At 71.8% G+C, this 54,939-nt stretch carries 47 protein-coding genes and 1 rRNA gene (1 of these 48 cut by a window edge); 14 read left to right on the top strand and 34 right to left on the bottom strand.

The genetic code is table 11. The features are described from left to right. Window positions 1-51, bottom strand: partial view of a DUF4184 family protein gene (locus AB0J40_RS40485; RefSeq protein WP_364464685.1) — the 5' end (the start) only. 690 nt of this gene lie to the left of the window's left edge; the window shows 51 of its 741 coding nt (coding positions 1-51); it begins with the start codon at window positions 49-51; the stop codon falls past the left edge of the window. Window positions 52-124: 73 nt separating this feature from the next. On the opposite strand from AB0J40_RS40485, the gene AB0J40_RS40490 reads away from it, so the two are divergent. The 3 genes from AB0J40_RS40490 to AB0J40_RS40500 all read left to right on the top strand — a co-directional run bounded on the left by AB0J40_RS40490 (window position 125) and on the right by AB0J40_RS40500 (window position 4,645). Continuing rightward, the gene (locus AB0J40_RS40490) at window positions 125-1,000 is read left to right on the top strand and encodes an AraC family transcriptional regulator (protein WP_364464687.1); all 876 of its coding nucleotides are present in this window, start codon (window positions 125-127) and stop codon (window positions 998-1,000) included. A gap of 148 nt (window positions 1,001-1,148) precedes the next feature. Continuing rightward, a complete protein-coding gene (locus tag AB0J40_RS40495) occupies window positions 1,149-2,906 on the top strand; it encodes a maleylacetate reductase and hydroxyquinol 1,2-dioxygenase domain-containing protein (protein ID WP_364464689.1) in 1,758 nt (585 codons plus the stop codon). Further along, window positions 2,903-4,645: an FAD-dependent monooxygenase gene (locus AB0J40_RS40500; protein ID WP_364464691.1), complete on the top strand. Its 1,743-nt coding sequence runs from the start codon at window positions 2,903-2,905 to the stop codon at window positions 4,643-4,645. The genes AB0J40_RS40495 and AB0J40_RS40500 overlap by 4 nt, the downstream gene beginning before the upstream one ends. Here the strand turns inward: AB0J40_RS40500 and AB0J40_RS40505 are convergent, their stop codons facing one another. From AB0J40_RS40505 to AB0J40_RS40520, 4 genes are all read right to left on the bottom strand, one after another. Beyond that, complete coding sequence (locus AB0J40_RS40505) at window positions 4,646-5,590, bottom strand: peptidylprolyl isomerase (protein WP_364464693.1); 945 nt, start codon at window positions 5,588-5,590, stop codon at window positions 4,646-4,648. It abuts the gene before it with no gap. Between the two features lie 104 nt (window positions 5,591-5,694). Continuing rightward, window positions 5,695-7,971 (bottom strand): Tat pathway signal sequence domain protein, encoded by a 2,277-nt coding sequence (locus tag AB0J40_RS40510; RefSeq protein ID WP_364464695.1) that lies wholly within the window; start codon window positions 7,969-7,971, stop codon window positions 5,695-5,697. Between the two features lie 26 nt (window positions 7,972-7,997). Then, window positions 7,998-10,292, bottom strand: coding sequence for a glycoside hydrolase family 95-like protein (locus tag AB0J40_RS40515; RefSeq protein ID WP_364464697.1), 2,295 nt, complete (start codon window positions 10,290-10,292; stop codon window positions 7,998-8,000). A 129-nt stretch (window positions 10,293-10,421) separates the two neighbouring features. Continuing rightward, window positions 10,422-11,048, bottom strand: a complete 627-nt coding sequence (locus AB0J40_RS40520) for a helix-turn-helix domain-containing protein (RefSeq protein ID WP_364464699.1) — start codon at window positions 11,046-11,048, stop codon at window positions 10,422-10,424. A 46-nt stretch (window positions 11,049-11,094) separates the two neighbouring features. Here AB0J40_RS40520 and AB0J40_RS40525 point away from each other — a divergent pair, with 46 nt between their 5' ends. Further along, on the top strand, window positions 11,095-11,934 hold the full coding sequence (locus AB0J40_RS40525; RefSeq protein WP_364464701.1) for a methyltransferase domain-containing protein: 840 nt from the start codon (window positions 11,095-11,097) through the stop codon (window positions 11,932-11,934). Here the strand turns inward: AB0J40_RS40525 and AB0J40_RS40530 are convergent. The 6 genes from AB0J40_RS40530 to AB0J40_RS40555 all read right to left on the bottom strand — a co-directional run bounded on the left by AB0J40_RS40530 (window position 11,931) and on the right by AB0J40_RS40555 (window position 21,004). Next, on the bottom strand, window positions 11,931-13,340 hold the full coding sequence (locus AB0J40_RS40530) for a M1 family metallopeptidase (RefSeq protein WP_364464703.1): 1,410 nt from the start codon (window positions 13,338-13,340) through the stop codon (window positions 11,931-11,933). The two genes, AB0J40_RS40525 and AB0J40_RS40530, sit on opposite strands and share 4 nt — an antisense overlap. A gap of 91 nt (window positions 13,341-13,431) precedes the next feature. Next, window positions 13,432-17,310 (bottom strand): Pls/PosA family non-ribosomal peptide synthetase, encoded by a 3,879-nt coding sequence (locus AB0J40_RS40535; RefSeq protein WP_364464705.1) that lies wholly within the window; start codon window positions 17,308-17,310, stop codon window positions 13,432-13,434. A gap of 198 nt (window positions 17,311-17,508) precedes the next feature. Continuing rightward, window positions 17,509-18,969, bottom strand: coding sequence for a ribosome biogenesis GTPase Der (gene der, locus AB0J40_RS40540; RefSeq protein WP_364464707.1), 1,461 nt, complete (start codon window positions 18,967-18,969; stop codon window positions 17,509-17,511). A gap of 16 nt (window positions 18,970-18,985) precedes the next feature. Continuing rightward, a complete protein-coding gene (locus AB0J40_RS40545) occupies window positions 18,986-19,645 on the bottom strand; it encodes a lysophospholipid acyltransferase family protein (protein ID WP_364464709.1) in 660 nt (219 codons plus the stop codon). After that, on the bottom strand, window positions 19,642-20,346 hold the full coding sequence (gene cmk / locus AB0J40_RS40550) for a (d)CMP kinase (RefSeq protein WP_364464776.1): 705 nt from the start codon (window positions 20,344-20,346) through the stop codon (window positions 19,642-19,644). The genes AB0J40_RS40545 and cmk overlap by 4 nt, the downstream gene beginning before the upstream one ends. A gap of 91 nt (window positions 20,347-20,437) precedes the next feature. Continuing rightward, window positions 20,438-21,004, bottom strand: a complete 567-nt coding sequence (locus AB0J40_RS40555) for a TetR-like C-terminal domain-containing protein (protein ID WP_364464711.1) — start codon at window positions 21,002-21,004, stop codon at window positions 20,438-20,440. A 94-nt stretch (window positions 21,005-21,098) separates the two neighbouring features. Between AB0J40_RS40555 and AB0J40_RS40560 the strand changes: the two genes are divergently transcribed. From AB0J40_RS40560 to AB0J40_RS40570, 3 genes are read left to right on the top strand one after another with little or no spacing between them, the layout of a single operon-like run. Continuing rightward, the gene (locus tag AB0J40_RS40560) at window positions 21,099-21,467 is read left to right on the top strand and encodes a DUF4267 domain-containing protein (protein ID WP_364464713.1); all 369 of its coding nucleotides are present in this window, start codon (window positions 21,099-21,101) and stop codon (window positions 21,465-21,467) included. Between the two features lie 36 nt (window positions 21,468-21,503). Then, window positions 21,504-21,986, top strand: a complete 483-nt coding sequence (locus AB0J40_RS40565) for a TrkA C-terminal domain-containing protein (RefSeq protein WP_364464715.1) — start codon at window positions 21,504-21,506, stop codon at window positions 21,984-21,986. Window positions 21,987-21,993: 7 nt separating this feature from the next. Beyond that, window positions 21,994-23,187: a cation:proton antiporter gene (locus AB0J40_RS40570; protein WP_364464717.1), complete on the top strand. Its 1,194-nt coding sequence runs from the start codon at window positions 21,994-21,996 to the stop codon at window positions 23,185-23,187. Here the strand turns inward: AB0J40_RS40570 and AB0J40_RS40575 are convergent. Further along, window positions 23,184-25,025: a Xaa-Pro dipeptidyl-peptidase gene (locus tag AB0J40_RS40575; protein WP_364464719.1), complete on the bottom strand. Its 1,842-nt coding sequence runs from the start codon at window positions 25,023-25,025 to the stop codon at window positions 23,184-23,186. The genes AB0J40_RS40570 and AB0J40_RS40575 overlap by 4 nt on opposite strands. 67 nt (window positions 25,026-25,092) lie before the next feature. On the opposite strand from AB0J40_RS40575, the gene AB0J40_RS40580 reads away from it, so the two are divergent. Further along, window positions 25,093-25,914 carry an SAM-dependent methyltransferase gene (locus AB0J40_RS40580; protein ID WP_364464721.1) on the top strand — a complete coding sequence of 274 codons (822 nt, stop codon included), beginning with the start codon at window positions 25,093-25,095 and terminating at the stop codon, window positions 25,912-25,914. Here AB0J40_RS40580 and AB0J40_RS40585 read toward each other — a convergent pair. The 6 genes from AB0J40_RS40585 to xerD form a co-directional block, all read right to left on the bottom strand. Beyond that, the gene (locus tag AB0J40_RS40585; protein ID WP_364464723.1) at window positions 25,893-26,645 is read right to left on the bottom strand and encodes a pseudouridine synthase; all 753 of its coding nucleotides are present in this window, start codon (window positions 26,643-26,645) and stop codon (window positions 25,893-25,895) included. The genes AB0J40_RS40580 and AB0J40_RS40585 overlap by 22 nt on opposite strands. Beyond that, the gene (scpB, locus tag AB0J40_RS40590) at window positions 26,632-27,531 is read right to left on the bottom strand and encodes an SMC-Scp complex subunit ScpB (RefSeq protein ID WP_364464725.1); all 900 of its coding nucleotides are present in this window, start codon (window positions 27,529-27,531) and stop codon (window positions 26,632-26,634) included. Before scpB ends, AB0J40_RS40585 begins: the two co-directional genes overlap by 14 nt. After that, a complete protein-coding gene (locus tag AB0J40_RS40595) occupies window positions 27,528-28,430 on the bottom strand; it encodes a segregation/condensation protein A (protein WP_364464727.1) in 903 nt (300 codons plus the stop codon). The genes scpB and AB0J40_RS40595 overlap by 4 nt, the downstream gene beginning before the upstream one ends. Further along, the gene (locus AB0J40_RS40600; RefSeq protein ID WP_364464729.1) at window positions 28,430-28,843 is read right to left on the bottom strand and encodes a cobyrinic acid a,c-diamide synthase; all 414 of its coding nucleotides are present in this window, start codon (window positions 28,841-28,843) and stop codon (window positions 28,430-28,432) included. The genes AB0J40_RS40595 and AB0J40_RS40600 overlap by 1 nt, the downstream gene beginning before the upstream one ends. After that, window positions 28,840-29,811, bottom strand: coding sequence for a ParA family protein (locus AB0J40_RS40605; protein WP_364464731.1), 972 nt, complete (start codon window positions 29,809-29,811; stop codon window positions 28,840-28,842). Before AB0J40_RS40605 ends, AB0J40_RS40600 begins: the two co-directional genes overlap by 4 nt. Before the next feature lie 146 nt (window positions 29,812-29,957). Next, window positions 29,958-30,860, bottom strand: coding sequence for a site-specific tyrosine recombinase XerD (gene xerD / locus AB0J40_RS40610; RefSeq protein WP_364464778.1), 903 nt, complete (start codon window positions 30,858-30,860; stop codon window positions 29,958-29,960). 109 nt (window positions 30,861-30,969) lie between these two features. Between xerD and AB0J40_RS40615 the strand changes: the two genes are divergently transcribed. After that, window positions 30,970-31,479: a DUF1707 domain-containing protein gene (locus tag AB0J40_RS40615; protein WP_364464733.1), complete on the top strand. Its 510-nt coding sequence runs from the start codon at window positions 30,970-30,972 to the stop codon at window positions 31,477-31,479. A 21-nt stretch (window positions 31,480-31,500) separates the two neighbouring features. Here AB0J40_RS40615 and AB0J40_RS40620 read toward each other — a convergent pair whose 3' ends face one another. From AB0J40_RS40620 to AB0J40_RS40640, 5 genes are all read right to left on the bottom strand, one after another. Further along, window positions 31,501-32,130: an NUDIX hydrolase gene (locus AB0J40_RS40620; protein ID WP_364464735.1), complete on the bottom strand. Its 630-nt coding sequence runs from the start codon at window positions 32,128-32,130 to the stop codon at window positions 31,501-31,503. After that, entirely contained in the window at window positions 32,127-33,827 is a 1,701-nt protein-coding gene (locus AB0J40_RS40625) for a CTP synthase (RefSeq protein ID WP_364464737.1), read from the bottom strand. Before AB0J40_RS40625 ends, AB0J40_RS40620 begins: the two co-directional genes overlap by 4 nt. A 91-nt stretch (window positions 33,828-33,918) precedes the next feature. Then, window positions 33,919-35,142: an acyltransferase gene (locus AB0J40_RS40630; protein WP_364464739.1), complete on the bottom strand. Its 1,224-nt coding sequence runs from the start codon at window positions 35,140-35,142 to the stop codon at window positions 33,919-33,921. 235 nt (window positions 35,143-35,377) lie between these two features. Beyond that, on the bottom strand, window positions 35,378-36,574 hold the full coding sequence (locus tag AB0J40_RS40635; protein WP_364464741.1) for a peptidase S8: 1,197 nt from the start codon (window positions 36,572-36,574) through the stop codon (window positions 35,378-35,380). Between the two features lie 184 nt (window positions 36,575-36,758). Then, window positions 36,759-37,439 (bottom strand): GntR family transcriptional regulator, encoded by a 681-nt coding sequence (locus AB0J40_RS40640; RefSeq protein ID WP_364464743.1) that lies wholly within the window; start codon window positions 37,437-37,439, stop codon window positions 36,759-36,761. 138 nt (window positions 37,440-37,577) lie between these two features. Between AB0J40_RS40640 and AB0J40_RS40645 the strand changes: the two genes are divergently transcribed. The 4 genes from AB0J40_RS40645 to AB0J40_RS40660 all read left to right on the top strand — a co-directional run bounded on the left by AB0J40_RS40645 (window position 37,578) and on the right by AB0J40_RS40660 (window position 42,937). Continuing rightward, complete coding sequence (locus tag AB0J40_RS40645; protein WP_364464745.1) at window positions 37,578-38,999, top strand: NCS1 family nucleobase:cation symporter-1; 1,422 nt, start codon at window positions 37,578-37,580, stop codon at window positions 38,997-38,999. Further along, the gene (locus AB0J40_RS40650; protein ID WP_364464747.1) at window positions 38,996-39,706 is read left to right on the top strand and encodes an aspartate/glutamate racemase family protein; all 711 of its coding nucleotides are present in this window, start codon (window positions 38,996-38,998) and stop codon (window positions 39,704-39,706) included. The genes AB0J40_RS40645 and AB0J40_RS40650 overlap by 4 nt, the downstream gene beginning before the upstream one ends. A 92-nt stretch (window positions 39,707-39,798) precedes the next feature. Next, entirely contained in the window at window positions 39,799-41,064 is a 1,266-nt protein-coding gene (locus AB0J40_RS40655; protein ID WP_364464749.1) for an alginate lyase family protein, read from the top strand. Window positions 41,065-41,251: 187 nt separating this feature from the next. Beyond that, window positions 41,252-42,937 carry a glycosyl hydrolase family 18 protein gene (locus AB0J40_RS40660; protein ID WP_364464751.1) on the top strand — a complete coding sequence of 562 codons (1,686 nt, stop codon included), beginning with the start codon at window positions 41,252-41,254 and terminating at the stop codon, window positions 42,935-42,937. Window positions 42,938-42,989: 52 nt separating this feature from the next. Here the strand turns inward: AB0J40_RS40660 and AB0J40_RS40665 are convergent, their stop codons facing one another. The 4 genes from AB0J40_RS40665 to AB0J40_RS40680 form a co-directional block, all read right to left on the bottom strand. Beyond that, window positions 42,990-43,940 carry a copper transporter gene (locus tag AB0J40_RS40665; RefSeq protein WP_364464753.1) on the bottom strand — a complete coding sequence of 317 codons (951 nt, stop codon included), beginning with the start codon at window positions 43,938-43,940 and terminating at the stop codon, window positions 42,990-42,992. After that, window positions 43,937-45,121, bottom strand: coding sequence for a putative cytokinetic ring protein SteA (gene steA / locus AB0J40_RS40670; RefSeq protein ID WP_364464755.1), 1,185 nt, complete (start codon window positions 45,119-45,121; stop codon window positions 43,937-43,939). Before steA ends, AB0J40_RS40665 begins: the two co-directional genes overlap by 4 nt. Before the next feature lie 88 nt (window positions 45,122-45,209). Further along, window positions 45,210-46,385: a DUF1266 domain-containing protein gene (locus tag AB0J40_RS40675; RefSeq protein ID WP_364464756.1), complete on the bottom strand. Its 1,176-nt coding sequence runs from the start codon at window positions 46,383-46,385 to the stop codon at window positions 45,210-45,212. Beyond that, window positions 46,382-47,368, bottom strand: a complete 987-nt coding sequence (locus tag AB0J40_RS40680; protein WP_364464758.1) for a zinc-binding alcohol dehydrogenase family protein — start codon at window positions 47,366-47,368, stop codon at window positions 46,382-46,384. The genes AB0J40_RS40675 and AB0J40_RS40680 overlap by 4 nt, the downstream gene beginning before the upstream one ends. Window positions 47,369-47,434: 66 nt before the next feature. On the opposite strand from AB0J40_RS40680, the gene AB0J40_RS40685 reads away from it, so the two are divergent. Further along, window positions 47,435-47,881 (top strand): MarR family transcriptional regulator, encoded by a 447-nt coding sequence (locus tag AB0J40_RS40685; RefSeq protein ID WP_364464759.1) that lies wholly within the window; start codon window positions 47,435-47,437, stop codon window positions 47,879-47,881. Window positions 47,882-47,919: 38 nt separating this feature from the next. On the opposite strand, the gene recN is transcribed toward AB0J40_RS40685, so the two are convergent. The 7 genes from recN to rrf form a co-directional block, all read right to left on the bottom strand. After that, entirely contained in the window at window positions 47,920-49,701 is a 1,782-nt protein-coding gene (recN, locus tag AB0J40_RS40690) for a DNA repair protein RecN (RefSeq protein ID WP_364464761.1), read from the bottom strand. Between the two features lie 87 nt (window positions 49,702-49,788). Beyond that, window positions 49,789-50,718 carry an NAD kinase gene (locus tag AB0J40_RS40695; RefSeq protein WP_364464763.1) on the bottom strand — a complete coding sequence of 310 codons (930 nt, stop codon included), beginning with the start codon at window positions 50,716-50,718 and terminating at the stop codon, window positions 49,789-49,791. Further along, window positions 50,715-51,542 (bottom strand): TlyA family RNA methyltransferase, encoded by an 828-nt coding sequence (locus tag AB0J40_RS40700; RefSeq protein WP_364464765.1) that lies wholly within the window; start codon window positions 51,540-51,542, stop codon window positions 50,715-50,717. Before AB0J40_RS40700 ends, AB0J40_RS40695 begins: the two co-directional genes overlap by 4 nt. 5 nt (window positions 51,543-51,547) lie before the next feature. Continuing rightward, window positions 51,548-51,739 carry a hypothetical protein gene (locus tag AB0J40_RS40705; RefSeq protein ID WP_364464766.1) on the bottom strand — a complete coding sequence of 64 codons (192 nt, stop codon included), beginning with the start codon at window positions 51,737-51,739 and terminating at the stop codon, window positions 51,548-51,550. Between the two features lie 17 nt (window positions 51,740-51,756). Beyond that, window positions 51,757-52,722 (bottom strand): HAD-IIA family hydrolase, encoded by a 966-nt coding sequence (locus AB0J40_RS40710; RefSeq protein ID WP_364464768.1) that lies wholly within the window; start codon window positions 52,720-52,722, stop codon window positions 51,757-51,759. Next, the gene (locus tag AB0J40_RS40715) at window positions 52,715-54,754 is read right to left on the bottom strand and encodes a hypothetical protein (protein WP_364464770.1); all 2,040 of its coding nucleotides are present in this window, start codon (window positions 54,752-54,754) and stop codon (window positions 52,715-52,717) included. Before AB0J40_RS40715 ends, AB0J40_RS40710 begins: the two co-directional genes overlap by 8 nt. A gap of 97 nt (window positions 54,755-54,851) precedes the next feature. Beyond that, window positions 54,852-54,939: ribosomal RNA gene (gene rrf, locus AB0J40_RS40720) — 5S ribosomal RNA — on the bottom strand; the annotation flags it as partial.

The raw sequence follows: 54,939 nt of genomic DNA on the forward strand, positions 1-54,939 counted from the left end.
CCGGCGGGCCAGCGGCAGCACGGCGGCCGGGTGGGCGAAGGTGAAGGGCACGGAGAAAGGACGTCCGGCCGGGGCGCGGGGTTCGCGTACCATCGCGGGAAGCCTCGACGTCGAGGAGGCAGGCGTGGGTGAACTCGGGCTGGGCGACACCAACGGCATCCTCGCGCTGCCCTGGGTCCGGCCCGAACGCACCAGCGCCGGGCTCGGCTGGGACCGGGTCTACGTCTCCAAGCAGCGGGAACGTCCGTACCGGGCCGAGTTCGCGCCCGCCCGCAGCCACCAGCTGATCCTGCACCTCGACGGCCCGGTGACGGTCCGGCGCGGCGTCGGAACCCCGCGCGAGCGCAGCCGCCGGATGCCGGCGGGCGGGTTGTTCCTGCAGCCGTCGCACGCGGACCTGTCGGTGGAGCTGGGCGGCGAGCTGGAGACGGTGCACGTGTACATCGCCGACGCCGCCGTCCAGGAGGCGGCGGGCGACCACGCGCCGATCCGGCTCGCGGAGGAGCTGGGCAGCACGGACCCGTTGCTGGAGCAGCTGGTGCTCAGCTTGGACGGAGTGGTCCGAGACTGGGAGCCGAGCGCACGCACGTACGCCGACCAGCTGGGCGCGCTCGTGGCGGCGCAGCTGGTCCGCCGCCACCACGCGGGACCGGTCCCGGAGCAGGCGACGGCGCGGGGGTTGTCCGACCGGCAGTTCACGAGGGTCCGGGACTTCATGGCCGAACGGCTGGCGGAGGCGGTGCCGCTGGCCGACCTGGCGGCGCTGGCCGGGTTGAGCGTGAGCCAGTTTTCGCGGCAGTTCAAGGCGCGTACCGGGGTGCCGCCGCACCGGTACCTGCTGCGGTTGCGCGTCGAGCGGGCGGGGTTGCTGCTGCGCACCGGGGACGATCCGATCGCGGAGATCGCCGCTCGGTGCGGGTTTTCGCACCAGGAGCACCTGACGCGGGTCTTGCGGGCGCAGCTGGGCACTACCCCGGCCGCTCTGCGCCGGACCGGCTGAGACGCCGCCAGGGCACGCGGCCTGCGGCGATGCGGGTCTGTTGTCCGCCGCCAGCCGCGCGGCACCCACCGGCGGACTCGCGCGTTTCGTGCCGAGCCGCAGCAGGAACGTGCAGGACCGCCGCCCGCCACGCCCGGATACTCCCCGCATGACCTCGTTCACCTACGCCGCCAACCCCGTCCGGGTGCTCTTCGGCCGCGGCACGCTCGGCGCCCTCGGGGACGAGGCCCGCCGCCTCGGGATGCGCCGCGTTCTCCTCGTCGGCACCCCTCGGCACGCCGGCCGGGCCGGAGAAGTGCTCGGCTCCCTCCTGGCCGCCCGCTTCGAAGACCCCGTCATGCACACCCCCGTCGACGTCACCGAGCGCGCCCTCAAGGTCGTCGCCGAGCACGACGTCGACGGCGTCGTCGCCGTCGGCGGGGGCTCGGCCACCGGGCTTTCCAAAGCCATCGCCCTGCACACCGACCTGCCGCAGCTCGTCGTGCCGACCACCTACGCCGGCTCCGAACTCACCGCCGTCCTCGGCCAGACCGCCGACGGCCGCAAGACCACCCAGACGAACCCGAAGGTCCGGCCGGAAACCGTCCTCTACGACGTCGACCTCACCCTCGGCCTGCCCGTCCCCCTCTCCGCCGCCAGCGGGCTCAACGCCCTCGCCCACGCCGTCGAAGCCCGCTACGCCCCCGACGCCAACCCGGTGACGAACCTCCTCGCGAACGAGGCCGTCCGGCTGCTCACCAGTGCCCTCCCCCGCATCGCGCGGGATCCGTCCGATGTGGACGCCCGCACCGACGCCCTCCGCGGCGCTTACCTCGCCGGCACCTGCCTCGACGCCGTCCGGATGGGCCTGCACCACCGGCTCTGCCACCTCCTCGGCGGCAAGTTCGGCCTGCCCCACGCCGAAACGCACGCCGTCCTCCTCCCGTACGTCATGGCGCACCAGGGCCTCGACGACGCCGGCGACGTCTTCGCGCTCGCCGAAAGCCTCCCGATCCCGCACTCGCTGGCCGAACTGGGCCTCACCGAAGCGGACATCGACGGCGAGCCGGAGGCCGACCTGCTCCGCCAAGCCCTCACCGGCACCCGCCCCGCCACCGCCCCCAGCCTCAAGGCACTCACCCAGCAGGTCGTCGACAGCTTCGCCGCCGCGCCGGACCGCGTCCGCACCCTGCTCACCGATCTCGTCGAGACGTTGCACGCCTACGCCATCCGCACCGACCTGACGCAGGACGAGTGGGAGTACGCGATCGGCTTCCTCACCCGCGCCGGCCACATCACCACCGACACGCGGCAGGAGTTCATCCTGCTGTCGGACACCCTCGGCGTGTCGAGCGTCGTGGACGTCCTGACCAACTCGCGCACGCCGGACACGACCCCGTCGGCCGTGCTCGGCCCGTTCTACGTCGAAGGACCACCCGAAACCCCGCAGGGTGCCGACATCGCGGAGGGGCTTCCGGGAACTCCGCTGTGGACCGACATCCGCGTCACGGACACCGATGACCAGCCCGTTCCCGAGGCGGTCGTCGACGTCTGGCAGTCCAATGAGGACGGCTTCTACGACGTCCAGCTGCCCGATGTGGACGGTCCGGTGCTGCGGGCCCGCTTCCGCACCGACGAAAACGGCAGGCTGCGGTTCCGGACCATCGTCCCCAGCGCCTACCCGATCCCCGCCGACGGCCCTGTCGGGCAGCTGCTCGACGCCGTCGGCCGGCACCCCTACCGGGCGCCGCACGTGCACTTCATGATCGCCAAGCCCGGCTACCGGACGCTGATCACCCAGCTGTTCGTCGCCGGCGGCGACTACCTCGACTCCGACACCGTCTTCGGCGTCAAGGACGGCCTGGTCGTCGACTTCTCCGAGCAGCGCCTCGACTTCACCTTCCGGATCTCAAGGAGCAGCGAATGAGCTACGACACCGACGTCATCGTGGTCGGCAGCGGCCCGGCCGGCGGCTCCGCGGCGCTGCTGCTCGCCACCTATGGCGTGCCGACCGTGCTGGCCACCAAGTACGGCTGGATGGCCAACACGCCCCGCGCGCACATCACCAACCAGCGCACCATGGAGGTGCTGCGCGACCTCGGCGTCGAGGAGAAGGCCCTCGCGGTCGGCACGCCGCCGGAACTGATGGGCGACACCGTCCTCTGCACGTCGCTGACCGGGCCCGAGATCGGCCGCATCGCCAGCTGGGGCACCGGCGACCGGTCGGCGGCCGAGTACGCCGCGGCGAGCCCGTGCCACATGATCGACCTCCCGCAGACCTACCTCGAGCCGATCCTGGCCAGTGAAGCCGCCGCGCGCGGCGCGAAACTGCGGCTGGACACCGAGTTCCTCGACTTCACCCAGGACGCGACCGGTGTGACCGCCCGGTTCCGCGACCGCGTCCGCGGCGACGAGTTCACGTTGCGCGCCAAGTACCTCGTCGGGGCGGACGGCGCGCGCAGCCGCGTCGCCGAGCAGGCCGGGCTCCCGATCGCCGGGCAGACCGGCAAGGCCGGCAGCATGAACATCACGTTCACCGCCGACCTCGCGCCGTACGTCGCGCACCGGCCGAGCGTCCTCTACTGGGTCATGCGGCCCGGCGCCCACCTCGGCGGGATCGGGATGGGCCTGGTCCGGATGGTGCGGCCGTGGAACGAGTGGCTGCTGACCTGGGGTTACGACATCGAGCAGGCGCCACCGGAGGTCGACGTCGAGGAGGCGACGCGGCTGGTGCGCGACCTCGTCGGCGACCCGGACCTCGAGGTCGAGATCACCTCGACTTCGCTGTGGACGGTCAACCACAACTACGCGACGGAGTACCGCAGCGGCCGGGTGTTCTGCGCCGGCGACGCCGTGCACCGGCACCCGCCGTCCAACGGGCTCGGCTCGAACACCTCGATCCAGGACTCCTACAACCTCGCGTGGAAGCTCGCGATGGTGCTGCGCGGCGAAGCGGGCGAAGGGCTGCTCGACAGCTACACCGCCGAACGCGCCCCCGTGGGCAAGCAGATCGTCGACCGCGCGAACCTGAGCCGCGACCAGTTCGGGCCGATCTTCGCCGCGCTGGGCATCACCGGTGACACCGACGCCGACGGCATCACCGCCGGGCTCGAGACCTGCCTCGCGCCGACGGCCGAGGGCGCGCGGAAACGGCGTGAGCTGGAGCAGGCGATCGAGCTCAAGCACTACGAGTTCAACGCCCACGGGGTCGAGATGGACCAGCGGTACGCCTCGGGTGCGGTCCTGCCGGACGGGGTCGTCGCCGAACCCGACCGCGACCCCGAGCTGTTCCACCGGCCGAGCACCGAGCCGGGCGCGAAGCTGCCGCACGCGTGGCTGGTCGGGCCGCACGGCCGCCGGGTGTCCACTTTGGACCTCGTCGGCGGCGGTCGCTGGACGGTGCTGACCGGGCTGACCGGCACGGCGTGGCGCGACGCCGCGGCCAAGGTGGGCGCGGAGCTGGGCCTCGAGCTGCGCGCGGTGCGCGTCGGCGACCCGGAAGGCCGCGACGCGTACGGCGACTGGGCGCGGCTCAGCGGCATCGACGAGGACGGCTGCCTCCTGGTCCGCCCGGACGGCTACGTCGCCTGGCGCCACCGCACGGCGTCGCCCGAAGCGGCGAAAGCGCTGCTCACGGCGTTGCGGCAGCTGCTCGACCGGCCCTGATCACGGCGTGGTGACCTGGGTGAACGTGACCGGGATCTTCGGCGGCCCGCTGCCGTCGCCGATGCCGGGGCGCGCCGGGTCGACACCGGCGCGCGCGACGTTGTCCAGGACGCCGAGGCCGGCGTCGTCGATGCTGCCGAACACGGTGTACTCCGGCGAGATCCGCACGGTGCCGAAGACGAGGAAGAACTGGGAGCCGCCGGAGTCGGGCTGGGCCGTCTTCGCCATCGCGAGGACGCCGCGGCCGTAGGTCAGCTCGGGGAACACCTCGTCGCGGATCGTGTAGCCGGGGCCGCCGGTGCCGTCGCCCGCCGGGTCGCCGCACTGGAGCATCTGCAGCCCGGCCGTCACGGACAGGCGGTGGCACGACGTGCCGTCGTAGAAGCCCTGCTTCACCAGGCTGAGGAAGTTGACCACGGTGCACGGGGCGAGCGCGCGGTCGAGGGTGAGGCCGATGGCGCCCGCGCTCGTCGCGAGCCGCACGGGGACGGTGCCGGACGACGGCGCCGGGCCGTCGGGCGGCGGCGCGACCTTCTTCGGCGCGGGCGACGCGGGATCCGGGGTGAAGGCGCAGGTCACCGGATCGGCGAGCGGCTTCGACCGCTGCGGCATCGGGGCCCGGCCGACGGTGGGCAGCTGGTACGCGGCGCTCGGGGCGGTGGTGGCCGTGGACGGCGAAGCCGGGATCGACGACGGCGTGGCGGGCCCGGTCCCGATGGCGCCGCTGACGTCGTCGTCGCGCAGGAACCCGGGATAGCCCCAGGCCAGGAAGGCCAGCGCCATCACGATGACGACGACGACCGAACCGGTGATCAGCACGACGGCGGCGGGCGAGGTCTTCTTCGGCGGCACCGGCGGCTGCCACTGCGGGTACTGGTGGGACGGTGGCGGGTACCGGAACCTTTCGGCGTCGTTGTGGCCCGGCCGATCCCCCGGCTCGCTCATCCGCTCTCCCCTCGTCAGCCGCCCATTGTGCCGCGAAGACCTCCTCCCCGGGACGGGATCGGCGGAAAGGAGGGTCTTCGTGGACGGGAAGAGGGGTGCTCAGCTCACGGCAGCCCCCACGGCGAGCTCGCCCCGCCGGGGGCGACCGGCCGCACCGCGAAGTCCGGCCGATCCCCCTGCCGGTACACGAACGCGTCCTCACCGCGCCCCAGCTCGACCTGGATGTCCCCGGTGGCCAGCCGGCGCCAGCGCCGCGACCGGCCTCGCGCGTCGGTCACCGCCAGCTCGCCCTCGATGCCCGGCCGCAGCACGCACGGCGCCCCGGCCTCGCTGTGCACCTTCAGCCAGCGTGTCTTCCCCGCCGCCCGGGACGCGCTGAGCAGGAACGCCCCCTCGGTGCGGAAGTCGCGCAGCGCGACGTCGCCCCAGGCCGCCGGCACCGCCGGGAACAGCCGGAGCACCCCGCCCCAGCTCTGGACCAGCATGTCCTGCACGGACTTCGCCGCCGACAGTGGTGTCTCGATGACCGGCCCGGACTCCTTGTACATCGTGTTGGGCTGGATGTACCGCCGCTGCAGCTCGCCGAGGTAGAAGGCGGCCTGCTCGCCGCGCAGCATCTGGGCCGAGATCGACGCCGCCCCGGTGAACGTGTAGCCCTGCAGCGCGCCCTCGAAGCCGACCCAGTGGTTCAGCGACGTCTCGATGATCGCCCGGTGCTCCGGCTGCTCCCAGGTGATGTCGTAGAGCGGGTAGATCTGCAGCAGGTGGGAGTAGTGCCGGTGCGACTTCGCGAACGGGACGCCGGCGCCGATCATGTACCCGTTCGCGTCGGCCGGGTAGTCGACGAGGTTCGCCAGCACGTCCCGCCACTTCGGTGCCAGCGGGTCGCCGGGCGCGTGCTGCAGGAGCGTCTTGCAGCCCCAGCGGATGAGCGAGAGGTCGTAGTTGCAGTCGGGCGCGTTGACGCCGTACTCGGGCGAGAACGTCGGCGGCAGGTGGAGCCTGCCGTCCGGGCCCGGGGCGAGGAAGTGCAGGTAGTAGTTGATCGCCCTGCGCAGCAACGGGACCAGCGTGTCCGACAGCAGCCGCCGGTTCATCGTGTGCCGGTAGGACAGCCAGACGTTGTGCAGCGCCCACGTCAGGTTGCCGACTTCCGGCGTCGGCGTGTCCTGCCCGGGGATGCCGACCGGGAACCCGCTGGTGGCGTTCGAGACGCCGTTGAGCAGCGTCATGTCCGTGGTCCGCGGGATGCCCGCCGAGTCGGCCTGGTACGGCGACGCGACCTGGCTCGTCAGGTTGCCCCGGTACTTGCCGAGCGCGTAACCGACGGCGTCCAGCTCCAGGTGGTTCGAGCCGTGGATCAGCCAGTATTCGAGCTGGACGTTGAGGTTCCACCACGTCGCCGGCCACGGCGTGTTCTCCAGCCACGGCCCCGACGTCGCCATCACCGGTGCCTCGCGCCGGGCCGCCGACGCCACCTTGTACAGCTGGATCCAGTAGAAGCTCTGCAGCCGGGTGTCCGGAATGGACAGGAAGCTCGCCCGGTAGTAGTCGTGCCACCAGCGCCGGTGGTCCTGGGTGAGCGCGGCGAACGCGGGAGCCCCGCGGACCGTCGCCAGCGCCCGCGCCACGGACGTCTTCGCCGGGTGCGACCACGCCACCGACGTGTACAGCGTGCGCGCGCCACCGCGGGTGACCTCGCGCCACGCCGTCACGTGCTCGCCGCCGGCCAGCAGCGGCTGGACGGCCAGCCGCGCGTCGCCGCTGCCGCTCAGCTGCACCGGCGGGTTCGCGGTGTAGCCGGCCGGCGGCGGCTTGTTCCACACCGGATCGGCGCGCGGGCTGACCGCGACCGCCGGGTGGAACACCCACTTGAACCCGCGTTCCCCTTCGGAGGGCCGGATCTCGACGGCGAGCAACGACTGTCCGGTGTGGACGATCGCGCGCAGGCTCAGGCTGCCCGCGGCCGTCGTGACCGTGCCGGTCAGCTCGGCGTTCCACAGGTCCATCCGCCAGTCGATCGCGGTGATCGCCCCGACCGGTTCGAGCGTGAAGTACCCGATCGGCAGCCGCGCCAGGCCGAACAGCGAGCCGAACTCCGGCCGGTGGTCCTGGACCTGGCTGTGCTGGACGTTGAACCGGACCGCGTTCTGCCCCGGCTCGGCGTAGATGCCGGAGCCGAGGAACCCGTTGCCCAGGAACGGTCCCTCGTACCAGGTCTTCGGCATTCGCCGCCAGTACAGGTCGGCGGTGCCGAGGAACCCGGCCCAGCCGAAGTCGTCACCACCGGGCTCGGCGGCGAAGGCGGGCCCGGACGGCAGGCCGGCGGCGGCGATCCCGGCGAGCGCCCCACCGAGCACGGTCCTGCGGGTGATGTCCATTCGACCTCCTCGTCGAAAAGCGGGTGTCAGCTCGGCAGGCCCCACGCCGGCGCCGGGCCGAGGGCGGGGACGTCCCGCGGCGCGCAGTCCGGCCGCCCGCCCCGCGGGGTGACGACGGCGGTGCCGCCGCGGCGCAGCCCGATCGCGATCCGCCCGGGCCCGGCCGGGCGCCACGGCAGGCGGCGGCCGTGCTCGTCGCGGACGTCGACGTCACCGGCGACGCCGTGCTGGAGGACCAGGGGTTCACCGGCTTCGCTGTGCACGCGGACGAACTCCGTCCGGCCGTCGCGGCGGGAGGCGTCCACGAGGAACGCACCCTCCGCGCGCAGGCCGGCGATCGAGGCGTCCCGCCAGGTCGCCGACACCGACGGGAAGACCTTGAGCACACCGCCGGAACCCTGCATCAGCATGTCCACCACGGACTGGGCGGCGGTGATCGGGCTTTCGATGGCGAAGTTGGCGCCCTCGCGGTACATCGTGTTCGCGGTCAGCTCCGTGTCGGCCACGACGTTCCGGTCGAGGAAGAACTTCAGGTAGTGCAACGCTTCCTCGGGCGCGTCCATCACGGACTTCATCGAGGACGCGGCCGCGTAGCTGTAGCCGTGCCAGGCGGACTGGTCGGCGGCCCAGTGGTCGAACGTCCGGCTCATGAGGCCGCGGTCCGCCGGGGAGTCCCAGACCTTCTCCCGCAGCGGGTAGAGCCACAGCAGGTGGGAGAAGTGCCGGTGCGACGCGGCGAGCGGGACGCCGTCGCCGATCAGCACGCCGTTGGCGGGATCTTCGTGGTAGGGCACGAGTTTCGCGCCGATCTCCCGCCAGGCCGGCACGCGCGGTTCGTCCAGCCGCAGGATCCGCGCGGTGTCGACGAGCGTCCGGGCGGCCCACCGGATCAGCGACAGGTCGTAGGTGCAGTCGGGCGCGTCGGCGTACTCCGGCGAGCGGGTCAGCGGCAGGTGCAGGAACCCGTCCGGGCCGGTGACCAGGAAGTGGCGGTAGAAGTTCAGTGCCTTGGCCAGCGTCGGGTACAGGACGTCCCGCAGGACCCGGGTGTCCAGGTGGTGGCGATAGGCGAGCCAGACGTTGTGCAAGCCCCACAACAGGTTCCCGGTCTGGTCCGTTTTGGACGTCGTCCCGGGGACGCCGACCGAGCGCGTGCCGCCGGGCCGCAGCCGCCAGTCCCCGGGGTGGGAAAGGGCGTAGGTGTCGCCGTCGCGGTAGGCGGGCGGCACGGACGTCTCGAGGTTCGCGTGGTCGCGCCGGAAGGTTTCGGTGACGGCGTCGAGTTCGGGGTGGTTGCTGCTGTTGACGATCGGGTAGGTGACCTGGACGTTGAGGTTCCACCAGACCGCGGTCCAGCTGTTGCCGACCTCGGGGAACCACGGTCCCCACTCGGACACGACCGGCCCGTCCGCGCGGGTGGCGGCCGCGATCTTGTACAGCTGGATCCAGTAGAACCGCTGGACCTGCTTGTCCGGCACCGAAACGAAGCTGCGGCGGTGGTAGTCGTTCCACCAGCGGCGGTGCCGGGCCAGCAGCGCGTCCGGGTTCGCGGCAAGCGCTTTCTCGACACTCCTGCGGGCGTCCGCGGTGTGCGTGGTGCCCGGGAAACTGTAGGCGACGGTGGCGGCGAGCAGCCGTCTCGTGCCGATCGCGCGCTCCCGCCACGCCGTGGTGTACCCGCCGCCGGCGAGCAGGGGCTGCGCGCAGTACCCCTCCGCGATCTCGGGGGCGGGGTTGGCGACGTACTCGGGCGGCTTGCGGACGGTCCGCGTCGTCGCCGACTCCAGCGGCTGGAACGTCCAGGCGGCGCCCTGCTCGCCGGGGCTGGGGGTCAGCGAGACGAGCAGGACGCCGAGGTCGTTGTGCACGACGGCGGAGAACGCGACCGAGCCGCGGGTGGTGGTGATGGTGCCGCCGAGTTCGGCGTTGTAGAGGTCGAGCGTCCAGTCGACGGCGGTGACGGCGCCGGCCAGGGTGAGCGTGAGGTAACCGATCGGCAGGCGGGACAGCCCGATGCCGGCTTCCCACTGGATCCGCTGGTCCTGCACCTGGGTGTGGCTCAGCATGACCTTGAGGGTTTCCGGCGTCTTGCCGGCGTAGACCTGGGCGCCGAGGTAGCCGTTGGCGAGGAAGGGACCTTCCTGCCAGTTCTTGGGGAGCCGCTGCCAGACCATGCGCGCATCGCCGGCGACGTCCCGGTGCGGGTTCCCGCCACTCGCGGCGGCGGGCGACGGGGCTTGGGCCCAGAGTCCCCCGAACGCGGCGGCCCCCACCGCCACCGATGCCGAGCGAAGCACCGTACGCCGCGACACTGCGTCCATGAAGCATCCCTTCGGATACATACTACGTTTGACGAGTTCAGCTGGCGGCGTGCGGCCATACTTGCAGAAGGCGTCCCGAAAATCCAGGACGGTTCACCCGGAAAGCTGCAGAGACATCCGATGTATGGCTCAGGCCTCGCGGCAGATCTGGGCGATCAGGGTGTCGGCCGCCCAGCGTTCCCACCGCTCGGGCGACCAGCCGCGGTCACGGACGAACACCTGGTAGAGCTCCGGGCTCAGCAGCCCGAACAGCAGGTCGGCCGCGTGCTCGGCGGTCATCCCGGCCCGCACGCCCGGCTTGGCCACCAGGGACCGCGCGGCTTCGAGGTGGACGGCGAACCGGGGGTCGGCGCCGGCATCCCACTGCCCGGCGATCGCCGGGTCGGCCGAGGCGGCCGCGCGCAGCATCTCGACGATCGGGGCGACGCGCTCCAGGATCGCCCGCGTCCCGCGGACGTGCAGCCGCACGTGGGCCTCGGCGGCCGGCGCCGCGACGGCCTCCCGGAACCACGGCCGGTCCATCGTCGCGACCGGCTCCAGGTCACCCGCGATCGCGACGTCGACCAGTTCCTTGAGCAGCACGCGCTTGTTGCCGAAGACGAAGTAGATCGTCTGCACGGCGACACCGGCCTGATCGGCGATGTCCTTGAGGGTCGTCGCGCCGTAGCCGTTGCGGACGAACAGTTCGCGCGCCGCCTCCAGCATCCGCCGGCGCGTCCCCGCGGCATCGCGGACCCGTTTCTTGCGCTCCACCATTACTGGAGTGTACATCTAGAGTACAACTCTAGTAACGGAGGAGCCCATGCAGGCCATCGTCAACACCCGGCAAGCCGAAGCCTGGAACGGCTGGGAGGGTGCGCACTGGGCGCGGAACCGCGCCCGCTACAACGCCATCGTCGGCGCCTTCAACGACGACCTCTTCCGGGCTGCCGCGATCGCCCCCGACGACCGGGTCCTCGACGTCGGCTGCGGCACCGGCCACGTCACGCTGCTGGCCGCGCGGCGCGCCTCCCGCGGACACGTCGTCGGGATCGACCTCTCGGCCCCGATGCTGGAGCGCGCCCGCGCCGACGCGGCGGCGCAGGACCTGGCCAACGTCCGGTTCGAGCAGGGAGACGCCCAGGTCCACCCGTTCCCCGACCGCGGATTCGACGTCGCGCTCAGCCGCGGCGGGGTGATGTTCTTCGAAGACCCGGTGGCCGCGTTCGCCAACATCCGGCGCGGGCTGCGGGCCGACGGGCGGCTGGCGTTCCTCGGCCCTCAGGGCGGCGGCCCCGACAGCGACTACGCCCGCGCGACCGCGGCGCTCCAGCCCCTGATGCGCGCCCCCTCACCCGCGTCACGCGGGATGGGGTCCCTGGTCGACCCGGCCCGTATCCGCGAGGTGCTCGACGCGGCCGGGTTCACCGGCATCCGGGTCGAGCCGGTCACCGCGCCGATGGACTACGGCCGCGACGCCGCCGACGCGGCCGCGTTCATCCTCGGCCAGGGGCCGGTCCGCACCAACCTCGCCGGACTCGACCCGGATGTCGTCGAACGGACGCGCGCGCACCTGGAGGAGGGGCTCGAGGCGTACGAAACCCCGGAAGGGGTCCGGATCCCGGGCGCGGTCTGGCTGGTGGACGCTATCCGGGCGGTCTAGGCGCCGGGGAGCGGCGGCAGCGCCGGCGTCCACAGCCACCGGGTGAAGAACGCGTCCAGCGACCGGGCCGCGTAAGCCTCGGCCAGCGCGACGAACTGCTCGGTGGTCACCAACCCGTGCCGGTGATCCCCGGTCCACGCCTTCAGCAACGCGAAGAACGCCGGATCCCCGATCTCCGCCCGCAGCGCGTGCAGCGTCAGCCCGCCGCGCTTGTACACGCGCTCGTCGAACATCCGCGAGACCCCGGGGTCCGCGATCCGGACGTCGGCCGGCTTGGCCTTGATGCGCGTGTGCCAGCTGCGGGCCAAAGCCGAAGCCGGCTGGCCGCCCGACTCCTCGGACCACAGCCACTCCGCGTACGTCGCGAAGCCCTCGTTCAGCCAGATGTGCCGCCAGTCCGCCACCGTCAGGCTGTTGCCGAACCACTGGTGGGCCAGCTCGTGCACCACCAGCCGCTCGTGCGTGCGGCGGCCGTCGACGTGGTTGGCGCCGAAGATCGCCATGCCCTGGGCCTCGATCGGGTCGTCGAGGTCGTCGTCGGTGACGACGATGACGTACTCCTCGAACGGATACGGGCCGAACAGCCGCTGCAGCAGCTCGATCATCCGGCCCTGCCGCCCGAAGTCGCGCTCGAACGCCCGCCTCAGCCGCGGGGGCACCGCGGCCCGCTGCGGCACCGTCTCCAGCACCGAATCGACGTGACCGCGGCCGAAGCCGAGCGTGAACCGGCGGGTCCCGACGCCGGTGTGCGGGAACCAGCCGCGGCCGGTCAGCTCCAGCTCGTCGTACCGGCCGATCTGGACGCTCATCAGGTACGTCGCCGTCGGTTCCGGCCGCTCGAACACCCACCGCGTGGTGCTGCCGCCGATGGAACGCTCGATCAGGTTGCCGGTGACGGCGACCTGGTACGGCGACGCCGTCGTCAGGGTCACCCGGTACGACGCCTTGTCCGACGGGTGGTCGTTGCACGGGTACCACGACGGCGCCCCGACCGGCTGGCTCGCCACGAGCGCGCCGTCGGTCAGCTCGTCCCAGCCGACGTCGCCCCAGCGGCTGCGCACCGGACGCGGGTTGCCGACGTAGTGCACCTCGATGAGGAACTCGGCACCCGAAGCGATCGGCTTCGCCGGGCGGACGTGCAGCTTCGCGCCGCGCTTGAGGTACTTCGCCGGCTTTCCGTCGACGAGCACTCGGTTGATCCGGAACTCGCCGAAGTCCAGGCTGACGCGGGAAAGCGCCTGCGTCGCCTCGGCGGTGAGGACCGCGGACGCCGAAAGCCGGTTCGGCGCGACCTTGTAGTCGAGGTTCAGCTCGTAGTGCCGGACCCGGTAACCGCCGTTGCCGTGCGCGGGGAGGTAGGGATCACCGGAAGTATCCGCGCCGGGTGCCGGAGCCTTCGAAATCACCCGTGCCGAACCTTTCCTCGTACCGACGTACCGAACCAGGCTCGCACGCCACGTGTGAGTCCGGCGAGCCAGGCGGGTACTTCGTGACCTTCTACTTACCCATCCACGCGGAGATCGGGTTGCCGAGCCAGCGCGTGTCGGCCGGCACCTCGTCGCCGCGGGTCACCAGCGAGCCCGGGCCGACCGTGGTGCGCGCGCCGATGCCGGCGCCCGGCAGCACGATGCCGTGCGGGCCGAGCGTGGCGCCTTCGCCTAGCGCCACGCGCGACATGCTCATGATCCGGTCGTGGAACAAGTGCGTCTGGACGACGCAGCCGCGGTTGATCGTCGCGCCGTCGCCCAGCGAAACGAGGTCCGCTTCGGGCAGCCAGTACGTCTCGAGCCAGACGCCGCGGCCGATCTTGACGCCCATCGTGCGCAGCCACGCGGTCAGCAGCGGGGTGCCGCCGACCGAGCCGATCAGCCACGGCACGGCCAGGGCCTCGACGAAGGTGTCGGCCAGCTCGTTGCGCCAGACGAAGGAGCTCCACAGCGGGTGGTCGATTTCGCGGAATTTGCCGACCAGCAGCCACTTCATGACGGTCGCGGTCAGCGCCGCGACGACCCCGGCGGCCAGCAACGCAGGCCCGGCGAGCAGTAGCGCCACGCCGAAGCCGAACACAGAAGCCGCCCGCAGCAGCCCGAAGGCGACCGAGACGGTCAACGCGACCCCGCACATCACCGGGACGATCCGGCACAGCTCGACCAGCGCCCGCGCCGCCTTGAGGTGCAGCGCCGGGGTGTAGGTGCGGCTCGTGTCGGCCTCGCCGATCGCGCGGCGCACCGGCAGCGGCGGCATCCCGAGGTACGACGAGCCCTTCTTCGCCTTCAGCGGCGTCGACGACAGGACACCGACCAGGCCGCGCTTGGGCACCGACCGGCCGGGCGCGGTCATCCCCGAGTTGCCGAGGAACGCCTGCTTGCCGATCCGGGCCGGGGCGACGTGCAGCCAGCCGTGGCCGAGCTCGTAGGTGGCGACCATGGTGTCGTCGGCCAGGAACGCGCCGCTGTCGACCTTGGTCATCTTCGGCAGCGCCAGCACGGTCGACGCCTCGACGTTGCGGCCGACCTTCGCGCCGAGCAGCCGCAGCCACACCGGCGTGAAGAGGCTGGCGTACAACGGGAACAGGCCTTCGCGGGCCATGCTCATCAGGCGCTCGGTGGCCCAGACCTGCCACGCGACGCGGCCGTGCACCGGGTGGTAGCCCTCGACCATGCCGATGCTCAGGCACCGGACGCCGACGAGCACGAGCAGCATGTACGCGAGGAAGTACGCGGCGGTCGCGGCCGGGACGAAGACCAGCGCGCGGGTGAACGCGTCCAGCAGCGTCGGCGCACCGGCGATCGCGTAGCCGAGCACGGCGACCCCGGCGAGGGCGGCCACGCCGGGCAGGAAGCCGAGCGCCAGGGAGGTCGCACCGTAGACGGCGGCCCAGAAGTGCGACCGCGGCGGGCGGCTCGACGGCCACTTCAGCGCGTCGCGCTCGTCCTTGGCCACGCGCGCGGCGGGCGAGCCGGCCCAGCGCTGCCCGGCCGGGACGGCACCGCGGACGGTCGATCCGGCGGCGATCTCCGCGCCCTTGCCGATGCGAACCCCCGGGAAGAGCGTGCTGCGCGCGCCGACCCGGGCTTCCGCACCGACGCGGACCTTGCCGATGTGCACGACGTCGCCGTCGACCCAGTGCCCGGACAGGTCGACCTCGGGCTCGATCGCGGCACCGCGGCCCAGCTTGAGGAAGCCGGTGACCGGCGGCGGCGAGTGCAGGTCGACGTCCTTGCCGATCCGCGCGCCGAGCGCCTTCGCGTACGTGGTCATCCACGACGCGCCGGCGACGCTGTCCGCGCCGGAGAACTCGGCCAGCTTCTCGGCCGTCCACAGTCGCAAGTGGACACTCCCGCCGCGCGGGTAGGTGCCGGGCTGCACGCCCGACAGCAGCACGCGAGCGCCACCCGCGGCGATGGCGATCCGGCCCGCTGGGCTGAACAGCACCACCCAGGCCAGGCCGATCCAGGCCCAGCTCAGCGTCGGCGCCCAGGCGAACCCGAGCAGGGCCAGGACGTTCGACAGCGCCGCGGCGAGCGTCGCCCAGCGAAGGCCGACCAGACCCATCAGCGGGACCATCAGCAGCGACTGGACGACACCGGCGCGACGTGGGGCCGGCGCGATCTCGCGGCGCTCGGTGGCCTGGCCGCTCAGCGCGTCCAGCATCGCGGCCAGGGCGCCCAGCTTGGGGTGGGCGTAGATGTCGGCGACCGACACCTGCGGGTGGCGGGTGCGGATGCGCGCGACGACCTGCGCGGCGGTGAGGCTGCCGCCACCGTGGGTGAAGAAGTCGGCCTTCGGGTCGTCGACCGACACGCCGAGGATCTCGGCCCAGCCTTCGGCGAGCCACGTCTCGGTCGGCGACAGCCCGGTGGCGTCCACAGTGGACAGCGGCCACGGGAGCGCGGCCCGGTCGACCTTGCCGGACGTGCGGGTCGGCAGGTCGTCGACGACGGCCAGCAGCGGCACCAGCGCGGCGGGCAGGTGCTCGCGCAGCCGGGTCGCGACGTCGTCCTGGTCGAACGGGACGCCGGCGGCGGGCACGACGTAGCCGACGAGGACCTGGTTGCCCGCCTTGGTGCGGCGGATCGCGGCGGCCGCGCCCTGCACGCCGGGCAGGGCCTGCAGCGCGGCGTCGACCTCGCCCAGCTCGATGCGGCGGCCGCCGAGCTTGACCTGCTCGTCCAGGCGGCCGAGGAACAGCAAGCCTTCCTCTTCGGCGCGGACCATGTCGCCGGAGCGGTAGGCGCGCTGCCAGCCCAGCGACGGCAGGGCCGCGAACTTCTCGGCGTCCTTCTCCGCGTCGAGGTAGCGGGCCAGCCCGACGCCGCCGATGACCAGCTCGCCGGTCTCGCCCATGGCGACCGGCTCGCCCTCGTCGTTGACCACCGCGAGCTGCCAGCCGGCCAGCGGCAGGCCGATCCGGACCGGGCCCTCGCCGGTCAGCTGCGCGGCGCAGGCGACGACGGTGGCCTCGGTCGGGCCGTAGGTGTTCCAGACTTCGCGGCCTTCGACGGCGACGCGCTCGGCCAGCTCCGGCGGGCACGCTTCGCCGCCGAAGATGAGCAGGCGGACGTCTTCGAGCGCGTCGGCGGGCCACAGCGCGGCCAGCGTCGGCACGGTCGAGACGACGGTGATGCGCTGCGCGACCAGCCACGGGCCGAGGTCGACACCGGTGCGCACCAGCGCGCGCGGCGCCGGGACCAGGCAGGCGCCGTGGCGCCAGGCCAGCCACATCTCTTCGCAGGAGGCGTCGAAGGCGACGCTCAGGCCGGCCAGGACGCGGTCGCCGGGGCCGATCGGCTCGTCGGCGAGGAAGAGCTCGGCTTCGGCGTCGACGAAGGCGGCGGCACTCGCGTGGGTGACCGCGACGCCCTTGGGCTTGCCGGTGGACCCGGAGGTGAAGATTATCCACGCGTCGTCGGCCGGGCCGGGAACGTCGTCACGGCCGCCCGGCGTCGAGTGGACCTCGATCTTGCCGTCGGTCGCGACGGCCGCGACCTGGGCCTCTTCGAAGACCAGCTCGGCGCGCTCGTCCGGGTCGTCCGCGTCGACCGGCACGTAGGCGGCGCCCACGGACAGGGTGGCGAGGATCGCGACGTACAGCTCGGCGGTGCCGGAGGAGATCCGGATGCCGACGCGGTCGCCGAGGCCGACGCCGTACCCGCGCAGGCGGCGGCCGTAGGCGTCGATCTCCTCGAGCAGCCGCCGGTAGGTCAGGGTGGTGGTGCCGTCGTCGATCGCGGCGGCGGTGGGGTGCCGCTCGGCGGTCTCCGCGACGATGTCGAGCAGGGTGCGCTCGCTCGCGCCGAGGCCGGACCAGAACAGCGCCCGGTCGGCGACCGTGACCTCGAGGGCGGAACCGGTGGGTTCGATCGTGACGGTCATCAGGCGTTCGCCTCGAGGAGAACGAAGACGTGCAGAGACGAACCATGGGCGCGCAAGCCCACCACTCACCTTTCGGGAGCCTCAACCGGGCTTGCTCTCCGGTTGAGGCGCCCGCAACGACCATCCACGATACCCGCGAATGAAGAAAAGGTATCCACAGGGTCACGACGGAGTGTCGGACCTCACCCTTGAGCAGTCTTACCGCGTGCGCGCGGCTTTTCCGCCGATCTTCGGTTTCGCCTTCTTTTCGCGAACCCGCACATTCACCCGAACGGGGCTGCCCGCGAAACCGAACTGCTCGCGGAACTTGCGCTCGATGAACCGGCGGTAACCCGCCTCGAGGAAACCGGTGGTGAACAGCACCAGCGTCGGCGGCCGGATGCCGGCCTGCGTCGCGAACAGCACCTTCGGCTGCTTGCCGCCGCGGACCGGCGGCGGCGTGGCCGCGATGAGGTCGGACAGCCACGCGTTGAGCTGGCCGGTCGGCACCCGCTTGTCCCACGACGCCAGCGCCGTCCGCAGCGCCGGGGCGATCTTGCGCACCGAGCGGCCGGTCAGCGCCGAGATGTTGACCTTCTCCGCCCACGGCACCCGGACCAGGCCGCGCTCCAGCTCGCGGACCATCGCGTGCCGGCGGTCCTCGTCGACCAGGTCCCACTTGTTGAAGGCGAGCACGCAGGCGCGCCCGGCCTCGACGACCATGGTCAGCACGCGCAGGTCCTGCTCCGAGATCGGCTCGGCCGCGTCCAGCAGCACGATCGCGACCTCGGCCGCGTCGATCGCGGTCTTGGTGCGCAGCGACGCGTAGTACTCGGCGCCGGCGGCGAAGTTCACGCGCTTGCGCAGGCCCGCGGTGTCGACGAACCGCCAGGTCTCGCCGTCCAGCTCGACCAGCGAGTCGACCGGGTCGACGGTGGTCCCCGCGACCGAGTCGACGACCGAGCGCTCTTCGCCGGAAAGCTTGTTCAGCAGGCTCGACTTGCCGACGTTCGGCTTGCCGACCAGCGCGACGCGCCGCGGGCCCGCCGAGACGGCGCCGCCTTCGCGCGGCGCCTCGGGCAGGGCCTTGAGGATGGCGTCGAGCAGGTCGCCGGAGCTGCGGCCGTGCAGCGCGCTGACCGGGTGCGGCTCGCCGAGGCCGAGCGACCACAGCGACGCGGTGTCCGCGAGCAGGCGGTCGTCGTCGACCTTGTTCGCGGCCAGCAGCACGGGCTTCTTCGAACGGCGCAGGACCTTCGAGACGGCCTCGTCGGTGGCGGTGGCGCCGACGGTCGCGTCGATGACCAGCAGCACGGCGTCCGCGGTCTGCATCGCCAGCTCGGCCTGCGCGGCGACCGACGCCTGCAGCCCGGTCGCGTCCGGCTCCCAGCCGCCGGTGTCGACCAGGGTGAACTTCCGGCCGCCCCAGTACGCGTCGTAGGCGACGCGGTCGCGGGTCACGCCCGGCACGTCCTGCACGACGGCTTCGCGGCGGCCGAGGATGCGGTTGACCAGCGTCGACTTGCCCACGTTGGGACGGCCGACCACGGCGAGCACCGGTTGCCCGAGGGCAGCCTCCTCGGCCGCTTCCGCCGCCTCGATCTGCGCGTCGAGCGCGGCGAACTCGGTCTCGTCGGACCAGGTGCCGTCGACTTCGCCGACGCTGTCGAACTCTTCCATTACTACCCAATTTCCCTTATGGCGTAACGAATCCGTTTTCGGAACGCCAATCGTCCAAAGTCTTCACGAGCGCCGCGAGCTCGCCGCGCAGCTCTTCGGTGCCCTGGTCGAGCCCGGTCTTCCCGGGGCCGACCTTCGGCGTGAACGGCTCCCCCACGAGGATGTCCACCCGCGGCCGGAACCGTCGTCTGCCGTCGGCCGGCTTGCGCGTCCCCCGCGTCGCGACCGGGAGCACGGTCGCGCCGGAGGCCCGGACGAGCCAGGCCGCTCCGCGTTCGGCCGCGCCGACGTCGCCGGCCCCGCGGGTCCCCTCGGGGAAGATGCCCACGACACCGCCGTCCTTCAGCACGCCGACCGCGGTCATCAGCGGTTTGCGGTCGATCTCGCCGCGCTTGAGCGGGATCTGCCCGATCGCCAGCATGAACCTGCCGACGATGCCGCCGAACATCTCGGCCTTGACCAGGAACGCCGAACGCCGGGGAAGCATTCCGAAGATCAGCTGCGGTTCGATCATGGAGCTGTGGTTGGCGATCACCAGCACCGACCCGGTGGCGGGCATGCGCTCGCGGCCGTGCACCCGGACGCGGAAGGCCGACCGCAGATAGTACCGGGCGAAGACCCGCCCGGCGTCGTGGAGTGCGCCGACGGAGCCCGCAGGCAGTCCGTCAGCGCTCATCGAGCTACCTCGGCGTTGCAGCCTTCGAGGATGCCGCGGTGGCTGGCCAGCTCGCTGAGGGCGACGATCACCTGGTCGATCGACAGTTCCGAGGTGTCGACGTGCACGGCGTCGTCGGCCGCGCGCAGCGGCGAGGCGGCGCGGGTCGAGTCGAGGTGGTCGCGGCGTTCGACGCTGGCCAGTGCGTCGGCGACCGACGACTTCCGGCCGGCGGCGGTGTCCTGGGTGCTGCGGCGCGACGCGCGGACGTCGGCGGACGCGGTGAGGAAGACCTTGAGCGGCGAGTCGGGCGCGACGACCGTGCCGATGTCCCGGCCTTCGACGACGATCCCGCCGCGGTGGCCGACGACGTCGTCGATGATCTGCCGCTGCCGGGCGACCAGCAGCTCCCGCACGTGCGGGACGGCGGAGACCGGCGAAACGGCCTTGGTGACCTCGGGGCCGCGGATGTCGGCGGCGACGTCCTCGCCCGCCAGCCGGATCTCGGGCCGGTCCGGGCTGGTGCCGATGGCGAAGTCGGCGCTGTCGGCGAGCCGGGCGACGGCGTCCGCGTCGGCCGGGTCGACGCCGGCCCGCAGCACGGCGAGGGTGACCATCCGGTACATGGCGCCGGTGTCGAGGTAGCCGGCCCCGAGCCGCTGGGCGAGCTTGCGCGCGACGGTGGTCTTCCCGGTCCCCGACGGGCCGTCCAGCGCGACCACACCACGTAGGGCTCCCGTCACCGGCACTCTCCTCGCGTTCTTGTATCTCGATCGGCCGTCCCCCATTCTGCCGGTCGGGCCGAGGAGGAGATCAGTCGGCCCGCGTGCCGAAGCGCGCCACCACGAGGGCGAGGCGCTCGTCACGGTGGGCGGGCGACAGCCGGTGCCCCCGGTCGAGGGTGACCAGGCCGTGCAGCGTGCTCCAGAACACCTCGGTCAGCGGGCCGGCGTCCTGCCGGCCCGCCACCGGTTCGATGACCGCGAGGAGCTCCGCGAAGTTCGCCTTCATCACCTCGGGGGTGTCGTCCCTGGCGAACCGCAGCTCGGACGCGAGCGTGAACATCGCGTCGTAGAGCGCCGGTTTCGCGTCGGCGAACTCGATGTACGCGCCCGCGATCCCGGCGATACCGCCGTCGCGCGCTGCGGCCAGTGCCGCGGCCAGCTCCGCGAAGCCCTCCAGCGCGGCGGCCGCCATGATCGCGTCCTTGCCGCCGGGGAAGTGGCTGTAGAGCACCGGCTGGCTGTACTCGATCAGGCCCGCGAGCCGCCGGGTGGTGACCGCGTCCCAGCCCTCCGCCTCGGCCAGCTCCCTGGCCGCGGCGACGATCCGCTGCCCCCGCTCGGTCCGGTCGCGCACACGCCGCTGTCGCTGGGTCATAGGTCACATGCTAGCACTGCTAGACAAACTAGCGTCGCTAGGTTAGCGTTGCTAGCAATCCTAGCGATGCTAGAAAACCACTGGAGGGAACACCATGGTCGTCACCGGCTACATCCTCGTCGCGCTCGTCTCGCTCGGGATCATCTACGTCGGCCTCAACTACCTGTTCGCACCGGCGAAGATCGCCGCGGGCTTCGGCTTCACCGAAGTTCCCGAGAACGCCGAGAGCTTCTTGAACGTCAAGGGCGGCCGAGACGTCGGCGCCGGCCTCATCCCGCTGGCCCTGATGGTCTACGGCGACGCGCACGCGCTGGGCTGGGTCATCCTCACCGCGGCCCTCTGGCCCGTCTTCGACATGCTGATCGTGCTGCGCCACCGCGGGAAGAAGGCCACCGCCTTCGGCGTCCACGGCCTGACCGCCGCCGTGATGGTCGTCGCCGCCCTGCTCCTGCTGCTCGGCTGAACGTCGCGAATCGGACACGTGAGTTACGGTGGTTGGGTGAACGTCGAAGTAACCCCCCTGCCCGGCATCGGGGTCCGCAAGGACTTCAGCACCCGGACGGGCCGCCGCATCGGGGTCGTGACCCAGCGGGACGGCCACACCGAGCTCATCGTGTCCAAGGCGGACGACGCCGACGCCTGCGCCGCCTCGATCCCGCTGACCGCGGACGAGGCGGGCACGCTGGCCAACCTGCTCGGCGCGCCGCAGCTGGTCGCCCAGCTCACGGAGGAGCACCGGGACCTGCCGGGGATCAGCACGCGGCAGCTGCCGATCAAGCCGTCCGGCCCGTTCGACGGCCGGACGCTCGGCGACACGGCGATGCGCACCCGCACCGGCGTCTCGGTGGTCGCGGTGGCGCGGGCCGGCCAGGTGCACCCGTCGCCGACACCGGACTTCACGCTCACCGGTGGCGACCTGCTCGTCGCGGTCGGCACGAGCGAGGGGCTCGAAGCCGCCGCCAAGATCCTCAAGTACGGCTGATCCCGCGATGGACCACACCGCGCTGTCCCTGATCGAACTGGGGGCGGTCTTCTTCGTGCTGGGCGCGCTCGGGCGCCTGGCCGGCAAGATCGGCCTCTCCCCCATCCCGCTGTACCTGCTCGGCGGCCTCTGCTTCGGCTCCGGCGGGCTGATCCCGCTGACCGACATCGGCGGCTTCACGCACCTGGCCAGCGAAATCGGCGTCGTGCTGCTGCTCCTGCTGCTCGGCCTCGAGTACTCCGCGGCCGAGCTGTTCACCGGCCTGCGCCGGTCCTGGATCGCGGGCCTGCTCGACATCGTCCTCAACGCCGCCCCCGGCGCGGCGGTGGCGCTGCTGCTGGGCTGGGGCCCGGTCGGCGCGATGGTGATGGCGGGCGTCACGTACATCTCGTCGTCCGGCATCGTCGCGAAGGTGCTCGGCGACCTGGGCCGGCTCGGCAACCGCGAAACGCCGGTGGTGTTGTCGATCCTTGTGTTCGAGGACCTGGTGATGGCGCTCTACCTGCCGATCCTCACGGCGGTGCTGGGCGGGGTGTCGCTGCTCGGCGGCATGGAGGCCGTCGGGATCTCGCTGCTGGTGATCACGGTGGTGCTGGTGATCGCGCTGAAGTTCGGCCGGTACGTCTCGGCGGCGGTCGACAGCCCCGACCGCGAGGTGTTCCTGCTCAAGGTGCTGGGCGCGGCCCTGCTGGTGGCGGGCGTGGCCTCGGCGATGCAGGTGTCGGCGGCGGTCGGGGCGTTCCTGCTCGGCATCGCGATCTCGGGCTCGACGGCGGAGAACGCGACGCACCTGCTGGAGCCGCTGCGGGACTTGTTCGCGGCGGTGTTCTTCGTGGTGTTCGGCCTCAACACGAACCCGGCGTCGATCCCGCCGGTGCTCGGCTGGGCGATCGTGCTCGCCGTGGTGACGACGCTGACGAAGGTGGGAACCGGCTGGTGGGCGGCGCGCCGGCAGGGCATCGGCCGCTTGGGCCGGGCCCGGGCCGGGGCGGCGTTGGTGGCCCGGGGCGAGTTCTCGATCGTGATCGCGGGACTGGCGGTGACGGCGGGAGCGGTCGACGGCGAGCTGGCCGCGTTGGCCACGGCGTACGTGCTGCTGATGGCGATCCTCGGCCCGACGGCGGCCCGGGTGGTGGAGCCGATCGTCCGCGCACTGCAGCGGAAGGCAGCGACCCGGACGGCTCCCGCCGAGGCGAACTAGCGCAGGTCCGCCCGGCCCGCCGACGGCACGTGCTCGCCGCCGGCGGGAACCGGGTGGGTCGTCGCCGCCGGGACGACGCCGGCCAGCGGGACCGACACCGTCGTCTTCGCCAGGTCCAGCGTCACCCGGCCCGGCTGGGCCGGACCGCGGATGAAGCTGCCGTCCGTGCCGCCGATGATCAACGCCAAGGCGTGGCCGCGGGGCACCACGTGGTCGGTCGACGCCAGCCGGAACGTCATCGTGTACGCCGTCCCCGGGGTCAGCGGCCGTTCCTGCGACAGCGACGCGTAGTTCGCCAGGTCCGCCCAGCCCCGGCTGAGGATCGTGTAGTTCACCTTCTTCACGTCCGCCGACGTGATCCGGTAGCAAGCGTCGTCGCCCGGCGTCGACGAGCCCCAGCAGTTCTCCGCCGTGCCCGTCTTGATCCCCTCGCCGCTGCCGGCGAAGTTGCGGATCGTCGCCGCGCCCAGGTCGACCAGCAGCGCCGACACGCGGGCCGACGACGTGCTCGGCGTCGCCGTCACGGTGATCGTCGAAGTTCCCGAGACCTGCAGGTCCGAGGCCAGTGTCCCGGTCGAGTACGTCAACGCCGCGCTGCCCGGGCTCGTCACCCAGGTGTCCTCGCCCAAGCCGGGGTTGTCGGTGAAGGACGCCGTCCCGGTCGCCGGTGTGGTGCCCAGCTTGCCGGATGCGCCCGGCCGCAACGTCGTCGCCACCGCGTTCGCCGCCGGGTACGCGCTCTGGTCCACCCACTGGTCCGGCTGCCGCTCGACGCTCGCCTGCGGCCCGTTCTGGGCGCCGTTGTCGATGCCGAGCAGGTAGTGGTCGAACCACCGGTGCAGCAGGTCGACCCAGTCCGCGCGGCGGTAGTCGAACGGGTCGACGTGCCCGGTCTGCGCCAGCCAGATCTTCTTCTCGACGTTCAGCCCGGCCCACCACTGTCCGAAGTGGATGGTCTTGACGTTCAGGTCGTTGACGCCGTGGGAAAGCAGCACGCTCGCCCGCACGTTGCCCGCGCTCTTCACGTAGTCCCGGTCCGCCCACAGCGGCCCGTAGTCGCCGTTCGCGGTGGCGCCCTGCGTCAGGACCTGGTTCTGCGCCGAGCAGTTCTGCCCGCCGTTGCGCGCCTCGACCGTCTGCGCGAGCCCGGCCGGGTTGAAGCCGAACGTCGCGCCGTCGGAGCGGTAGTAGTCGTACCAGGAGCTGATCGCCGAGATCGGCACGATCGTCTTCAGCCCGGCGACGCCGGTCGCCGCGACGCCGTTCGCGATCGTGCCGTCGTAGGACTTGCCGATCATCCCGACGTTCCCGGTGCTCCAGCCCGCCGTCACCGCGCTGCCGCCGGTCTTGGCGCTGTAGCCGCTCGCGCGGCCGTTGAGCCAGTCGACGACCTTGCGCGCCGAGTCGACGTCCGAAGCACCGCCGACGTCCGCGCAGCCGGCCGAGCGGTTCGTCCCGGCCAGGTCGACGAGCACGACCGCGTACCCGCGCGGCACGAAGTAGTTGTCGTAGAACAGCGGGAACTTCACCGGTTTCCCGGCGCTGTCGTACGACTTCAGCTCGCTCTCGTTGCCGCGCCCGCAGCACGAGTAGTACGGGCTCGCGTCCATGATCACCGGCACCGGCGAGGTGGCCTCGCCCGGCCGCACGATGTCGGCGGCGACGCGGTCGGAGCGGCCGTCGCCGTCGCCGTCGTGGCCGATGTCGACCCAGACGGTTTCGCGGATCGCTTTCGCGTAGTCGTAGACCGGTTCGCTCGCCGCGGGCGCCGCGGCCGCCGGGGCCACCGCACCGGACAGGAGCACCGCGAGGACCCCGCACACCACCCCGAGTCGCATGCCCGTCACGCTAGCGAGCCGGCGCGGGCGGCCACCACGGCGGAAAGTCGGGCGTAGGTTGGGGATCATGACGGAGTCCCTGCCCGCCGTGGGCCGGACCGCGGTCGGCGTCGCCGGCCTGCGGGCCCGCGAAAGCCGCCGCCCCGACCGGCTCTTCGACGATCCCCACGCGGCCGCGTTCTTCACCGCGGGCCGATCGGTCCTGCCCGAGAACCGCCCAGCCGGCGGCCTCGGCGCGTTCTTCGCCTCGCAGGTCGTGATCCGCACCCGGTTCTACGACGAGTACCTGCTGGGTTCCGGGTGCGCCCAGGTCGTGCTGCTCGCCGCCGGGCTCGACGCCCGCGCGTTCCGCCTGCCCTGGCCGGCCGGCACCCGGCTGTTCGAGCTGGACCTGCCCGAGGTCCTGGCGTTCAAGGACGGCGTGCTCGCCGAGCAGGGCGCCGAGCCGTCCTGCGAGCGGATCGCCGTCCCCGTCGACCTGCGCGAAGACTGGGCGAGCCCGCTCCGCGCCGCGGGGTTCGTCCCGGACGTCCCGACCGCGTGGCTGGCCGAGGGCCTGCTCGTCTACCTGTCCCGCGACGAAGCCGACCGGATGCTCACCACGGTGACCGGGCTCTCCGCGCCCGGCAGCACCGTGTCGTTCGAGCACCGGGCGGACGGGACGCCGGACAGCCTGCTGGCCCGCGCCAAGGCGGCCCCGGGCAGCGAGCACATCACCGGCCTGTGGAAGGGCGGCCTCGGCGACCGGGCGCCGGAGTGGCTGCGCGAGCACGGCTGGGAGCCGGCCACGGTCACCGGCGCCCGGCTGGCCGCCGACTACGGCCGCCCGGACGATGCGACCCCCGGCGGCTTCGTGACAGCGGTGTGTCAGAGCTCGACGTTGCGGTAGAGCGCGCCGACCTCGCCCTTGGTCAGCCGCCGGATCGAGCCGACGCGCTGGTTGCCGAGCTGGACGTCGCCGACCGCGGTGCGGACCAGCTTGAGCACCGGGTGGCCGGTGTCCTTGAGCAGACGGCGCACGATGTGCTTCTTGCCCTCGTGGATGACCAGCTCGACCAGCGACTTGCCGGAGTGCATGTCCTTGACCCGGAACTGGTCGACCTTGATGATGCCGTCCGGCAGCTCCCAGCCCTTGCGCAGCTCCTTGCCGAGCCCGCGCGGCACGAGGCCGTCGACCTCGGCGAGGTAGGTCTTGAGCACCCGGTAGGAGGGGTGCATCAGCCGGTGCCCGAGGTCGCCGTCGTTGGTGAGCAGCAGCAGGCCCTCGGTGTTCTCGTCGAGGCGTCCGACGTGCACGACGCCGGGCGTCTCCTCGTAGCGGCCGCGCAGGTAGTCGCCGACGCAGGGGCGGCCGCGGTCGTCGGACATGGTCGAGTGCACGCCCTTGGGCTTGTTCAGGGCGAGGTAGACGAGGTCGTCGCGCAGGTTCACGCGGGTGCCGTCGACGTGGATGATCGCCTCGTCGGGGTGGACGCGGCGGCCCAGCTCGGTGACGACCTCGCCGTCCACCTCGACCCGGCCGGCCGCGATCAGGTCCTCCGCCGCACGCCGGGAGGCGACCCCGGCCTGCGACAGCACCTTCTGCAGGCGGATGCCGTCGGGGTGTTCACTGGATGTCATCGATGGTGTCCACTTCGGGTAGCAGCGGAGCGATCGGGGGCAGGTCGTTCAGTGACGACAGCCCCAGTCGCTCCAGGAACAGCTCGGTCGTCACGTACAGCGTGCCGGTCGTCTCGGGGTCGGTCCCCATCTCTTCGATGAGGCCGCGCGCGAGGAGCGTCCGGATCACGCCGTCCACGTTCACGCCCCGCACCGCGGCGACCCGCGCGCGGGTCACCGGCTGCCGGTACGCGATCACGGCGAGGCTCTCCAGCGCGGCCCGGGTCAGCTTCGACCGCTGGCCGTCCAGCAGGAGCTTCTCCACGAACGGGGCATGGACATCCCTAGTGTAGAACCGCCACCCTTCCCCGACGCGGCGCAGGTCGATCCCGCTGGTCCGTTCGGTGAGCTTCTGCGCCATGGTGCGCAGCGCGACGACGATCCGGGCCTTGGGTTGTTCGAGGGTTTCGGCGAGGAGTTCTTCGCTGGCGGGCGAGTCGACGACGAGCAGAAGCGCTTCGAGGGCGGCTTCGAGGGCCTCGTCGGAGGAGACGTCGGGCAGCAGGCTGATGTCCCCGGTGGCGACGAGGTCCGACTCGGGATCATCGGGATCGAGAGCGGCGGGTTCGGCCGCTTCGGCGGCTTCGGGCTCCGCGGGCGGCGCCTCGGCTTCGGCCGGCTCCGGCTCAGCCGACACCTCGGGCTCGGGCGCAGCGGTCTCCTCGACTTCGGCCGCAGAGGCCTCCTCGGCCGGTGCTTCCCCGCCCAGCGGCTCCTCCGGCTCACCGTCCTCCGTCACCGGCTCGCCGGACAGTGCCTCCTCCAGCGCCAGCTCCGCCGCGGCCTCGTCGACCGCCTCCGAGATCGGCTCCGAGGTCGGCTCCGGCGTCTTGTCTTCGGGGCTCACCCGTACTCCTCTTCGTCTCCGGCGAACCGGTCCAGCTCGGCCGCCGCGGAAGCCTCCTCCATCGAACCGCCCGTCCAGCGGACGTGCAGCTCGGCCAGTGCTTCGCTCTGCTCGAACTGGACCGTCGCCTCGCGGTAGAGCTCCAGCAGCGCCAGGAAACGCGCCACGATCTCGACCGTGTGCTCGCAGTCGTCCACCAGCTCGCCGAACGTGGCCTGGCCGCGGGCGGCCAGCTTCACCCGCAGCAGCGCCGCGTGCTCGCGGACCGACACGCGGCCCATGTGGATGTGGGCGATCGACACCGTCGGCGGCGGCTTCGGCCGGAACACCGCCACCGCGATCTCCGCGAACTTCTGCGGCGTCACGCCCAGCATCACCTCGGGCAGCAGCCCGACGAACCGCTCCTCCAGCGCCACCGACCGCGGGTAGCGCCGCAGCGCGCCCTGCTCCAGCTCGCCGAACAGCGCCGCCACCTGCTTGTACGCGCGGTACTGCAGCACGCGCGCGAACAGCAGGTCACGGGCTTCCAGCAGCGCCAGGTCGTCTTCGCTCTCCACCTCGGCCGCGGGCAGCAGGCGTGCCGCCTTCAGGTCCAGCAGCGTCGCCGCGATGACCAGGAACTCCGTCGTCTCGTCGAGGTTCCAGTCGGAGCCCAGCGCGCGCGTGTACGCGATGAAGTCGTCGGTGACCTGGTGCAGCGCCACCTCGGTGACGTCGAGCTGGTGCTGCGAGATCAGCTGCAGCAGCAGGTCGAACGGCCCCTCGAAGTTGGCCAGCCGCACCTTGAACTTCGACGTGCTCAGCTCTTCGGTGTTGACGCCTTCGGGGATCATCCCGCCGTGCACCGTCTGGTGCTCTTCGGGAACCTGGTCCTCGGGAGCCGGGTCCGGCTCGTCCATCAGCCCTCGGTTTCGCCGCCGTCTGAGCCGACCACCCGCAGCCGCTGCACCAGCACCGACTCGTCGCCGTTCTGGTCGAAGTCGGCCAGCAGCACGGCGACCGCCTCGCGGACCAGCCGGCCGCGGTCGACGACCAGGTCGTGCTTCGCGCGCAGCGTCAGCCGGGCCTGCTCCATGGCCAGGAGCTCGTCGCCGGAGACGTACACGGTGATCTTCGCGTCGTGCTTGGTCCGGCCCGACCCGTGGGGAGCCGCGCTGCGGGCGAGCTGCTCGGTGCGGCCGTCGCCCGCGGGCTTGGGCTTCTCGGCGGGCTCGGGCGGCGTCTGGGGCGGGAGGTCGAGAGCGGGGCTGGCGGTGCTGGTCGTGATCCGGAAGAGTTCCGACGCTCCGGGCAGGGAGGCGCGCCTGCTCACCGAGCGATCACCTCGCGGGCCAGCTGGCGGTACGCCGCCGCGCCGGCCGACTTGGGCGCCCAGGTCGTGATCGGCTCACCCGCGACCGTCGTCTCGGGGAACCGCACGGTGCGGTTGATGACCGTGTCGAACACGGTCTCGCCGAATGCCTCCACCACGCGAGCCATGACCTCCTTCGAATGCAGGGTTCTCGGGTCGTACATGGTGGCGAGAATCCCGACTATGTCCAGTTTGGGGTTGAGGCGTTCCTGCACCTTCTCGATGGTGTCGATCAGGAGGGCGACGCCTCGCAGACTGAAGAACTCGCACTCCAGCGGGATGATCACGCCGTCCGCGGCGGTCAGCGCGTTCACCGTGAGCAGGCCGAGCGAGGGCTGGCAGTCGACAAGAACATAGTCGTAGTCGTTCATGACCGGACGAAGGACCCGTAACAACGTGTGCTCGCGCCCTACCTCGGCGACGAGCTGGACCTCGGCCGCGGACAGGTCGATGTTGCTCGGCAGCAGGTCAACGCCGTCGACGCGGGTTTTCATGAGCACGTCGGTGGCGCTGACCGACCGCTCCATGATGGCGTTGTAGACCGTGTGGTCCAGTTCGTGCGGCTGGATGCCGAGGCCGACCGCGAGCGCGCCCTGCGGGTCGAAGTCGACGAGCAGCACCTTGCGGCCGTACTCGGCGAGGGCGGCCCCCAGGTTGATGGTCGACGTCGTCTTGCCGACGCCACCCTTCTGGTTGCACATCGCCATGATCTTGGCCGGGCCGTGCTTGTCCAGCGGGGCCGGTTCGGGGTGCTCGCGGATCGGGCGGCCGGTCGGCCCGATGCCCTCGAGCTTCACCTTCTTGCCGTTGCGCTCCTGCGGCTCGTCGCCGTCGTGGATCTCCGGCGTCGCGATCTTGACGTCGTTGAGGTTCGCCGCCGCCGACCCGGCGGACTCGGCCGGGTGGGCCGGCTGGTTCGGTGTCGACATGGCGAGAAGACTCCTTGTTCGTCGCGTCCGCCGCAGCCTATGCGCGGAGCCGGAGCCCCGGCAAAGCAACGCGCCGGACTCGACGGGGCAATGTCACTCGACCGTCGGTGCAGCGTAGGAAGGCTGTCGACCTTCTATAGGGCCATCTAGCCCAGTGCCCGCGGGTGCGCCGTCGCGTACACCTCGCGCAGGGTGTTGACCGTGACCAGCGTGTACACCTGGGTCGTGGTGACCGACGCGTGGCCGAGCAGTTCCTGGACGACCCGGACGTCGGCGCCGCCTTCGAGCAGGTGCGTGGCGAAGGAGTGGCGGAGGGTGTGCGGTGAGACCCCGGCGGTGATGCCCGCCCGTTCGGCGGTGTCCTTGAGGACCTGCCACGCGCTCTGCCGCGAAAGCCGGCTGCCGCGGGCGTTGAGGAACAGCGCCGCGGTGCCGCGGCCGTGCGCGGCGAGCGCCGGCCGGGCGCGGACGGTGTAGGCGTGCAGCGCGGCGAGCGCGGGACGCCCGATCGGGACGAGCCGCTGCTTGCCGCCCTTGCCGTCGAGCAGGACGGTGCGTTCGGCGTCGTCGACGTCGTCGACGTCCAGGCCGACGGCCTCGGAGATGCGGGCGCCGGTGGAGTAGAGCAGTTCCAGCAGCGCGCGGTCGCGCAGCGGGCGCTCGCCGTCCGGCGGCGGGGTCTCGAGCAGCCGCAGGACGTCGTCGACCGGCAACGCCTTGGGCAGCCGCTTCGCCGGTGCCGGCGGCCGGACCTCCCGGGCCGGGTTGTGCTCGGTGAGGCCCTCGGCGTGGGCGAACTTGTGCAGGCCGCGCACGGCGACGAGCGCCCGCGCGGCCGAAGACGCCGCCAGGGGCTGGTGTTCGTCGTCGCCTTCGCGCAACGCGGCGCCGAACGACGTGACGTGCGCGGGCGTGACGTCGGCGATCTTGGCGATGCCGGCGCCGTCGAGGTGCGCGGCGTACCGGCGCAGGTCACGGGCGTAGCTGTCCAGGGTGTTGCGCGCGGTCCCGCGTTCGACGACCAGGTGGTCGAGGTACGCGGCGATCACGCCGTCCGTGCTGTGCGGGCTGGAGGCCACCCGGCACACCTTAGGCCGCCCGGGGCTCGTGACCCGGCAGAAACCCCGTTCTCAGGTTCGCGCGGTTACCTTGGATTTCATGGAGTCTGACGAACTCCGCATCGGCACGGCCGAGCGGGAGGAGGCGGCGCGGCTGCTCGCCGACCACTTCGGCATGGGCCGCATCACGCCGGACGAGTACGAGACGCGGGTGACGGACGCGTACGCGGCGACGACCCTCGGCGACCTGCGGCCGCTGTTCCGCGACCTGCCGCCCCCGCACCCGGGGTTCTTCGGCCCGCCACCGGCGTACGCGCAGGCGACGATGCAGCTGCCGAGGTACGCGCCGGACCCGTACGCGCCTCCGCCGGCCCCGATGCCGTACGCGCCGGTCCCGTACTCCTACCGGTCCAAGACCGTGGCCGGGGTGCTGCAGATCGTGCTGCCGTTCGGCGTGGGACGGTTCTACACCGGCCAGGTCGGGCTGGGCCTCCTGCAGCTCTTCGTCGTGCTGGTGACCGGCATCGGCTTCCTGTGGCCGCTGATCGACGGCATCATGTTGCTGAAGGACGGCGGCCTGGACGCGCAAGGCCGCCCGCTGCGCCCCTGAGGCGGGGCGCGGCGGGCCTCCTCAGGACTGCTTGCGCTTGGCGAACGCCGTCGGGCGGTCTTCCCACGGAGCGTCCGCCGGACGCGCCACACCCGCGCCGGTGAGCACCGCGTGCGTGGCCAGCACCCCGGACACCGTGGCGCCGTTCAGCAGCTCGCCCGCCAGGGCCATCCGGACCGCCTCCGCGAGCGGGAACTTGCGGATGACCAGGTCCGCCTCCTCCTCGCCGAGCACGTCACGGTCCACTTCGGACAGTCCGCGGGCCAGGAACACCCGCACGACCTCGTCGGTGAAGCCGGGCGACGCCGCGACGTCGACCAGGGTCACCCAGTCGTCGGCGGCCAGGCCGACCTCTTCGACGAGTTCGCGCTTGGCCGTGCCGACCGGGTCCTCGCCGAGGTGGTCGATCAGGCCCGCCGGCAGCTCCCACAGCCGGTGCCCGATCGGGTGCCGGTACTGGTGGATGAGCGTGACCTGCTGCTCGTCGTCCAGCGCGACGATCGCGACCGCGCCGAGGTGCTCGATCACCTCGCGGACCGCGGTCTCGCCGCCCGGCATCACGACGTCGTCGACGCGCAGGCCGACGACGCGTCCGATGTGGACGTCCCGGCTCGAGGCGACGCTGAACTCGTGCTCGCCCGGGGCGGTCATCGGGCCGCCACCGGCGCCTCGGGCAGCTCGACCGGCAGCCGCTCGGCGACCTTGCGGTCGACGACGGCCTTGACGAACGCGCTGAACAGCGGGTGCGGCCGGGTCGGGCGGCTCTTGAGCTCCGGGTGCGCCTGGGTGCCGACGAAGAACGGGTGCTTGTCGGCGGGCAGCTCGACGAACTCGACCAGGCGGTCGTCCGGCGAGGTGCCCGAGAACACGAGCCCCGCGTCCGAGAGCTGCTTGCGGTAGGCGTTGTTCACCTCGTAGCGGTGGCGGTGGCGCTCGGACACCTCGGTGGTGCCGTAGGCCTTCGCGACCTGCGAGCCCGGCTTGAGCTTCGCCGGGTACGCGCCGAGCCGCATGGTGCCGCCCATGTCCCGCTCCCCCGCGACGACGTCGCGCTGGTCGGCCATGGTCGAGATCACCGGGTGCGTGGTGTTCTCGTCGAACTCCGACGACCCGGCGTCCTTGATCCCCGCCAGGTGCCGCGCCGCCTCGATGACCATGCACTGCAGGCCGAGGCACAGGCCGAGCAGCGGGACCCCGCGGGTGCGGGCGTACTCGATCGCGCCGACCTTGCCCTCGATGCCGCGGATGCCGAACCCGCCGGGGATCAGCACACCGTCCACATCGGACAGCACGGACGCGGCGCCGGACGCGGTCTGCGCGTCGTCGGAGGCGACCCAGACGATCTCGACCTTGGCGCGGTGGGCGAACCCGCCCGCGCGCAGGGCCTCGGTGACCGACAGGTAGGCGTCCGGCAGGTCGATGTACTTGCCGACGACCGCGATCCGCACGACCTCGTTGGGGTTGTGCACGCGGTCGAGCAGGTCGCCCCACACCGTCCAGTCGACGTCGCGGAACGGCAGGCCGAGGCGGCGGACGACGTAGGCGTCGAGCGCCTCGCCGTGCAGCACCTTCGGGATGTCGTAGATGGACCGCGCGTCCGGGCAGGCGATGACGGCCTCGGTGTCGACGTCGCACATCAGGCCGATCTTGCGCTTGAGGTCCTCGGGGATCTCGCGGTCGGCCCGGCAGACGAGCGCGTCGGGCTGGATGCCGATGTTGCGCAGCGCGGCGACCGAGTGCTGGGTCGGCTTCGTCTTGAGCTCGCCCGACGGCGCCAGGTACGGCACCAGCGAGACGTGCAGGAAGAAGCAGTGGTCGCGGCCGACGTCGTGGCGGACCTGGCGGCAGGCCTCCAGGAACGGCAGGGACTCGATGTCGCCGACCGTGCCGCCGACCTCGGTGATCACGACGTCCGGGGCGTTCCCGGCTTCGTCGGGCTCGGCCGCGGCGGTGATCCGGGCCTTGATCTCGTCGGTGATGTGCGGGATGACCTGCACGGTGTCGCCGAGGTACTCGCCGCGGCGCTCCTTGGCGATCACCTCGGAGTAGACCTGGCCGGTCGTGACGTTGGCCTTGCCGTCGAGGTCGCGGTCGAGGAACCGCTCGTAGTGGCCGATGTCGAGGTCGGTCTCGGCGCCGTCGTCGGTGACGAACACCTCACCGTGCTGGAACGGGTTCATCGTCCCGGGGTCGACGTTGAGGTACGGATCGAGCTTCTGCATCGTGACGCGAAGCCCGCGCGCGGTAAGGAGCTGACCGAGGCTGGAAGCCGTGAGTCCCTTACCCAGAGAGGAGGCGACGCCTCCGGTGACAAAGACGTACTTGGTAGCCCGTGACTGAAGTCCCACGGGCCGCCAGCATATCCCAAGCCCGCGGATCCGCGCGCTGTGACATGCCCGAACCGCCTTTTGTGCTCCTGACCACCCTTTCGGGGGCGGATCAGGCGGTGGCCTTCGCCGGCCGCAGCCGCGGGCGTCCGGTGAGCGCCCGGCTGCCGGGCAGCCGGCGCAGGGCCTCGACGATGAGGATCGTCGCCACGATCGTCGCCAGGTAGATGACCACGCTCAGCCAGGGCGCGCCGAAGTGCTCCGCCACGACCGGGATCACCGGGCCGAGCATGGCCAGCGCCAGCGGGTGGACGAGGAAGATGCTGAACGAGCGGTTCGCCGCCCAGGAGACCAGGCGGGCGCCGCGGCTGCCCTCGCGGCGGCGGCCCGACCACCAGGTGGCGAACGCGTAGACCGCGGCGATGACGGTGACGCACCACGGGATCAGGTACGGCTGGAACGGGTCGCTGGCCACCTGCGGGAACGTTCCACTGTGGACGGTGTGGAGGTAGATCCACTCGGTCCCGGCCAGCACCGCCACGAGCAGGCCGCCGAGCAGCAGCCGGTGCCGGCCGACCCAGGCGTGCACGGCCTCGAAGTGCATGGCCACGACGGCGCCGAACAGTGTGTAGAACTGGTACGGCAGGACCGTGGCGTACAGGTGGGTGATCGTCTCGTAGCTCACGCCGAACGGCTGGTACGTCATGAAGAGCGTGACGCCGACCTGCAGCACCGCGCTGCCGGACAGCAGCCACTTGTGCTTGCCCTCGGTCGCCCGCAGCAGCTTCATGATCCACGGGAACAGCAGGTACACCTGCATCGTCACGAGCAGGAAGTACAGGTGGTACCAGGCGCCGCCGGTGAGGAGGTCCTTGAGCAGCAGGCGCATCGACGCCTCGAGCGAGTCCGGCTGCTGCGTGCCGGTCACCAGCGAGAACGCCCAGAAGAACATCGACCAGGCCAGGTAGGGCGTCGCGACCAGCGGCAGCCGGCGCCGCCAGAAGTCGCCGGGGGCGAGCTCGCGGCCGCGGTTCTGGAAGACCAGCACGAACCCGGTGAGCGCGAAGAACGCCTCCCGCGTGAAGTGCAGCGGCGTCTCGACGGCGTTGGCGCCGACGTCCTGCGGGAAGTTCGTCGCGCCGACCACGTGGATGAGGATCACGCAGGCGAACGTGATCAACCGGAAGAGGTCGATCTGGTGCAGGTAGGGCGCTTTCCCACCCGGTCTCGTGAGCCGGTCGGGAGCTTTTCGGGGGTCCGGGTGGCGAAGCCCCCGGCCCGGGCCGAAGGCCCGGTTGTCACCGCTGGCTTCGAGAGTGGCCTGGGCAGTCGTCATCGTGCCGCCGTTCCGGCACCGTCGTCGGCGTGGTTCACGTTGTCAGACTTGCCACCCATTCTGTGAATTTCCCATGAAGGCACTGGGCGGCGCCTGTTGGCGGGCCCCTGCCGGGCTGTCGGATATGCCACTGTCGCTCGGGATGCATCGATCCTGTGATCATGTTAATGCTCAGCGTGAAGGGCCACCACACGGGCGTGACGACACCCACGTGGTGGCCCTTCGAGGCGAACGGTCAGAACGCGCCGGCCCCGTTCGGGGTGCCGAGGCCGGTCGGGCCGTCGTAGCCGGTGACGGCGGTGCACAGGTAGGTGCCGCCGCACGAGCCGTTGCTGCCGCCGCTCACGTCGTAGAGCGAGGAGGTGTGCGAGTACACGGTGTTCGCGCCGCCGACGCCGCTCACGCCGCCGAGCGCGTACACGCTGCCGACCACCGGCGCCGCGACGCTGGTGCCACCGAACACCATCCAGCCGCTGCGGCCCTGGTAGGCCGTGCTGTCGTAGACCGCGACGCCGGTGGCCGGGTCGGCGACGGCGCTGACGTCGGCGACGGTGCGCCGCGAGCACCCGCCGTCGGTCTGCCACGAGGGCTTCGCGACGTAGGCCGAGCAGCCGCTGCCCGCACCGCTCCACGCGGTCTCGCTCCAGCCGCGGGTGGTCGACGCCTTCTTCAGGCTGGTGCCGCCGACCGCGGTGACGTAGCGCGACGCGGCCGGGAACTCGACGCCGTAGCCGGAGTCACCGGAGCTGACCGTGATGGCGACGCCGGGGTGGTTGAAGTACTTGCCCTCGTCGGTGGTCTCGCCGGAGTACTCGCTGCCGCCGTAGGAGTTGCTGACCACCTCGGCGCCGAGCCGGACCGCGGTGTTCACCGCGGTGCCGAGGTTGGCCATGCTGGCCGAGCTCGCCTCGACGAGCAGGATGTTGCACTTCGGGCAGATCGCCGAGGCCATGTCGACGTCGAGGGAGATCTCCTGGGCCCAGCCGCCGTCCTTGCGCGGGTAGGAGCTCCCGCCGTTCTGGTCGGACTTCGCGAAGCACGGGGTGGTGCTGGCATCGACCGACGACGGGCTGCACGAGGCGAGCGCGGGGATGCCGTACTGGGCGCGGTAGACGTTGACGTCCGAGAACGCCGTCGGGTCGTCGTTGGCGTCCACGATCGCGATCGTGCGGCCGGCGCCCGCGCTGCCGGCGAGCGAGCCGAGGTTGTACGCGGAGAGCAGGTCGGCCGGGCCGAGCCCGGACGGCGTCGCGGCGGCGGCCGCGGTCGTGACGTGGTCGGTGTCGATCCAGGCGTTGCAGGCCGCGTACCCGGCCGGCGCGGCCGAGCAGACGCGCTGGACGTGCCCGTGCTGCGCCGGTGCCGCCTCGGCGACGCCGGCGGTGGTCAGGGCGAGGGTGAAGGCTGCGGCGAATACTGTCGCTCTACGCACAGTGAACCTCCGGGAGGTGGGGACCCGGTCGGCGGGACCGGTGAGCGAAGACGGTAAGCAGCCGTTCGGCCGGGTGACACAGACCAAAGTCGGGTCCCGGTTGCTCCCAATGGTGGAAAATCCGGGCGCACGGCGGCAATCCCCGCCAAACCGGACTCCACCGCGGCACTACTCGCAGTAGCGGTCAGCCCGCCGGACGCTCCCCCGCGTGGTCCGCACCGAAGAGGGACTTCAGGGTCACCTCGCGGTTGACCCGCACGTGCTCGACGGCTTCGGCGTGCGCCCGCTCGGCGTCGCCCGACGCGATGGCGTCGTAGAGCCGGCGGTGCTCGTCGAGCAGCTCGGCCCAGTGCTCGTTCTGGCTCGTGAGCCAGCGGAGCCTGCCCTGCAGGGGCTGCAGCATCGTGGTGAGCAGCGCGTTGCCGGCGATGGCGACGATCTCGTCGTGGAAGCGCGAGTTGAGCCCGGTGATCCGGGCGGCGTCGCCGCGGGCGGTCGCGCGGGCGGCGTCGGCGAGCACCCGCTCGAGCCGCTTCAGCTCCGCCGCGCCCGCCCGTTCGGCGGCGCGTCCGGCGGCGAGCCCTTCGAGGGCCTCCCGGACGTCGAACAGCTCCTCGACGTCGGCCCGCGCCAGCTGCCGGACGACGATCCGGCGCGCCGACTGCTCGACGAGGAACCCCTCGGCTTCGAGGCTGCGGATGGCCTCGCGGACGGGCACCCTGGACACGCCGAGGTCCTCGGCCAGCTCGCGCTCGACCAGCCGGTCACCCGGGCGGAGGCGGCCGGTCAGGATCCGTTCGCGCAGCTCGTCGCGCACCCGCTGCCGGGTGGCCGCGAGGGGCTGCCGCTCGCTCGCCGTCGTCACCGGTCCCCTCTCCTCACACACCCGTAACAAGAGTTTACGGGCCGGAGGGTTGACGGAGGCGGACCTCGGGGTGATATTTGGGATGCCAAATTTTGGTATCCCAAATCGCCGTCATCGCACGTCGATCGGAGGGCCCGCATGACCGCCGCCCCGTTCACCGAATCCCAGCAAGAGACGACCGCGCCACCCGACCCCCGGCTGTGGAACGAAGACCTCGCGCCGGCGAAGGAACGCCGCTGGAAGGTCTACGACATCTTCGCGCTGTGGATGTCCGACGTGCACAACCTCGGCAACTACACGTTCGCGGCCGGGCTGTTCGTGCTCGGCCTGTCCGCCTGGCAGGTGTTCACCGCCCTGCTGTTCGGCTTCGTCATCATCTACGTCGGCATGAACCTGATGGGCCGGATCGGCCAGCGCACCGGCGTGCCGTTCCCGGTCGTCGCGCGGATCAGCTTCGGCACGTTCGGCGCCAACCTGCCCGCGCTCATCCGCGCGATCATCGCGATCTTCTGGTACGGCATCCAGACCTACCTCGCGAGCGTGGCCATCACGCTGCTCGTGCTCACCATCGACCCGGGCCTGAAACCGTTGACCGAGCACGGTTTCCTCGGCCTGCACGCGCTCGGCTGGATCTGCTTCGTCGCGCTGTGGGCGGTCCAGGCGCTCATCCTCACCCGCGGCATGGAGTCCGTGCGCAAGTTCCAGGACTGGTGCGGACCGGCGATCTGGGTCGTGATGATCGCGCTCGCCGTCTGGATCCTCGCCGCCGGCAACTGGCACATTTCCCTGACCAGCAGCCCGAAACAGCTCTCGACCGGTGAGCAGATCCGCCAGTGGTTCGGCGCGGCCGGGCTGATCCTGGCCACCTACGGCACGCTGATGCTGAACTTCTGCGACTTCTCCCGCAACGCCCCGGACCAGAAGACGGTGAAGCGCGGCAACTTCTGGGGCCTGCCGATCAACTCGACGGCGTTCGCGCTGCTGTCGGTGATCGTCACCGCGGGCAGCATGCAGGTGTTCGGGGAGGCCATCACCGACCCGGCCGAGCTGCTGGCCAAGGTGCACAACACGCCGGTGCTGATCCTCGGCGCGCTGACGTTCGCCATCGCCACGATGGGCGTCAACATCGTCGCGAACTTCGTCTCCCCCGCCTACGACCTGGCCAACATCTGGCCGAAGCGGATCACCTTCACCATCGGCGGGATGATCAGCGCGGTCGCGGCGCTGTGCGTGCTGCCGTGGAAGCTCTACTCCTCGCCGGCGGTGGTCAACTACTTCCTCGGCGGGCTGGGCGCGTTCCTCGGCCCGCTGTTCGGGATCATGATCGTCGACTACTACCTGATCCGGCGCGGCAAGGTCGACGTCGCCCAGCTGTTCGTCGACGGCGGCGCATACCCGCGCGTGAATCCGCGGGCACTGGCGACGTTCTTCCCGACCGCCGCGCTGTCCGCGGTGATCGCGCTGGTGCCGTTCTTCGCCCCGGCGTCGCCGTACTCGTGGTTCATCGGCACGTCGTCGTCGGCGGCGTTGTACTTCGCCGTTTCGAGGAAGCACCGATGAGGATCGTCGTCACCAACTGCAACACCACCGAGGCGATGACGAAGGAGATCGAAGCCGGGGCCCGCGCGGCCGCGAGTCCCGGCACCGAGATCCTGGCGCGGACACCTCGCTGGGGACCGGAATCCGCGGAGGGGTGGCTCGACAGCTTCCTGTCCGCCGCGGCCGTGCTGGACCTGTTGCGGGGCCTGGACGAACCGTTCGACGCCGTCGTGCTCGCCGGGTTCGGCGAGCACGGCCGCGAAGGCGCCCGCGAACTGCTCGACGTCCCGGTCGTCGACATCACCGAAGCCGCCGCGCACCTGGCCTGCCTGCTCGGCCGCCGCTACGGCGTGGTGACCACTTTGGACCGGACGTGCGGGCTGATCGAGGACAGCCTGCACGCGGCCGGCGTCGCGCAGAACTGCGTCACGGTCACCGGCGCCGGGCTCGGCGTGCTGGAGCTGACGGACGAGCGCCGCACGGAATCGGCGCTGCTCACCGCCGGCCGCCGCGCGCGGGACGCCGGGGCGGAGGTGCTCGTGCTCGGCTGCGCGGGGATGACCGGTCTGGACCGGAAGATCGCGACGATGCTGGACATCCCGGTCATCGACGGCGTCGCGGCGGCGGTCCGGCTCGCGGAATCCCTGGTGGCACTGGGGCTGAAGACCAGCCGCGCGGGCTCGTACGCCCGGCCGCTGGACAAGAGGCGCACCTGGCCGACTGATTGACACCCGTCTTGCCGAGACGTCAGAATCCCTGCAGCCGTACCGCCGCCCGGTGACGACGTGGGGACTTCGACGTCCCCGAAAGGGCGGTGGACGTGCGAAAGGTCCTGGGCGCGCTGGTGTTGTCGGCGAGCATGCTGCTGGTCCCGGTCAGCGGGACGGCGGTGGCGGCGTCGCCACCGCACACGATCGTCACCGACGGCGCCAAGCTGGCGAAGATCAAGCAGGCGATCCGGGCCGGCCACGCGACCAAGGCGCAACGCGACGCGCTGAAAGCCGTGCTGGACAAGGCGGACACCGCCCTCACGGCCGGACCGTGGTCGGTCATGGACAAGCCGTCGGCGCCACCGAGCGGCGACAAGCACGACTACATGAGCCAGGCGCCTTACTGGTGGGCGAGCCAGCCCAAGACGCCGGAGAACCCGCAGGGCTGCCCGTACGTCAGCAAGGACGGCCAGCGCAACCCCGAGGCCGACGCGATCACCGACCACACCTACCGGATGTGGGCGTGGGACGCGATGTACTACCTCTCGCTCGCCTGGTACTACACCGGCGACGCGAAATACGCGAAGCGGGCGGCACTGGACATCCGGACGTGGTTCCTCGACCCGGCAACGCGGATGAACCCGAACATGACGTACTCGCAGATCATCCCGTGCAAGACCACGATCAGCGGCACCGGGATCATCGACTCGACCCAGTCGTTCAGCCAGCTGATGGATGCGTTCGCGCTGCTCGACGGCGGCGCACCGGGCTGGACCGGCCAGGACCGGTCCGGCATCAAGGCGTGGCTCACGCAGTACCTCGATTGGATGCGGACCAGCCCGCAGGCGAAGCTGGAACTGGCCGCCACCAACAACCACGGCACGTTCCTCGACATGCAGAACGCGACGATCTCGGCGTACCTCGGGCACCGCGACGCCGCCCGGAAGATCATCCTCGACGCCGAGCGGAAGCGGTTCCCGGTGCAGTTCGCCGCCGACGGCAGCCAGCCCCTCGAGCTGTCGCGCACGATGTCGTGGCACTACGTCAACTTCAACCTCACCGCGTGGGGCCGGATGGCGGAGGCCGGGAAGAACCTCGGCGTCGACGTCTGGAAGTACCGGTCGCCGAACGGGGTGACGCTGCGGAAGGTCGTCGACCAGCTGATCCCGGGCGCGCTGCACGGCGCGGAAGCCTGGCCGCACCAGCAGATCGGCGTGTTCGACCAGTCGATCGCCGCCGACATCTTCCATGCGGCCGCCGAAGAAGCCCACGACTCCGACGCGGCGGCCGCGCTGAAGCAGATGCCGCTGCCGGCCGGCGGCGACACCTGGCCGGTGCGCGTCTCGTGCTTCCCGCTGGACCCGCCGCTCAGGTAAATCCGGACACAACACCGCATAGCGCACCGATTCCCAGATTGGTCTAGTCCAAAGCATTGACACCCGGTGTCCGCGCGCGCACATTCATGAACGGGGCCGGACCCGCTCGTGAAGCAGCCATCGCGTACGCCCTCTCCCGCGCCGTCGCGGCCGGGAGAGGGCCGTCCGCCTGCGCGAGGAGACGCCCATGCAGCGAAGATTCGCCCTGGTCGCCGCCGCGGCCGCCGCCGTCGTCATCGGCGGGCTGACCGTCGCCGGCCCGGCCGCGCCGGGTGCGGCCGCCGCGACCTCCGGCGGGGTCCGGATCGCCTACTACGACCAGTGGAGCATCTACCAGAACGCCTACTACCTGAAGAACGTCGACGCCATCGCCGGCAACCTCGACTACCTGCTCTACGACTTCGAGAACATCGATCCCGCGAACCTGACGTGCTTCGAAGCCACGAAGGCGACGACGCCGGATCCCGGCGGGGAAAGCGATCCGAACGCCGGCGACGGCGCCGAGGACCAGTTCGCCGACTACCAGAAGTCGTTCGGCTCCGACATCAGCGTCGACGGCACCGCCGACACGTGGAACCAGCCGATCGCCGGCAACTTCCACCAGCTGCAGGAACTGAAGGCGAAGCACCCGAACCTCAAGGTGCTGCTGTCGATCGGCGGCTGGACGTACTCGAAGTACTTCTCCGACGCGGCCGCGACCGACGCCTCGCGCAAGAAGTTCGTCGGCTCCTGCCTCGACATGTTCATCAAGGGCAACATCCCCGCGTCCGGCGGCTACGGCGGTCCGGGCACCGCGGCGGGCATCTTCGACGGCATCGACATCGACTGGGAGTACCCGGGATCGCCCACCGGGCACGTCGGCAACCACTACAGCGCCGCCGACACCGCGAACTACACGGCGCTGCTGGCGGAGTTCCGCAGCGAGCTGGACGCGCTGGGCGGCAAGCACTACGCGCTCTCGGCGGCGTTGCCCGGCGGCCAGGACAAGATCGCGAAGCTGCAGACCGACCGGATCGGGCAGTACCTGGACTTCGGCAACGCGATGACCTACGACATGCACGGCGCGTGGGACGCGACCGGGCCGACCAACTTCCAGGACCCGCTGTACTCGTCGCCGAACGACCCGTCCGGCACGATCCCGCCGGGCACCGAGAAGTACACGATCGACTCGGTGGTCAAGGACTACCTGCACGGCAACAGCACCTACGGCATCGCGGGCGGGTTCCCGGCGGGGAAGCTGACGCTGGGCATCCCGTTCTACTACCGCGGCTGGACCGGCGTGCCCGCCGGGCCGAACCACGGCCTGTACCAGTCGGCTTCGGGCCCGTCGCCCGGGCACGCGCTGAGCGGCAACGTCCCCGGCGTCGCGATGTACAAGGAGCTGTCCGGTGTGGTCGACAACCCCGCGGACACGTACTGGGACCCGGTCACGCAGTCGGCCTGGTTCTACGACGGGACGAACTTCTACGGCGGCTCGTCGGCGCAGTCGGTCCGGGCGCGCACGGACTACATCCACTGCACGGGCCTGGGCGGCGCGATGATGTTCTCGCTCTACGACCTGGATCCGGGCTCGACGCTGTTCCACGCGGTGGTCGACGGTCTCGCGGCCTCGACGCCGAACTGCTCGGCCCCGCCGACCACGACACCCACCACCCCGACGACGACCACCACACCCACGACCTCCACGACCCCCACCACTCCGCCGACGACGACCACCACACCGCCGTCGATCCCCGCGTGGGCACCGAACACGGCGTACGCGGTGGGCGCGAAGGTGACCTACAACGGCGTCACGTACACGTGCCGCCAAGCCCACACCTCGCTGGTGGGCTGGGAACCGCCCAACGTCCCGGCCCTCTGGCTGGCGAGCTGAAAGATGTCGTGAGTGAGAAACAGTGTTCTAACCCTGTTTCTCACTCACGACGTCAGTTGCCGTTGGGGGCGCCGACACCCGGGGCGGGCGCGGTCGCGTTACCCGCGATGCCGTAGCGCCCGGCGCCGCCGTCGAGCTGTTCCTTCAGCGCCAGGATCGTGCTGACCCGGCCGGCCGACGTGTCGACGTTGTCCACAGTGGACAGGATCGACGTCGCGGACGTGTCCGCGCGGACCACGCCCAGTGCGCCGGTGCCGTCCGCGGAACCCGCGTCACCCGCGAGCACCGTGCCCGCGCCGGAGCGGTCGAGCTGCGTGGCGAACCGGGCGACCGTCGCCGCGCGGTCGCCCGCGCCGTCGCCGGTCGCCTGGGCGCCGGTCAGCACGATCGCCAGCTGCGCCGGCTTGACGTCGCCGCCCGCCTTGACGAACCCGCCGTCGGTGAGCCCGCCGATCGCGGCCGCCAGCTCCTCGGGCGACGACTGCGGCTTCGCCGTGGTCTTGTCCAGCAGCAGCACCGAACCGAGCAGCGCGCCGGCGAGCGTGCCGGAGTCACCCGCGGTCGGGAACTTCGAGCCGGCGGGCTGCAGCCGCGTGACGACGTCGCGCAGCTGGTCGGCCTTCTCCGGGTCGGCGAACGCGGACGTCAGCTGCACCTCACCGGTCACCGCCGCCCCGGCCTGGCCGATCAGCTGCTTGAGCGCGTCCCGGTCGGCCGGACGCGCGTCCTCGGTGGTCACGAGCACCACCGACCGCTTGTCCAGCGCGCCCGCGACGACCTTCGGCCCCATCGAGCCGGCGAACGCGTCCGCGTCGGCCAGCCGTGCGTTGAGCGCGTTGCGTTGCGCCTCGAGGTCGGAGACCTGGCTGCCGAGGTCCTTCTTCTCCCCCGCGAGCCCCGACAGCAGCGTGCCGTTCAGCGCCGTCGAGCCGAGCACGACCCCGACGGCCAGCGCGAGGAAGCAGGCGGCGATGGAAACGACGTGGTAGCGCAGCGAAATCACGTGAACAATCCCTTGACCCAGGCGGCGAACGAGTTCCAGGTGTGCTTGAGCCAGTCGAGGTAGACCGAGCCCACGTCGGACACCAGCAGGGCCGCGGCGACGACCACGACCGCGGCGAGCACGAGCAGCACGACCGCGCCGATCGACACCCGGCTGCGGTGCAGCGTCGCCACCGCCTTCCCGTCGACGAGCTTCGTGCCGAGCTTGAGCCGGGTCAGGAACGTCGACGGGTTCGACCCGGACCGGCCGTGGTCGAGGAATTCGCGCAGGGTGGCCTGGAACCCGACCGTGACGACCAGGCTCGCGCCGTGGGCGTCGGCCAGCAGCAACGCGAGGTCCTCGGCGTTGCCGGATGCCGGGAAGGTCACCGCGCCGATACCGAGGTCCTGGATCCGCTCGACGCCCGGGGCGTGCCCGTCCGGCTGCGCGGGCACCACGACCTCGCCGCCGCCGCGCAGGGTGGCGGTGCCGATGCCGGTGGGGTCGCCGACGACGACGTCCGGCTTGTACCCCTGCACGCGCAGCGTGTCCGCGCCGGCGTCGACACCGATCATGACCGGCCGGTGCTCGGCGATGTACTTCTTGAGCTTCTTGAGGTCCTCGGCGTGCCCGTTGCCGCCGGCGACGACCAGCACGTGCCGGTCGCGGATGGCGACCTTCAGCTCCGGCACGCCGACGCCGTCCAGGATCAGCGTGCGCTCGCGGCGCAGGAACTCGATGGTGTTGGCCGAGAACGCCTCCAGCTGCGTCGACATCCCGGCCTTGGCCTCGATCATCTGGTCCGCGACGCTGTCGGCGGTCTGCTCGATGCCGGAGGCCACCTGGCGCTCGCCGACGTACACGACGCCGTCGTGCAGCCGCAGCTTCGTGCCGTCCTTGATCGAGCGCAGCAGCTCGCCGCCGACCGAGTCGACGAGCGGAATCCCGGCGCCGATGAGGATCTCCGGGCCCAGGTTCGGGAACCGGCCGGAGATCGACGGCGACGCGTTGACCACGCCGGCGACCTCCGCCTCGACCAGGGCGTCGGCCGTCTGGCGATCGAGGTCCAGCTGGTCGAGCACGACGATGTCGCCGGGACTGATCCGGCGCAGCAGCTCCCGGGTGCGCCGGTCCACGCGGGCGACGCCGGTGATCCCCGGAAGGGGTTCTTGGTTCCGCGTGAGCAGGCCGGTGAGCTTCATGTGGCCGATGGTGACAAATTTGCTCGTGGGACGATGCTCGCCACGCCGAAGCCGGGGTGACTCGTTGTGGTGACCTCCCCCGCACGGGTCAGGCGTCCGACTCCTCCGACAGCGACCCGAAACCGAGGTTCACCCAGGGGCTGCCCGGGTCCTGAAGGAGCTGGTGGTGAACCCGCACGGCCGCCGGGTACCACTCGCCGAACTCGTCGTCCTCGGCGTGCAGCACGCGGCCCATGAGGTACCCGGCCGACAGGTCGGCCCATGACTGGTGGTAGCGGCGCGCCAGCGAGCCCGCTTCGAGCACCATCAGCTCGGCGGTCAGCGCGTCGCAGTACCCGGCCGCCAGGCCCCACCGCGCGATGTTGACCGCCCGGCCGACGTCCCACGCGAGCGCCGTCGTGACGAAACCGTCCGCGTCGACCAGGCCGTCGGCCCGGAAGCGCTGTTCGCAGCGCGACACCCGGCGGACGGTGTGCCGCAGCTCCTCGGCCTGGTCGGCCGCGTCGTTCTCCGCGCACCAGCGGTCCACCCGCTCCGCCCAGGTCAGCGGGTCGAACTCGCCGCTGGTCAGCCCGTACTCGGCGGCGAACCGCAGCCGCAGCATGAGCACGAGGTTGCCCGGCGTCAGCGCGTAGCCGTCGCCGATCAGGTCGGCCATCGTCGCGCGCCAGGCCGGCGGGTCCGGCACGCCCCACCAGTCCCGCAGGCTCCGCACTTCGGCGACGTAGTCGTGGCGGCGCGCGTCGAGGACGTTCCACGGCGCCGCGTTGAGCACGGCCAGGTGCGCCCCGCAGGCCAGCGCGTGCGCGATCGGGCCCTCGAGGTGCCCGTACGGCGCGGTGATCAGCCGCTCGACCTGCTCCTCCAGCGGGACGACGTCGTCGTGGTGGGCGTCGAGCCACGGCTGCAGGGTCGCGCCGGACAGCCGCCACTCGCCGCGGGTGCCGCGGTTGAACACGACCCGCTCGTGCCGCCCGACGCCGTCGACCGCCCAGTCCAGCGCCCCGCTCATGGCGACGACGTCCGGGCCGAGGTCCGGCAGCGCGCCACGGGTGAAGACCTGCAGGAACTCGTCGCCGCCGGTCTCGAAGTAGACGTTGGGGAACGTCTCCGCCCGCTCGTCGAGGATGCTGTGGGCGTCCACGCGCCGGATCGGGACGAAGAGCTCCTCCCCGGCGAGCAGGCCGAGGTAGCGGTCCAGGTCGCCGTCGCGGCGGGCGGCGGCCAGCTGGGCTTCGACGTCGGCGGGCGGCGGCAGGATCACGGGGCGGCTCCCTCCGCTCGGCCGGTCAGCACGACGAGCTTGCCCGCCGTCCGGTTGTGCTCCAAGTCGTCGTGCGCCTGCCGGATCTCCGTCATCGAGTACACCTTCGCGGGACCGAGGGTCGCGGTGCCGTCGGCGATCCGGTCGAGGTGGCGCTGGAGGACGGAGGCGGGCAGGTCGTCCGCCTCCCCACCATAAGCGGTCAACCGCACCCCGGCGGGAAGGTAGCCGATCGGATAGAAGTTCGAGATCGTCCACTGGTTGGACAACATGCCGGTGAAGCAGACGGTGCCGTGCACCCGGGTGGCGTTCAGGGTGTCCGGCAGGGTCGGCGTCCCGACGAGCTCGAGGGCGGCGTCGACGCCTTCGGGCGCGATCTCGCGGACCTGGCTCGCGACGTCGCCGTCGTCGAGGAGCGGGTGGTCGACGCCGTGGTCGCGCAGGATGCCGAGCCGTTCTTCCTGGCGGGTGGTGGCGAAGACGGTGGCGCCGAGGTCCTTGGCCAGGGTCGCGGTGGCGAACCCGAGCGCGGACGTGCCGCCGCGGATCAGCAGCGTCTGACCCGCCTTGAGGTCGAGCCCGGTGGTGAGCGAGCCGTACGCGGTCTGCAGCGTCTCGGGCACCTGGCCGATGACCTCCCACGGCAGGTCGCTCCGGAACGGGATGACCTGCGCTCGCGGGACGACGGTGTATTCGGCGTAGCCGCCGTCGAACGTCCGGCCCATCCCGCCCATCATCGTGGCGACCTGCTGCCCGGGTTCGAACCCGTCGCCGGCGTCGACGATCCCGACCGCTTCGATGCCGGGGACGCGCGGGAAGGTGACGCCTTCGGCGAGCCCGAGCCGGGTGTGCAGCTCGGACCGGTTGAGCCCGAACGCCTCAACGGCGATCCGGACCCAGCCGGGTTTCACCTCGGGCAGCGGGAGATCCTTCAGTTCGAGGTTCTCGACGGGACCGGGTTCTCGGAGTACCACCGCGCGCATCCTGGGTCCTTTCTTCGCAGGCAAACAGTCCGCACAACAACTGTCCGCACGAGTAGTATTCCCGGCATGACGTTGTCCCCCGAGCACGACGCGGCCTGGCGGGGTTTCCTGCGCTCGTCGGCGCTGCTGCTGAGGGTGCTGGACGCCGAACTGCGCGCCGAGCACGGCATGACGCACCGGACGTACGACGCGCTGGTCCAGCTGTCGGAGGCCCCGGACCGGCGGCTGCACATGAAGGAGCTGGCGGACGCGCTGGTGCACAGCACCAGCGGCTTGACCCGCGTGGTCGACGGCCTGGAACGCGACGGCTACGCCCGCCGCGAGGTGGACCCGGCGAACCGCAGGTCGACGCTGGTGGTGCTGACGGACGCCGGCCTGGCGGCGCTGGAGGCGGCGTGGCCCACGCACGTGCGCGGGGTCGAGCGGTACTTCGCGGACAAGGTGAGCTCCGAGCAGGCGCGGGTGCTGGCCGAGGTGTTCGGCGACATCAACGCCGACCTCGAAAACCGCTGAGCCTCGGCTCCCGGCCGGCACTGCGGCAAGCCGAGCCCCTACTTCTTCTTGCCCCGCTTGGGTTTCGGAGCCGGCTCGGCTTTGGCCTTCTCCGCCGTCGCGAGCAGCTCCTCGGCGTGCGCCCGCCCCGTCTCGGTGTCGTCCATGCCGGCGAGCATCCGGGCCAGCTCGTTCACCCGCTCGGTCTGGCTGAGGTTCTTCACGCCACTGCGCGTCACGCCGCCGCTGTGGCCCTTGTCCACCACCAGGTGCTGGTCGGCGAACGCCGCCACCTGCGGCAGGTGCGTGACCACCAGGACCTGGTGCGTCCGCGCCAGCCTGGCGAGCCGCCGGCCGATCTCGACCGCCGCGCGGCCGCCCACGCCGGCGTCGACCTCGTCGAACACCAGGGTCTGGACCGTGTCCGCGTGCGCCAGCACCACCTCGATCGCCAGCATCACCCGCGACAGCTCACCGCCCGAAGCGGCCTTGTGCACCGGCAGCGGCGGCGCGCCGTTGTGGGCGCGCAACAGCAGCTCGACGTCGTCGACGCCGTCCGGGCCCGCGTGCACCGCGCGGCCGTCGATCGTCAGCGCGTGCGTGTCGCCGTGCTCGGCCGGGCGCTGCTCGACCGTCACCTCGATCGCCGCCTGGCCCATCGCCAGCCCGGACAGCTCGCGCGTGATCTCCTCCGCCAGCTCGGCCGCCGCCTTCTCCCGCGCGCCCGACACCTCGACCGCGTGCGCGGCCAGCTGCACCGCGAGCTGGTCGCGCCGCAGCGCCAGCTCGGCGAGCGCCTCCTCCGAGGTGTCCATCGACTCGAGCCGGCGCCGGGCGTCGTCGGCCCAGGCGAGCACGCCGTCGACGTCCGCCGCGTACTTGCGGGTCAGGCGCTTGAGGTCGGCCTGGCGGGCGAGGACCTTCTCCAGCAGCGCCGGGTCGGCGTCCAGCGTCTCGACGTAGCTGCCCAGCTCGGACCCGACGTCGGTCAGCAGCGTCGACGCCTCCTCCAGCCGCGGCGCCAGCTCGCGCAGCACCGCGTCTTCGGACGTCGAGAGCCGCCGCAGCGCCTCGGACACCAGGGCCATCGCGCTCGGCGCGTCCGGGTCGCCGTCCGGCGAGCCCGACAGCGCGATGTGCGCCTCGGTCGCGGCCGCGCGCAGCTCGTCGGCCGCCGCGAGCCGCTTGATCTGCCCGGTGAGCTCGACGTCCTCGCCCGGCTCCGGCGCGACGGCGTCGATCTCGGTGAGCCCGTGCTTGAGCAGGTCGGCCTGCTGGGCCATCTCCCGCGAGCGCGTCGACCGCTCGGTCAGCTCCGCGATCACCGAAAGCCACTCGGACCGGACCTCGCGGTACGCGGTCAGCGGCTTCGCCACCGCGTCGCCGGCGAACCGGTCGATCACCTCGCGCTGCTCGCTCGGGCGCAGCAGCCGCAGCTGGTCGTTCTGCCCGTGCACCGCGATCAGCTGTTCGGACAGCTCCGCGAGCACGCCGACCGGCACCGACCGGCCGCCCAGGTGGGCGCGCGACCGCCCGTCGACCGCGACGGCCCGCAGCGCGATGACGCTGCCGTCCTCGTCGACGTCGGCGCCCGACTCGGCGACGATCCGCTCGGCGCCTTCGACCCCGGAATAGGTGAACCGCCCTTCCACGAACGCCTTGAGCATCCCCGTCCGGACCTTGGACACCTCGGCCCGGCCCCCGGAGAGCAGGTGCAGCCCGGTGACGACCATGGTCTTACCGGCACCCGTCTCACCGGTCACGACGGTGAAGCCCGCGTGCAGTTCCAGCAGGGCGTCCTCGATGACTCCGAGGCCCTGGATGCGCATCTCGGCCAGCACGCCGCCTACGGTAGCGGCCCCCACCGACACTCTGCGCGCGCGGGCACCCGGCGAGTCGCCGATATGTTCGAATGAATCGCCGAATGGTCAGTCTTCGCAGGGACGCGCGTGGCGCTCCCGCCAGCTCTTCACCGGCAGCGAGAACTTCTGCACCAGCCGGTCGGTGAACGGCCCGTCCCACAGGCGGACCAGCCGCACCGGGGTCTTGCCGCACGTCACCCGCACCCGCGCGCCCGGCGGCAGGTCGAGGTGCCGGGTCCCGTCGCAGGTCAGGACGGCCGGCGAGCCGTCCGGATCGATCCCGACCGTGATCACCGAGTTCCGCGACACGACCAGCGGCCGCGCGAACATCGCGTGCGCGTTGCTCGGCACGACCAGCAAAGCCTCGACGTCCGGCCAGATGATCGGGCCACCCGCCGAGAACGCGTACGCCGTCGAACCGGTCGGTGTGGCGCAGAGCACACCGTCGCAGCCGAAGGCCGACACCGGACGGCCGTCGACCTCGATCAGCGCGTCCAGGACCCGCTCGCGGGTGCTCTTCTCGACGCTGGCCTCGTTGAGCGCCCACGTGCGGGCGACCTCTTCGCCGTCGTGGGTGACCGTGACGTCGATGGTCATCCGCGGTTCGACCTGGTAGTCGCCGTCGACGACGCGCTGCACGGTGTCGGCCAGCGCGTCCGAGTCGGCCTCGGCGAGGAAGCCGACGCGGCCGAGGTTCACGCCGAGCACCGGCACCCCCGCCGGGCGGGCCAGCTCGGCCGCGCGCAGCAGCGTGCCGTCACCGCCGAGGACGAAGACGAGCTCGACCCCTTCGGCGGGGTTGTCGTCCGGGTCCACGACGGTGCAGGTCGAGCCGACGCCGTGCTCGTCCGGGTTGATCAGCGCGCACACGTCGTGCTCGATCACCCGGATCCGGATGCCGGCCTTGGCGAAGCGCGCCGAAACCTCGCGCGCGGCTTCGCCCGTCGCTTCGCGATCGGGGTGCACCATGAGGAGCACTTCACGTTCGGTGGTCATGCGGGCCCTTCCTCGACGGCGGTTCGGACGAGCCGCTCGGCCTCAGACCTGTCTACCGCGTCCACAGTGGACTCGGCCACGTGTTCTTTCTTCAGCCACACGAAGTACTCGACGTTCCCCGACGGCCCGGGCAGCGGGCTCGCGGTGACCCCGCGCAGTGCGAGGCCGAGCTTCGCGGCTTCGTCGATGACGGTGAGCACCGATTCGGCGCGCAGCTCCGGGTCGCGGACGACGCCGCCGCTGCCGAGCCGGTCCTTGCCCACCTCGAACTGCGGTTTCACCATCGGCACGAGGTCGGCGCCTTCGCGCGCGCAGGCGGCGAGCGCGGGCAGCACGAGCTTGAGCGAGATGAACGAGAGGTCGCCGACGACGACGTCGACCTGGCCGCCGAGGTCCTCGGGCGAGAGGTTGCGAACGTTGGTGCGGTCCATGACCACCACCCGTTCGTCGGTGCGGATCCGCCAGTCGAGCAGGCCACGGCCCACGTCGGCGGCGATCACGGTCGCGGCGCCGTTGCGCAGCAGGACGTCGGTGAAGCCGCCGGTGGACGCGCCGGCGTCGAGGCAGCGCTTGCCCTCGACGCTGAGGCCGGTGAACGCCTCCAGCGCGCCGAGCAGCTTGTGCGCGCCGCGGGAGGCCCAGCCGGGGTCGTCCTCGTCCTTGACGACGATGGGCGCGTCGGATTCCACGCCGGTGGCGGGCTTGCTGGCCACCATGCCGCGCACGGTGACCTTGCCGCCGGTGATCAGGGCCGAGGCCTGCTCGCGCGACCGGGCGAGGCCGCGCCGAACCAGTTCCGCGTCGAGGCGCGCCCGCTTGGGCACCGTGGTCAGACCTTGTCGATGCTGGAGAGGGCGACCGTCAGCTCGGTGTGCACGGCGTCGAACCGCTCGACGTGCTCCGCGAGCGGCAGGGCGTCGAGGTCGTCCAGCCCGGCGACGGCTTCGTCGATGCCGGCCCGTGGGTCGGTCTGCTGCGAGAACGAACCGGGCGGCGGGCCCGGGACGGGGTAGGGATGCACGTTACGAACGGTAGCAGTCAGGGCAGGCGGGCCTTCGTGTCCTCGCCGAGTTCGGTGACGCCGGTCTCCCAGGCCACGTGGCAGAGCGCCCGGAGCAGGTCCAGGTCGTCGCCGTCGCCCTGCGCGGTCAAGGTCCCGTTCTCGACGGTCACGGTCCAGCCCGGCCGGGGACCGATCCTCAGGTCTTCGGCCCGCTCGGTGAGCGCCGTCAGGTCCTTCGCGAGGTAGGTGCCGCGCTCGGCCGGGACGGCCGCGATCAGCTGTTCCGGCGTCGCGACACCGGAGAGGACGACGAGGGAGTCGATGCCCGCGGCGACCGCGCCGGCGATGTCGGTGTCCAGCCGGTCGCCGACCACCAAGGGCCGGTTCGCGCCCGCCGAGCGGGCGGCGGTCTCGAACAGCAGCGGCTCGGGCTTCCCGGCGACCAGCGGCCGGACGTCGGTGGCGGTCCGCAGCGCGGCGACCATCGAGCCGTTGCCGGGCAGCAGCCCGCGTTCGCTGGGCAGGGTGGCGTCGACGTTGCAGGCCACCCAGAGCGCGCCGGCGCGGATGGCGAGGCAGGCTTCGGCCAGCGCGGCCCAGGTGTTGTCGGGCGAGTGGCCCTGGACGACCGCCTGGACGCTCTCGGCGTTCTCGCGAACGGCTTTGAGGCCTGCCCCGTTCACTTCGGCGGCGAGGGACTCGGTGCCGACGACGAGAACCTCGGCGCCGGGGTCCAGCCGTTCCTTGAGCAGCTGCACGCCGGCTTGGGCGCTGGTGTGCACCTCGCCGGCGTCGGCGGGCATGCCGAGGCCGGTGAGGTGGTCGACGACCTCGGCCGGGGCCTTGGACGCGTTGTTCGTGACGAAGCGGACGGGGGTGCCGTGCTCGCGCGCGGCCCGCACCGTCTCCGGGGCGCCCGGGATGACCCGGGTGCCGTGGTAGACGGTGCCGTCGAGGTCGAACAGGACCGCGTCGTAGGCCGCGAGCAAGGCGTCACTCATCCGAGTCGGTCGTCTCCTCGTTCTTTTCTTCGTTGGCCAGATCGGCGGCGCGCTCGGCGGCGTCGGTCTCGTCTTCGGCGTCGGCCTCGGCGGCGTTGAGGAACCACCGGACGGCCTCGTCCTTGCGTCCGGCGGCGACGAGGTTGTCGGCGTAGGCGTAGAAGAGGCGGGCGCTCCACGGGTCGCGCTTCTCGGCCTTGAGGTCGTCACCCTGCAGCGAGACGACGGCGGCGTCGAGCTGCCCGAGGTCCCGCCGCGCCCCGGCGGCGACGATGGCGAGCTCGACCTGCGTGGCCTTGTTCAGCTTCGCGGTGTCGGCTTCCTTCGCGAGGTCGAGGGCGCGCTCGGGCCGGCCGAGGGCGCGCTCGGCGTCGGCGATGATGGCGATGTGGTCGTCGCTGCGGGTCATCCGCCGGACGGCCCGCAGTTCGGAGAGGGCTTCCGACCAGTTCCCGGCGTGGTAGGCGACGAGGCCGAGCGCCTCCCGCACGATCGGCACGCGCGAAGCCTTGGCCTTGGCGTACTTGGCGTGCTCGAGCGCGGCCTCGGGATCGGAGTCGACCAGCCCACCGGCGGCGACGAGGTGCTTCCCGACGGTCTCGGCCAGGCCCTTGGGCAGGGTCCGCAGCTCACGGCGGGCGTCCTCGTCGAGGTCGGAGAACTCGATGTCCTCGGGGAGTTCCGGGGCTTCGAGGAGTTCCTTGGCGAGGGCCTCGTCGTCGAGCGGAGCGCCCACGCGCGGCTGCGGGTCGCGGCGGGGACGGTCCCGCCGGGTGTCGTCGCGCTTGTCGTCACGCTTGAAGCCACCGGCGCGGGGGCCGCGGTCGTCGCGCTTGAAGCCACCGGTCTGACCGCTGCGGTCTTCCCGCTTGAACCCGCCGCGGTCGTCGTCGCGGCGCTGGTAGCCGCCGCGCGAGTCCGAGCCACGGTCGTCGCGGCGCTGGTAGCTGCCACGCGAGTCCGAACCGCGGTCCCGGTCGTCGCGGCGCTGGTAACCGCCACGCGAATCCGAACCACCACGGCTCCGGTCATCGTCACGGCGCTGGTAGCTGCCACGCGAATCGGAGCCACCACGGTCGCGGTCGTCATCGCGGCGCTGATAGCTGCCGCGGGACTCCGAACCACGGCCGCGGTCGTCGTCCCGCCGCTGGTAGCTGCCACGCGAATCGGAACCGCCACGACTGCGGTCATCGTCGCGGCGCTGGTAACCGCCGCGCGAGTCCGAACCGCCGCGGTCGCGGTCATCGCGGCGCTGGTAACCGCCGCGCGAGTCCGAGCCACCACGGTTGCGGTCATCGTCACGGCGCTGGTAGCTGCCGCGGGACTCCGAACTACGGCTGCGGTCATCGTCCCGCCGCTGGTAACCGCCGCGCGAGTCCGAACCGCCGCGGTCGCGGTCATCGCGGCGCTGGTAACCGCCGCGCGAATCGGAGCCACTGCGGCCGCGGTCGTCGTCGCGGCGCTGGTACCCGCCGCGCGAGTCCGAGGCGCGGTCGTCGCGGCGCTGGTAGCCGCCGCGGGAGTCGGAGCCGGCGCGGCCTCGGTCGTCCGATCGGAAGCCGCCGCTGCGGTCTTCCCAGCGCGGCTTGCGGTCTCCGTACGATGACTTGCCCTGGGGGCGACCGCCGCGGTCGTCCTGGCCTCGGCTCGAGTTCTCGTAGCGCCCGCCGTCGCGGTCCGAACGGCCCGGGCCGCCCGAATAGCGGCCGGCGCCCGAGCGGCCGGCGCCCGAGCGGAAGCCGCCGCGCCGGTCGTCGCGGTCGCTCGTGCCGCGGCCCTGGCCTGCGTATCCTCCGCGCTGGTCGCGGTCACGGGGACCGTCGCCGCCGCGGAAGGGCTTGCCGCCGCCGCGGACCCCGCGGTCGTCGCGGCGCGGCCGGCCCTGGTAACCGCCGTCGCGGCCGCCACGGTCCTGCCGCGCGCCGCGCTGGTTCCCCCGGGGTGCGTCCGATCGGCCCCGGGAGCCTTCGTCCCGGCGTGCCGACCGGCCGGACCCATCATCCGCTGAGTCTCGTCGACCGAACTCGGACACCTGGCCTCCTGCCATGCAAAAAATCTTGTTCCGGACATACGCGTACGGCCCGCTAGGGCAGCCAACTGGCTATCCTAACGGGCCGTACGGAAGGTAAGTTCGGCGGTGTCCTACTCTCCCACAACCCTTCGGTTGCAGTACCATCGGCGCTGTCAGGCTTAGCTTCCGGGTTCGGAATGGGACCG

Source organism: Amycolatopsis sp. NPDC049691, from assembly GCF_040675005.1.
GTDB lineage: Bacteria > Actinomycetota > Actinomycetes > Mycobacteriales > Pseudonocardiaceae > Amycolatopsis.

Coding starts and splice junctions, on each gene's coding strand:
- AB0J40_RS40535 (WP_364464705.1), bottom strand. CDS start 17,310: ATGACCGTCACGATCGAACCCACCGGTTCCGCCCTCGAGGTCACGGTC.
- AB0J40_RS40615 (WP_364464733.1), top strand. CDS start 30,970: ATGGAGTCTGACGAACTCCGCATCGGCACGGCCGAGCGGGAGGAGGCG.
- AB0J40_RS40555 (WP_364464711.1), bottom strand. CDS start 21,004: ATGACCCAGCGACAGCGGCGTGTGCGCGACCGGACCGAGCGGGGGCAG.
- AB0J40_RS40515 (WP_364464697.1), bottom strand. CDS start 10,292: ATGGACGCAGTGTCGCGGCGTACGGTGCTTCGCTCGGCATCGGTGGCG.
- AB0J40_RS40710 (WP_364464768.1), bottom strand. CDS start 52,722: ATGAGTGACGCCTTGCTCGCGGCCTACGACGCGGTCCTGTTCGACCTC.
- AB0J40_RS40660 (WP_364464751.1), top strand. CDS start 41,252: ATGCAGCGAAGATTCGCCCTGGTCGCCGCCGCGGCCGCCGCCGTCGTC.
- AB0J40_RS40500 (WP_364464691.1), top strand. CDS start 2,903: ATGAGCTACGACACCGACGTCATCGTGGTCGGCAGCGGCCCGGCCGGC.
- AB0J40_RS40685 (WP_364464759.1), top strand. CDS start 47,435: ATGACGTTGTCCCCCGAGCACGACGCGGCCTGGCGGGGTTTCCTGCGC.
- AB0J40_RS40525 (WP_364464701.1), top strand. CDS start 11,095: ATGCAGGCCATCGTCAACACCCGGCAAGCCGAAGCCTGGAACGGCTGG.
- AB0J40_RS40695 (WP_364464763.1), bottom strand. CDS start 50,718: ATGACCACCGAACGTGAAGTGCTCCTCATGGTGCACCCCGATCGCGAA.
- AB0J40_RS40605 (WP_364464731.1), bottom strand. CDS start 29,811: ATGTCGACACCGAACCAGCCGGCCCACCCGGCCGAGTCCGCCGGGTCG.
- AB0J40_RS40520 (WP_364464699.1), bottom strand. CDS start 11,048: ATGGTGGAGCGCAAGAAACGGGTCCGCGATGCCGCGGGGACGCGCCGG.
- steA (WP_364464755.1), bottom strand. CDS start 45,121: ATGAAGCTCACCGGCCTGCTCACGCGGAACCAAGAACCCCTTCCGGGG.
- der (WP_364464707.1), bottom strand. CDS start 18,969: ATGGAAGAGTTCGACAGCGTCGGCGAAGTCGACGGCACCTGGTCCGAC.
- AB0J40_RS40580 (WP_364464721.1), top strand. CDS start 25,093: ATGACGGAGTCCCTGCCCGCCGTGGGCCGGACCGCGGTCGGCGTCGCC.
- AB0J40_RS40495 (WP_364464689.1), top strand. CDS start 1,149: ATGACCTCGTTCACCTACGCCGCCAACCCCGTCCGGGTGCTCTTCGGC.
- AB0J40_RS40560 (WP_364464713.1), top strand. CDS start 21,099: ATGGTCGTCACCGGCTACATCCTCGTCGCGCTCGTCTCGCTCGGGATC.
- AB0J40_RS40505 (WP_364464693.1), bottom strand. CDS start 5,590: ATGAGCGAGCCGGGGGATCGGCCGGGCCACAACGACGCCGAAAGGTTC.
- AB0J40_RS40595 (WP_364464727.1), bottom strand. CDS start 28,430: ATGGACGAGCCGGACCCGGCTCCCGAGGACCAGGTTCCCGAAGAGCAC.
- AB0J40_RS40620 (WP_364464735.1), bottom strand. CDS start 32,130: ATGACCGCCCCGGGCGAGCACGAGTTCAGCGTCGCCTCGAGCCGGGAC.
- AB0J40_RS40510 (WP_364464695.1), bottom strand. CDS start 7,971: ATGGACATCACCCGCAGGACCGTGCTCGGTGGGGCGCTCGCCGGGATC.
- AB0J40_RS40650 (WP_364464747.1), top strand. CDS start 38,996: ATGAGGATCGTCGTCACCAACTGCAACACCACCGAGGCGATGACGAAG.
- AB0J40_RS40570 (WP_364464717.1), top strand. CDS start 21,994: ATGGACCACACCGCGCTGTCCCTGATCGAACTGGGGGCGGTCTTCTTC.
- AB0J40_RS40545 (WP_364464709.1), bottom strand. CDS start 19,645: ATGAGCGCTGACGGACTGCCTGCGGGCTCCGTCGGCGCACTCCACGAC.
- AB0J40_RS40645 (WP_364464745.1), top strand. CDS start 37,578: ATGACCGCCGCCCCGTTCACCGAATCCCAGCAAGAGACGACCGCGCCA.
- AB0J40_RS40585 (WP_364464723.1), bottom strand. CDS start 26,645: ATGACATCCAGTGAACACCCCGACGGCATCCGCCTGCAGAAGGTGCTG.
- AB0J40_RS40630 (WP_364464739.1), bottom strand. CDS start 35,142: ATGACGACTGCCCAGGCCACTCTCGAAGCCAGCGGTGACAACCGGGCC.
- AB0J40_RS40575 (WP_364464719.1), bottom strand. CDS start 25,025: ATGCGACTCGGGGTGGTGTGCGGGGTCCTCGCGGTGCTCCTGTCCGGT.
- AB0J40_RS40680 (WP_364464758.1), bottom strand. CDS start 47,368: ATGCGCGCGGTGGTACTCCGAGAACCCGGTCCCGTCGAGAACCTCGAA.